General features: G+C 73.1%; 59 protein-coding genes and 1 riboswitch (1 of these 60 only partly in view). Of the genes, 27 read left to right on the forward strand and 32 right to left on the reverse strand.

Annotated features, from left to right (window positions below; genetic code table 11):
- Positions 1-440: 440 nt before the first annotated feature.
- The 3 genes from Mco01_RS21565 (at position 441) to Mco01_RS21575 (ending at position 4255) form a co-directional block, all read left to right on the forward strand.
- Positions 441-1427, forward strand: coding sequence for an NAD(P)/FAD-dependent oxidoreductase (locus Mco01_RS21565; protein ID WP_204058716.1), 987 nt, complete (start codon positions 441-443; stop codon positions 1425-1427).
- Positions 1428-1878: 451 nt separating this feature from the next.
- Positions 1879-2529, forward strand: a complete 651-nt coding sequence (locus Mco01_RS21570; RefSeq protein WP_372444898.1) for a lysophospholipid acyltransferase family protein — start codon at positions 1879-1881, stop codon at positions 2527-2529.
- Positions 2530-2644: 115 nt separating this feature from the next.
- The gene (locus Mco01_RS21575) at positions 2645-4255 is read left to right on the forward strand and encodes a penicillin-binding transpeptidase domain-containing protein (RefSeq protein ID WP_239103798.1); all 1611 of its coding nucleotides are present in this window, start codon (positions 2645-2647) and stop codon (positions 4253-4255) included.
- 70 nt (positions 4256-4325) lie between these two features.
- On the opposite strand, the gene Mco01_RS21580 is transcribed toward Mco01_RS21575, so the two are convergent.
- Complete coding sequence (locus Mco01_RS21580) at positions 4326-5219, reverse strand: NmrA/HSCARG family protein (RefSeq protein WP_204058718.1); 894 nt, start codon at positions 5217-5219, stop codon at positions 4326-4328.
- Between the two features lie 91 nt (positions 5220-5310).
- On the opposite strand from Mco01_RS21580, the gene Mco01_RS21585 reads away from it, so the two are divergent.
- On the forward strand, positions 5311-5889 hold the full coding sequence (locus Mco01_RS21585; protein WP_239103799.1) for a TetR/AcrR family transcriptional regulator: 579 nt from the start codon (positions 5311-5313) through the stop codon (positions 5887-5889).
- 4 nt (positions 5890-5893) lie between these two features.
- On the opposite strand, the gene Mco01_RS21590 is transcribed toward Mco01_RS21585, so the two are convergent.
- Positions 5894-6166 carry a DUF3040 domain-containing protein gene (locus tag Mco01_RS21590; RefSeq protein ID WP_036319478.1) on the reverse strand — a complete coding sequence of 91 codons (273 nt, stop codon included), beginning with the start codon at positions 6164-6166 and terminating at the stop codon, positions 5894-5896.
- Positions 6167-6299: 133 nt separating this feature from the next.
- Here Mco01_RS21590 and Mco01_RS21595 point away from each other — a divergent pair, with 133 nt between their 5' ends.
- From Mco01_RS21595 to Mco01_RS21615, 5 genes are all read left to right on the forward strand, one after another.
- Positions 6300-7475, forward strand: coding sequence for an Rv2578c family radical SAM protein (locus Mco01_RS21595; RefSeq protein WP_204058720.1), 1176 nt, complete (start codon positions 6300-6302; stop codon positions 7473-7475).
- Between the two features lie 69 nt (positions 7476-7544).
- Positions 7545-8207, forward strand: coding sequence for a class I SAM-dependent methyltransferase (locus Mco01_RS21600; protein WP_204058721.1), 663 nt, complete (start codon positions 7545-7547; stop codon positions 8205-8207).
- 121 nt (positions 8208-8328) lie between these two features.
- Positions 8329-9849 (forward strand): glycosyltransferase family 4 protein, encoded by a 1521-nt coding sequence (locus tag Mco01_RS21605; RefSeq protein ID WP_239103800.1) that lies wholly within the window; start codon positions 8329-8331, stop codon positions 9847-9849.
- Positions 9850-9927: 78 nt separating this feature from the next.
- Complete coding sequence (locus tag Mco01_RS21610) at positions 9928-10494, forward strand: cysteine hydrolase family protein (RefSeq protein WP_204058723.1); 567 nt, start codon at positions 9928-9930, stop codon at positions 10492-10494.
- Positions 10495-10752: 258 nt separating this feature from the next.
- Positions 10753-11223: an O-methyltransferase gene (locus tag Mco01_RS21615; protein ID WP_204058724.1), complete on the forward strand. Its 471-nt coding sequence runs from the start codon at positions 10753-10755 to the stop codon at positions 11221-11223.
- 149 nt (positions 11224-11372) lie between these two features.
- Here the strand turns inward: Mco01_RS21615 and Mco01_RS39835 are convergent, their stop codons facing one another.
- A complete protein-coding gene (locus tag Mco01_RS39835) occupies positions 11373-12485 on the reverse strand; it encodes a MerR family transcriptional regulator (protein ID WP_275410541.1) in 1113 nt (370 codons plus the stop codon).
- A gap of 45 nt (positions 12486-12530) precedes the next feature.
- Complete coding sequence (locus Mco01_RS21625) at positions 12531-13472, reverse strand: helix-turn-helix transcriptional regulator (protein WP_204058725.1); 942 nt, start codon at positions 13470-13472, stop codon at positions 12531-12533.
- A gap of 42 nt (positions 13473-13514) precedes the next feature.
- Here Mco01_RS21625 and Mco01_RS21630 point away from each other — a divergent pair, with 42 nt between their 5' ends.
- The 5 genes from Mco01_RS21630 to Mco01_RS21650 all read left to right on the forward strand — a co-directional run bounded on the left by Mco01_RS21630 (position 13515) and on the right by Mco01_RS21650 (position 17713).
- Complete coding sequence (locus Mco01_RS21630; protein WP_204058726.1) at positions 13515-14240, forward strand: alpha/beta hydrolase; 726 nt, start codon at positions 13515-13517, stop codon at positions 14238-14240.
- A 104-nt stretch (positions 14241-14344) separates the two neighbouring features.
- Complete coding sequence (locus tag Mco01_RS21635) at positions 14345-15232, forward strand: ABC transporter ATP-binding protein (RefSeq protein ID WP_239103801.1); 888 nt, start codon at positions 14345-14347, stop codon at positions 15230-15232.
- Positions 15232-15957 carry an ABC transporter permease gene (locus tag Mco01_RS21640; protein ID WP_204058727.1) on the forward strand — a complete coding sequence of 242 codons (726 nt, stop codon included), beginning with the start codon at positions 15232-15234 and terminating at the stop codon, positions 15955-15957. The genes Mco01_RS21635 and Mco01_RS21640 overlap by 1 nt, the downstream gene beginning before the upstream one ends.
- A gap of 23 nt (positions 15958-15980) precedes the next feature.
- Positions 15981-17111, forward strand: coding sequence for a sensor histidine kinase (locus Mco01_RS21645; protein WP_204058728.1), 1131 nt, complete (start codon positions 15981-15983; stop codon positions 17109-17111).
- Complete coding sequence (locus tag Mco01_RS21650) at positions 17108-17713, forward strand: response regulator transcription factor (RefSeq protein WP_204058729.1); 606 nt, start codon at positions 17108-17110, stop codon at positions 17711-17713. Before Mco01_RS21645 ends, Mco01_RS21650 begins: the two co-directional genes overlap by 4 nt.
- Positions 17714-17735: 22 nt before the next feature.
- Here the strand turns inward: Mco01_RS21650 and Mco01_RS21655 are convergent, their stop codons facing one another.
- On the reverse strand, positions 17736-18059 hold the full coding sequence (locus Mco01_RS21655) for an ArsR/SmtB family transcription factor (protein ID WP_204058730.1): 324 nt from the start codon (positions 18057-18059) through the stop codon (positions 17736-17738).
- A gap of 91 nt (positions 18060-18150) precedes the next feature.
- Between Mco01_RS21655 and Mco01_RS21660 the strand changes: the two genes are divergently transcribed.
- On the forward strand, positions 18151-19149 hold the full coding sequence (locus Mco01_RS21660) for a zinc-dependent alcohol dehydrogenase family protein (RefSeq protein WP_204058731.1): 999 nt from the start codon (positions 18151-18153) through the stop codon (positions 19147-19149).
- A gap of 12 nt (positions 19150-19161) precedes the next feature.
- On the opposite strand, the gene Mco01_RS21665 is transcribed toward Mco01_RS21660, so the two are convergent.
- Positions 19162-19605: a VOC family protein gene (locus tag Mco01_RS21665; protein ID WP_204058732.1), complete on the reverse strand. Its 444-nt coding sequence runs from the start codon at positions 19603-19605 to the stop codon at positions 19162-19164.
- Between the two features lie 21 nt (positions 19606-19626).
- On the opposite strand from Mco01_RS21665, the gene Mco01_RS21670 reads away from it, so the two are divergent.
- The gene (locus tag Mco01_RS21670; RefSeq protein WP_204058733.1) at positions 19627-20199 is read left to right on the forward strand and encodes a CGNR zinc finger domain-containing protein; all 573 of its coding nucleotides are present in this window, start codon (positions 19627-19629) and stop codon (positions 20197-20199) included.
- Positions 20200-20246: 47 nt separating this feature from the next.
- On the opposite strand, the gene Mco01_RS21675 is transcribed toward Mco01_RS21670, so the two are convergent.
- Positions 20247-20819: a helix-turn-helix domain-containing protein gene (locus Mco01_RS21675; RefSeq protein ID WP_204058734.1), complete on the reverse strand. Its 573-nt coding sequence runs from the start codon at positions 20817-20819 to the stop codon at positions 20247-20249.
- A gap of 54 nt (positions 20820-20873) precedes the next feature.
- Between Mco01_RS21675 and Mco01_RS21680 the strand changes: the two genes are divergently transcribed.
- Positions 20874-21596, forward strand: a complete 723-nt coding sequence (locus Mco01_RS21680; protein WP_204058735.1) for an AzlC family ABC transporter permease — start codon at positions 20874-20876, stop codon at positions 21594-21596.
- A complete protein-coding gene (locus Mco01_RS21685) occupies positions 21596-21904 on the forward strand; it encodes an AzlD domain-containing protein (protein WP_204058736.1) in 309 nt (102 codons plus the stop codon). The genes Mco01_RS21680 and Mco01_RS21685 overlap by 1 nt, the downstream gene beginning before the upstream one ends.
- Positions 21905-21918: 14 nt before the next feature.
- Here the strand turns inward: Mco01_RS21685 and Mco01_RS21690 are convergent, their stop codons facing one another.
- Positions 21919-22734, reverse strand: coding sequence for a GDSL-type esterase/lipase family protein (locus Mco01_RS21690; RefSeq protein WP_204058737.1), 816 nt, complete (start codon positions 22732-22734; stop codon positions 21919-21921).
- A 164-nt stretch (positions 22735-22898) separates the two neighbouring features.
- Here Mco01_RS21690 and Mco01_RS21695 point away from each other — a divergent pair, with 164 nt between their 5' ends.
- Positions 22899-24128: an isochorismate synthase gene (locus Mco01_RS21695; RefSeq protein ID WP_239103828.1), complete on the forward strand. Its 1230-nt coding sequence runs from the start codon at positions 22899-22901 to the stop codon at positions 24126-24128.
- 32 nt (positions 24129-24160) lie between these two features.
- On the opposite strand, the gene Mco01_RS21700 is transcribed toward Mco01_RS21695, so the two are convergent.
- The 11 genes from Mco01_RS21700 to Mco01_RS21750 form a co-directional block, all read right to left on the reverse strand.
- A complete protein-coding gene (locus Mco01_RS21700; protein WP_204058739.1) occupies positions 24161-25372 on the reverse strand; it encodes an alpha/beta hydrolase family protein in 1212 nt (403 codons plus the stop codon).
- 77 nt (positions 25373-25449) lie between these two features.
- Positions 25450-26883, reverse strand: coding sequence for a S41 family peptidase (locus Mco01_RS21705; RefSeq protein ID WP_204058740.1), 1434 nt, complete (start codon positions 26881-26883; stop codon positions 25450-25452).
- Positions 26880-27947, reverse strand: a complete 1068-nt coding sequence (locus Mco01_RS21710) for an ABC-2 membrane transporter-related protein (protein WP_204058741.1) — start codon at positions 27945-27947, stop codon at positions 26880-26882. Before Mco01_RS21710 ends, Mco01_RS21705 begins: the two co-directional genes overlap by 4 nt.
- Complete coding sequence (locus tag Mco01_RS21715; protein ID WP_204058742.1) at positions 27944-28825, reverse strand: ABC transporter ATP-binding protein; 882 nt, start codon at positions 28823-28825, stop codon at positions 27944-27946. Before Mco01_RS21715 ends, Mco01_RS21710 begins: the two co-directional genes overlap by 4 nt.
- 58 nt (positions 28826-28883) lie before the next feature.
- Entirely contained in the window at positions 28884-29276 is a 393-nt protein-coding gene (locus tag Mco01_RS21720) for a GntR family transcriptional regulator (protein WP_239103803.1), read from the reverse strand.
- A 169-nt stretch (positions 29277-29445) separates the two neighbouring features.
- Positions 29446-30066, reverse strand: coding sequence for an IMPACT family protein (locus tag Mco01_RS21725; protein ID WP_204058744.1), 621 nt, complete (start codon positions 30064-30066; stop codon positions 29446-29448).
- Positions 30067-30092: 26 nt separating this feature from the next.
- Entirely contained in the window at positions 30093-30578 is a 486-nt protein-coding gene (locus Mco01_RS21730) for a cupin domain-containing protein (RefSeq protein ID WP_204058745.1), read from the reverse strand.
- On the reverse strand, positions 30571-31107 hold the full coding sequence (locus Mco01_RS21735; protein WP_204058746.1) for a flavin reductase family protein: 537 nt from the start codon (positions 31105-31107) through the stop codon (positions 30571-30573). The genes Mco01_RS21730 and Mco01_RS21735 overlap by 8 nt, the downstream gene beginning before the upstream one ends.
- Positions 31108-31293: 186 nt before the next feature.
- Complete coding sequence (locus tag Mco01_RS21740; protein WP_204058747.1) at positions 31294-32085, reverse strand: ATP-binding cassette domain-containing protein; 792 nt, start codon at positions 32083-32085, stop codon at positions 31294-31296.
- The gene (locus Mco01_RS21745) at positions 32082-33116 is read right to left on the reverse strand and encodes an ABC transporter permease (RefSeq protein WP_204058748.1); all 1035 of its coding nucleotides are present in this window, start codon (positions 33114-33116) and stop codon (positions 32082-32084) included. Before Mco01_RS21745 ends, Mco01_RS21740 begins: the two co-directional genes overlap by 4 nt.
- Before the next feature lie 28 nt (positions 33117-33144).
- Entirely contained in the window at positions 33145-34116 is a 972-nt protein-coding gene (locus Mco01_RS21750) for a sugar ABC transporter substrate-binding protein (protein WP_204058749.1), read from the reverse strand.
- A 172-nt stretch (positions 34117-34288) separates the two neighbouring features.
- On the opposite strand from Mco01_RS21750, the gene Mco01_RS21755 reads away from it, so the two are divergent.
- Positions 34289-35026, forward strand: a complete 738-nt coding sequence (locus Mco01_RS21755; protein WP_204058750.1) for a GntR family transcriptional regulator — start codon at positions 34289-34291, stop codon at positions 35024-35026.
- Here Mco01_RS21755 and Mco01_RS21760 read toward each other — a convergent pair.
- Together Mco01_RS21760 and Mco01_RS21765 are read right to left on the reverse strand one after the other, a co-directional pair.
- Positions 35013-35657 carry a DedA family protein gene (locus Mco01_RS21760; protein ID WP_204058751.1) on the reverse strand — a complete coding sequence of 215 codons (645 nt, stop codon included), beginning with the start codon at positions 35655-35657 and terminating at the stop codon, positions 35013-35015. The two genes, Mco01_RS21755 and Mco01_RS21760, sit on opposite strands and share 14 nt — an antisense overlap.
- 138 nt (positions 35658-35795) lie before the next feature.
- Complete coding sequence (locus Mco01_RS21765; RefSeq protein WP_204058752.1) at positions 35796-36404, reverse strand: TetR/AcrR family transcriptional regulator; 609 nt, start codon at positions 36402-36404, stop codon at positions 35796-35798.
- A gap of 88 nt (positions 36405-36492) precedes the next feature.
- On the opposite strand from Mco01_RS21765, the gene Mco01_RS21770 reads away from it, so the two are divergent.
- Positions 36493-37689, forward strand: coding sequence for a cytochrome P450 (locus Mco01_RS21770; RefSeq protein ID WP_204058753.1), 1197 nt, complete (start codon positions 36493-36495; stop codon positions 37687-37689).
- A gap of 3 nt (positions 37690-37692) precedes the next feature.
- Here the strand turns inward: Mco01_RS21770 and menD are convergent, their stop codons facing one another.
- A complete protein-coding gene (menD, locus tag Mco01_RS21775; protein WP_204058754.1) occupies positions 37693-39342 on the reverse strand; it encodes a 2-succinyl-5-enolpyruvyl-6-hydroxy-3-cyclohexene-1-carboxylic-acid synthase in 1650 nt (549 codons plus the stop codon).
- Positions 39343-39451: 109 nt separating this feature from the next.
- A complete protein-coding gene (gene menB / locus Mco01_RS21780) occupies positions 39452-40282 on the reverse strand; it encodes a 1,4-dihydroxy-2-naphthoyl-CoA synthase (protein ID WP_036319676.1) in 831 nt (276 codons plus the stop codon).
- 69 nt (positions 40283-40351) lie between these two features.
- On the opposite strand from menB, the gene Mco01_RS21785 reads away from it, so the two are divergent.
- The 3 genes from Mco01_RS21785 to Mco01_RS21795 all read left to right on the forward strand — a co-directional run bounded on the left by Mco01_RS21785 (position 40352) and on the right by Mco01_RS21795 (position 43530).
- Positions 40352-41494 carry an AMP-binding protein gene (locus Mco01_RS21785; RefSeq protein ID WP_239103804.1) on the forward strand — a complete coding sequence of 381 codons (1143 nt, stop codon included), beginning with the start codon at positions 40352-40354 and terminating at the stop codon, positions 41492-41494.
- Between the two features lie 39 nt (positions 41495-41533).
- Positions 41534-41875, forward strand: coding sequence for a hypothetical protein (locus Mco01_RS21790; protein ID WP_204058755.1), 342 nt, complete (start codon positions 41534-41536; stop codon positions 41873-41875).
- Between the two features lie 224 nt (positions 41876-42099).
- Entirely contained in the window at positions 42100-43530 is a 1431-nt protein-coding gene (locus tag Mco01_RS21795; RefSeq protein WP_204058756.1) for an RNA polymerase sigma factor, read from the forward strand.
- An 82-nt stretch (positions 43531-43612) separates the two neighbouring features.
- Here Mco01_RS21795 and Mco01_RS21800 read toward each other — a convergent pair whose 3' ends face one another.
- Positions 43613-43987: a hypothetical protein gene (locus Mco01_RS21800; protein WP_239103805.1), complete on the reverse strand. Its 375-nt coding sequence runs from the start codon at positions 43985-43987 to the stop codon at positions 43613-43615.
- 145 nt (positions 43988-44132) lie between these two features.
- Here Mco01_RS21800 and Mco01_RS21805 point away from each other — a divergent pair, with 145 nt between their 5' ends.
- Together Mco01_RS21805 and Mco01_RS21810 are read left to right on the forward strand one after the other, a co-directional pair.
- A complete protein-coding gene (locus Mco01_RS21805; protein WP_204058873.1) occupies positions 44133-44705 on the forward strand; it encodes a TetR/AcrR family transcriptional regulator C-terminal domain-containing protein in 573 nt (190 codons plus the stop codon).
- Positions 44706-45167: 462 nt separating this feature from the next.
- Positions 45168-45368: a DUF5999 family protein gene (locus tag Mco01_RS21810; protein WP_036319691.1), complete on the forward strand. Its 201-nt coding sequence runs from the start codon at positions 45168-45170 to the stop codon at positions 45366-45368.
- Here Mco01_RS21810 and Mco01_RS21815 read toward each other — a convergent pair.
- Positions 45355-45951 (reverse strand): alpha/beta hydrolase family protein, encoded by a 597-nt coding sequence (locus tag Mco01_RS21815; RefSeq protein WP_204058758.1) that lies wholly within the window; start codon positions 45949-45951, stop codon positions 45355-45357. The genes Mco01_RS21810 and Mco01_RS21815 overlap by 14 nt on opposite strands.
- Before the next feature lie 93 nt (positions 45952-46044).
- On the opposite strand from Mco01_RS21815, the gene Mco01_RS21820 reads away from it, so the two are divergent.
- The gene (locus Mco01_RS21820) at positions 46045-46500 is read left to right on the forward strand and encodes a hypothetical protein (protein WP_239103806.1); all 456 of its coding nucleotides are present in this window, start codon (positions 46045-46047) and stop codon (positions 46498-46500) included.
- A gap of 55 nt (positions 46501-46555) precedes the next feature.
- On the opposite strand, the gene Mco01_RS21825 is transcribed toward Mco01_RS21820, so the two are convergent.
- The 7 genes from Mco01_RS21825 to Mco01_RS21855 all read right to left on the reverse strand — a co-directional run.
- The gene (locus Mco01_RS21825) at positions 46556-47083 is read right to left on the reverse strand and encodes a hypothetical protein (protein WP_204058759.1); all 528 of its coding nucleotides are present in this window, start codon (positions 47081-47083) and stop codon (positions 46556-46558) included.
- A gap of 186 nt (positions 47084-47269) precedes the next feature.
- Positions 47270-50095 (reverse strand): aminomethyl-transferring glycine dehydrogenase, encoded by a 2826-nt coding sequence (gene gcvP / locus Mco01_RS21830; protein WP_204058760.1) that lies wholly within the window; start codon positions 50093-50095, stop codon positions 47270-47272.
- A 186-nt stretch (positions 50096-50281) separates the two neighbouring features.
- Positions 50282-50372: riboswitch (glycine riboswitch) on the reverse strand.
- A gap of 83 nt (positions 50373-50455) precedes the next feature.
- On the reverse strand, positions 50456-51073 hold the full coding sequence (locus Mco01_RS21835; RefSeq protein WP_275410542.1) for a MerR family transcriptional regulator: 618 nt from the start codon (positions 51071-51073) through the stop codon (positions 50456-50458).
- Between the two features lie 155 nt (positions 51074-51228).
- A complete protein-coding gene (locus Mco01_RS21840; RefSeq protein WP_157099272.1) occupies positions 51229-51699 on the reverse strand; it encodes a bifunctional nuclease family protein in 471 nt (156 codons plus the stop codon).
- Positions 51700-51776: 77 nt separating this feature from the next.
- Complete coding sequence (gene ftsR, locus Mco01_RS21845) at positions 51777-52433, reverse strand: transcriptional regulator FtsR (RefSeq protein WP_036319703.1); 657 nt, start codon at positions 52431-52433, stop codon at positions 51777-51779.
- Between the two features lie 19 nt (positions 52434-52452).
- A complete protein-coding gene (locus Mco01_RS21850; RefSeq protein ID WP_036319705.1) occupies positions 52453-52956 on the reverse strand; it encodes an FHA domain-containing protein in 504 nt (167 codons plus the stop codon).
- A gap of 166 nt (positions 52957-53122) precedes the next feature.
- Positions 53123-54618, reverse strand: partial view of a mannose-1-phosphate guanyltransferase gene (locus tag Mco01_RS21855; protein ID WP_204058762.1) — the 3' portion only. It continues 1006 nt past the right edge of the window; the window shows 1496 of its 2502 coding nt (coding positions 1007-2502); the start codon falls outside the window, past its right edge; it ends in the stop codon at positions 53123-53125.

A 54618-nucleotide genomic window follows, 5' to 3' on the forward strand; every position in this document is an offset into this window, starting at 1 on the left:
GGATGCGAGAGAAGGAGACGCGATAGGGACCGGCGGGTACGGCGGAGGCGTTGCGCGAGGCTGCCAACAGATGTCCTTCCGAGGGCTCACGGACTGACTACACGCACGCTGGACGACATCACAGCCGATTGAGAGGAGCGGGACGCCGAGGCACACGTGGAAGGGCAGCATAAACCAAAACGCAGACGAGTTCCACTGATATCTCTATCGTCAACCTCAATCCCGTAAGCAGGATCGCATGCCCTCACGGAAACCGTCAAGTCACACGCGACAGTCCCTTCCTGACGACCCGTCGGCTTCGCCAGGGCCGGCGTTTCCCGCCTCCCCGCCCGGGGGGCCGCGTCTCCCCGGACGCTGGTTTGCCGTTCCGGCAACGACCTTTGTCAACGTCGCCGCGCCCCGAGCATCATCTCCGGCGTGAAGGCGAACGGAGGCATCCCATGACCGTGCGGAACACGCAGCAGTACGACGTGGTGGTCGTCGGCGGCGGCCCGGCCGGGCTGAGCGGCGCGCTGACCCTGGCCCGGGCCCGGAGGTCGGTGCTCGTGATCGACGCGGGACGGCCGCGCAACGCCCCCGCGGCCCAGGTGCACACCTACCTCGGGCGCGAGGGGACGCCGCCCCTCGACCTGCTCGCCGCGGGCCGCTCGGAGGTGGCCGCGTACGGCGGCCGGGTCGCCGAGGGCGAGGTGGTGACGGCCGGCCGTGACGCCGACGGCTTTCTGCTGGGGCTGGGCGACGGCTCCGCCGTCCGGGCCCGCCGGCTGCTCGTGGCCACCGGCCTGACCGACGAGCTTCCGGACGTGCCCGGCCTGGCGGGGCGCTGGGGCCGGGAGGTGCTGCACTGCCCGTACTGCCACGGCTGGGAGGTCCGCGACCTGCCGATCGGCGTGCTGGGAGCCGGCCCCTGGGCCGTGCACCAGGCCCTGCTGTGGCGGCAGTGGAGTGCGGACCTGACGCTCTTCCTGCACACCGCGCCCGCACTCGACGACGACCAGGCCGAACGGCTGGCCGCCCGCGGCGTCACGGTGGTGGAGGGCCGGGTGGCGGGCCTGGAGGTGACCGACGACCGGCTCACCGGCGTACGGCTCGCGGACGGCCGCACGGTCCCCCGCCGCGCCCTCGCGGTCACCTCCCGTCTGACCGCCCGTGCCGGAATCCTCGAGACGCTCGGCCTGAAGCCGGTCGAGCACGAGATGGCCGGTCACGTCATCGGCACCCACATCGCCGCCGGCCCGGCGGGCGCGACCGACATCCCCGGCGTGTGGGTGGCGGGCAACGTCACCGGCCTCCTCGACCAGGTCGTGGCCGCCGCGGCCGCCGGGGTGCGCGCCGGCGCCGCCGTCAACGCGGACCTGATCGAGGAGGAGACCGCGCAGGCGGTCGCCGCCCACCGGGCCCGGGCCGCGGACGCCACCACCATCTGAGACCGGACGCCCCTGCCCGGGGACGGCAGTCCGAACCCGGCTGCCCATTCGCCCTCCCCTTGCCCGAAGAATGGGTAGAAATCGGACAGCCATGAGGGCCATTGGATCGAAACGGCTCAGGCGTCGGCTAGAGTCGTACGTGGTCGATGTGGTTTGTGTCCCCCGGGCCGCAATTACCGCCTTCACGGAATACCGTTCGGCTGGAGCCGTGTTGTGCATCTCGCCGAGGAGGCGACCGCCACATCGGCCTTTATCGTGGGCGCCCCGCGAGACCACCTGGTCTCGCGGGGCGCTTCGCGTTCCGCCCCTGACGTGCCCCGCACCACCCGCGCCGCGGTACGTCACTTGGCGTAGCCGTACAGAAAAACGGGGGCCGAGTTGCACGGGGCGCACACTCTGCGTGGGGGCGGGGCGTCCTAGGGTGTCCCCATCGCCCTGTGGAGGAGAGCCCGTGCTTTATCGCGCCGCGAAGATCATCAGCGTCCCCCTCATGCACGCGGTCTGGCGGCCGAGGGTCGAGGGCCGCGAGAACGTCCCGGCGCGGGGACCGGCCATCCTGGCCTCCAACCACCTGTCCGTACTCGACTCGTTCTTCCTGCCCGCGCTGCTGCCGCGCACGGTGCGGTTCGTGGCCAAGAACGAGTACTTCACCGGCAACCGGCTGACGGCCATGTGGATGCGGTCCACCGGGACCGTCGCCATCGACCGGCAGAACGTGACGGCCGCCCAGGCCATGCTCGACGCGGCGGTGGGCGTGCTCAGGGCGGGTGAGCTGTTCGGCATCTACCCGGAGGGCACCCGCTCCCCCGACGGCCGGCTGTATCGCGGCAAGATCGGCGTGGCGTGGCTGGCGCTGACGACGGGGGCGCCGGTCGTCCCGGTGGCCATGCTCGGCACCGAGAAGGTGCTGCCGCCCGGCACGTCGGTCCCGCGGATCCACCGGATCGGCGTGCGGATCGGGGAGCCGATCACGTTCACCGGCGACGCCGGGAACGCGCGCGACCGCCGGCGGGTCACCGACGAGGTGATGGAGGCCATCGCCAAGCTGTCCGGCCAGGAGTACGTGCCGAGGTACGCCACCAGCGTCAAGTCCGAGGCCTGACCCCGCGAGCCCGTCGTCCACAGGCGCTCGCCGGGCGCGTGTGGGAGGCGGCCCGGCCGCGCTAGGCTCGGGACGACTCGGACACAGGGGGTGGCAGGTGCCGCGGGGACGCACTGTGGCGATCGCATCCGCCGTCGCGGTTCTGGTGGCGGCCGGCGCGGCCGGCGGGGCCTACTACGTGCTGCACACGCGGGGCACGCCGGCCGAGACCGCGCAGCGCTTCACCGCCGCGTGGACGCGCGGCGACCTGGCGGCGATGAAGGCGCAGCTCGCCTCCCCCGCCTCCGGCTTCGACGCGGCGTACGCCGAGCTGACGAAGAACCTCGGCGCGACCGGGGTGGCGGTGAGCGGCCTCCAGGTGAGCGCCCCGGCGAACGACAGGGCCACGGCCGGGTTCACGGTCACCGCCGCGCTCAAGAACGTCGGCGACTGGACCTACCAGGGCCGCCTGAACCTGGTGGTCAAGGACCACTACTGGAAGGTCGACTGGTCGCCCGCCGCGGTGCACCCCGCCCTCGACGGCACCGGCCACCTCGCCCTCAAGACGACGTGGCCCCAGCGGGCCGTCATCACCGACGCGAACGGCGACCGCATCGACGGGACCGACGTCGGCGGCTCGGTCCAGCAGCTGGTCGGCTACCTGGACAAGGCGACCCCCAAGGACGTCAAGAAGCTGGGCGCGGCCTACCGCCTGAAGGATCCCGTGGGCCGCGGCGGCCTGCAGGAGACGTTCCAGAAGCAGCTCGCCGGCACCCCCACCACCGAGATCCAGCTGGTGGGGGGCCAGGCCAAGACCCTCCACACCATCGAGGGCAAGCCGGGCGAGGACCTCAAGACCACCCTCGACCTGCGGGTTCAGACAGCCGCTGCCGACTCCGTGCGCGACCTCGACAAGCCCGCCTCGCTCGTCGCGATCCGGCCCTCCTCGGGGGAGATCCTCGCCGTCGTCAACAACAAGGGCGGCTTCAACCGCGCCCTCGACGGCCGCTACCCGCCGGGCTCGACGTTCAAGACGGTCACCGCGGCGGGGCTCCTGGCCGCGGGGCTCACGCCGTCCTCCGACGTGTCCTGCCCGAAGCAGGTCAAGGTGGGCGGACTCGACATCCGCAACTCCGACCACGAGGCGTTCGGCTCGCTGTCGTTCCTCGACTCCTATGCCCACTCGTGCAACACGACGTTCGCGCCGCTCGCCGCCGAGAAGCTGAACGCGCAGAAGCTGTACGACATGGCGACCGACCTCGGGTTCAACCGGCCGCTGAACATCGGGGTCCCGGCCACCAGCGGGAGCATGCCGAAGGCGACCAGCGTCGCCGAGCTGGCGGCCGAGTCGTTCGGGCAGGCCCGGATCCTCGCGACGCCGCTGGTGATGGCGACGGTGGCCGCCGCGGTCGCCGACGGCAGCTGGCGGCCGCCCACGCTCGTGCCGTCCCTCAAGCAGAAGGCGTCGCCACAGCAGCTGCCCGACGGGGTGGCCGACCAGCTCCGGTCGATGATGCGCGCCGTCGTCACCAAGGGCACGGCCCACGCCGCCGGGCTCCCGTCGGGCACCGCCGGGAAGACGGGGACGGCGGAGTTCGGGGTGGGCGACAAGCTCGACACCCACGCGTGGTTCATCGGCTTCCGCGGCGACCTGGCCTTCGCCGTCATCGTGGAGGCCGGCGGCATGGGCGGCGAGGTGGCCGCGCCGGTCGCGGCCCACTTCCTCAAGTCGCTCCCCCAGCAGTGACATCCCGTGCACCCGATGAGCCGGGCGGGTACTCCGTTCGCGGCGGGGAGGCGCCGCCCAGGGGCCGGGGTCAGGCCGGACGGTCGGCGAGCAGGGCCCGGAAACGGGCCGCGCCCTCCCGTTCCAGCCAGGTCCCGAACGTCATCAGGCCGGGGTGGAGCGCCCGCAGGGCCGGGATGTCGGCCCGCCAGCCGCCGAACGACTCGACCCGTTCGAGATCGTCGGTGTTCACGCCCAACTGGGCGAGCGTCTCCTTCGGGACGGGGTCGGTCTCCAGTGGGCGGCCGACGGCGCGGGCGATCGCGTCGACCAGCTCGGCCCGGGTGAGCTCGTCCCCGGCGAGCTCGAACGCCTGCCCGGCGTAGCGGTCCGGATCGGCGAAGGCGAGCCCCGCGAACGCCCCGATGTCGGCGACGGCGATCAGCTGCACCCGCGCGCTCGGCGGGATGATCCTGATCAGCGCCTTCTCCGCGAACACCCCGAACTCCCGGGACGCGTGGTTCTCCATGAACATCACCGGCCGCAGCACGGTGGCGGGCAGCGCCAGCCCCCGGATGTGCCGTTCGATCTCCCATTTGGTCTCCCAGTGGCTGACCCCGGTGTCGCGGTCGGCCCCGCCGACGGACGTGTACACGACGTGCCCGGCACCGGCGGCGTGCGCGGCGTCGGCCACGTTCACCCCCATCCGCACCTCCTCCTCCAGGAAGTGCGGGGCCTGCCGCGACGGCTGAACGCTGAAGACGCCGTACGCGCCCGCCATCGCGGCGTCGAGCGAGGCGCGGTCGAGCATGTCCCCGGCGACGGGCTCCGCGCCGGCCTCGGCCAGCGCCTGGGCCGCGGGCGCGGAGGGGTCGCGGACCAGGGCCCGCACCCGCCATCCGTCGGCCAGGAGCCGTCGCGCCGCGGCGCCGCCCTGGTTGCCCGTCGCGCCCGTCACGAGGATGGTCCGCTCTGATCTCGGCATGCCGTTCTCCCATCGGATAGCGTGGTTCCGGAGCGATGCTCCGATACTAGGCGGAGCACTGCTCCGATTGTCAAGACGGCGGGAGGGCCGAGTGAGCGAGGCGATGCGCGCGGACGCGCGGCGCAACTACGACATGCTGCTGGGAGTCGCGCGGCAGGCGTTCGCCGAGCAGGGCACCGACGCCTCGCTCCGCGACGTGGCCCGCCGCGCGGGGGTGGGCATCGGCACCCTCTACCGCCACTTCCCCACGCGGGAGGCGCTGCTCGAAGCCCTCCTCCGCAGCGGCTTCGACGGGCTGCGCGCGAAGGCCGACGACCTGCTGGAGGCGCCGTCACCCAAGGACGCCCTGGCGGAGTGGCTCCTGGCGTTCGCCCTGGGCTCGGGCACCTACCGGGGGCTGCCGGAGTCGGTCATGGCCGCACTCGCCGACGACACCTCGCGGCTGCACTCGTCCTGCGAGGCCATGCGGAACGCCGGCGGCCGGCTGCTGACCCGGGCGCAGGAGACCGGCGCCGTACGGGCCGACCTCACGACCGGGGAGATGCTCTCGCTCGCCGCCGGCGCCTCCTGGGCGGCCGGGCAGTCCCGGGCGAGCACCGAGGACCGGGAGGCGTTCGTGGCCCGCCTCCTGGAGGTCACGATGGAGGGTCTGGCGCCCTCCGGGGGGTGAGCGGCTACATCGGGAAGGCCGCGGCGTCGTGCCGCAGGGCCATGACCAGGAGGGTGGCGATCAGCGTCGCGATCAGCAGCCAGCTCACCGCGATGATCACGGTGGACCTTCGCGGCCAGCGTTGCCCGCCCCGGTCGGCCGCCCGGCGCCGCCCGCGCCTCCCGCGCTCGACACGCTGGTTGAACGACTGAAGGCGGGCGGCGAGCCTCGGGTCCTCATCACTGAGGTGGCGCTCGATCATCGCCAGCATCCGCTCTTCGTCCTGCGACCAGGCCATTGCGCAACTCCACAGAACGCAAGGTGTGTGCGGACGTTCTGCCCAACGATGAAGATCGTTAGCCGTTTCGAGGGCCGCGATTTGCGATCGTTTCACGTTGCGATCACGCTCGAATGTTTGTTCTAATGGCCGCATGCGCTGGGACAACCTGCGCCTCGCGGGGGACGGTACGGGCGACCAGGCCCTGCCGCTGTTCGCGCGCGGCGCGATCACGAGGACGTTCGACACCCCGGAGTTCCGGGGGATCACGTTCTACGAGATCCACGCGCGTTCGATCATCAACCGGGTCCCGGGCGCCAGCCGGGTGCCGTTCGAGTGGACGATCAACCCCTACCGGGGGTGCAGCCACGCCTGCGTGTACTGCTTCGCCCGCAAGACCCACGAGTACCTCGACCTCGACGCGGGCCGCGACTTCGATTCCAAGATCGTGGTGAAGGTCAACGCGCCCGACCTCGTCCGCCGCGAGCTCGCCGCGCCCAAGTGGACGGGCGCACCGATCGCCATGGGCACCAACGTCGACTGCTACCAGCGGGCCGAGGGGCGTTACCGGCTGATGCCGGGCATCATCGCCGCGCTGCGCGACGCGGCCAACCCGTTCTCGATCCTGACCAAGGGCTCGCTCATCCTGCGCGACCTCGACCTGCTCGTGGAGGCGTCCCAGGTCACCGAGGTCAGCACGGCCGTCTCGGCCGGCTTCCTCGACGACGACGCCTGGCGGGCGGTCGAGCCGGGCACGCCAAACCCGCGCAAGCGGCTGGAGGTCTGCGCGACGCTCAACGAGCACGGCGTCCGGTGCGGCGTGCTGATGGCCCCGATCCTGCCCTACCTGACCGACTCGCCCGCCCTGCTGTCCGCGACGGTACGCCGGATCGCCGAGGCGGGGGCCGTCCACGTCACGCCCATCGTGCTGCACCTGCGCCCGGGGGCCCGGGAGTGGTTCATGGCCTGGCTGTCCCGCGAGCATCCGCGGCTCGTCCCCCGCTACCTGGAGCTGTACGGCAGGGGCGCCTACGCCCCCAAGGCGTACCAGGAGCGGATCGGTCGCCAGGTCGCGGAGCTCGCCCGGCAGCACGGGGTGGGCCGGGCCACTCCTCGGGAGGCCCGCCGGATCCGCCCCCCGGACACGCCGCAACACCCATCCGAGCAGTGGCCCCAGCCCGCGTCCGAGCCCGTATCGGCGCGGGGGCCGGAGCGAGCGCAGGAACGGGCGTCCGAGCACACGCCCGATCAGAGGTACGCCCACCGGTCCGGCCGCCCGGCCGCCGAGACGCGCCGCCCTCCCGCCCCGGAACAGCTCACGCTTCTGTGAGCCCGGGAAAACGCCAGGGGCCGGGGGATGCCGGGAGCGAGAGCATCGGGCCGGATACGATCGCGCGGCGTGGAAGAGTTCGTCCGCGCCCATACGAGGCTCGCCCCGGCGCCGTACGTGCCGGAGATCCGCCTCCACCTGGCCGTCCCGTCCAGCGGTTCGTCCCCCGGTGCCGGGCCCGGGCACGCCGGTCCGGACGACGAGCTGTACGAGATCTGGGAGCGGACCGGGAGTCTGCCCTTCTGGGCCTACGCGTGGGCCGGCGGGCAGGCGCTCGCGCGGCACGTGCTCGACCATCCCGAGACGGTGCGCGGCCGGACCGTCCTCGACCTCGCCACCGGCTCCGGGCTGGTGGCGATCGCGGCGGCCGTGGCAGGGGCGGCCGAGGTGGTCGCCAACGACGTGGACCCGCACGCGCTGGCCGCCGCCGCACTGAACGCCGAGGCCAACGGCGTGCGGGTCCGGCCGGTCGCGGGCGACGTCCTCGACGGGAGGCCCGAGGAGGACGTGGTGCTGGCCGGCGACGTCTACTACGAGAGGGCGCTCGCCGAGCGGGTGACGCCGTACCTGGCCAGGGCCCGGGGGACGGTCCTGGTGGGGGTTCCCGACCGCGCCTGCACCTACCTCCCGGCCGGTCTCTTCACCGAGATCGCCGTGCACGCCGTCCCCGCCGCGCTGGAGGACACCCCCACCAAGCGCACCTCTATATACCGATTTATCGGCTCATTGTGAGCTAGATCACATCAACAACTGGCCCCGTCGGCACGTCGCAGGGAAGGGGGATCGACATCGACGCGAACGGGGCATGACATTGTCGTTACTACGGCGTACCGCGGCACGCACACTCCTTCGGGTGCTGGAGGCACGCGACCGCCGGCGGGCGGGGACCGCGCCGCCGCCGGACGACCACGAGGTGCGCATCCTGCTCCTGCACGCCAACGGGATGGGCGGCACCATCAGGACCGTCTTCAACCTGGCCGGGTACCTCGCGCGTACGCACGACGTGGAGATCGTGAGCGTCGTCCGGGAGCGCGAGGAGCCGTTCTTCCCGGTGCCGCCGGGCGTGCGGATCCGGTACCTGGACGACCGCCTCCCCCGGCGCAGGGGCCTGCTGTCGCGTTTCCCGAGCCTGCTCGTGCCGAAGGACGAGGCGGCCTTCCACTGGTTCACCCTCCGGACCGACCTCAAGCTGGTGCGCTACATCCGCTCGCGCCGCGGCGGCGTGCTCATCGGCACCCGTCCGGGCCTGAACCTCGTCGCCGCCCGGTTCGCGCCTCCCGAGGTCGTCACGGTCGCGCAGGAGCACGGCAACCTGGCCGGGCACCAGCCGGGGGTGCGCGGCCAGATCATGCGCCGGTACGGCCGGCTGGACGCCCACGTCACGCTGACGGAGACCGACCTGCGGGCCTACGAGCGGGCCTACGGGAAGGCGGGCAGGGGCACGCCGCGGGTGCTCGCCCGGATCCCGAACGCCGTGACCCGGCTCGACGGCGGCGTCTCCCCGCTGACGGCCACGACCGCGGTGACGGTGGGCCGGCTGACCCACGTCAAGGGCTACGACCTGCTGATCCGCGCCTGGGCGCACGTGGCCGAGCGGCATCCGGACTGGACCCTGCGCATCTACGGCGGCGGGCCGCGCCGGGAGAAGCTGCAGGCGTCCATCGACAAGCGGGGGCTCACGGACACGGTCGTGCTGGAAGGTCCGGCGGACGACGTCGGCGGGGCGCTGGCGGCGGCCTCGATGTTCGTACTCAGCTCCCGGCGCGAGGGGATGCCCATGGTCGTCCTGGAGGCGATGAGCAAGGGCCTGCCGGTGGTCAGCTACGACTGCCCGACCGGGCCGTCCGAACTGATCACCCACGGTCTCGACGGGCTCCTCGTGAAGCCGGAGAAGATCCATGCCCTGGCCGACGCGATCTGCTCGGTTATCGAGGACGAGGACCTGCGGCGCAAGCTCGGCCGGCGCGCCCAGGAGACGGCGGCCGCCTACGACATCGAGGTCATCGGTGCCCGCTGGGAGGCGCTCCTCGACCGCCTGGTGCGCGCCCGCCTCGACGGCGGCGCCGTACCCCCGCCGGACGAGTCCGACGGAGCCGCGGACGAAGCCGCAGACAGGGCGGCGAACGGAGCGGCGGACGCCGAGCGGCAGGTGACGGATGTGACGCCGGACACGAGCGGGGCCGACGGCAGCGGCGGCACGGCCTCGGCGCTCCCCGGCCCGAGCGCGGCCACCGGGGACACCGCCACCGACACCACCGCGGACACCACCGCGGACACTGCCAGGGCCGACACCGCGACACGCGGGGGCGATGCCGGCGGCGGCCCTCGGGCGCGTGCGGTCACCGTTCCCTTCGGAGGCCTGGCCCGGAGGTGAGTCCGTGCGGAGGGCCTGTTTTTGTCGGTGGCCCGCCCTAGTGTTGAGGCGGTTGAGGTCCTCGACGAGGAGGTTTCCATGACGACCCTGCCCGATCGGCCGAACACGGCGTTGCTCGTCATCGACGTCCAGAACGGGGTCGTGAACGGCTCGCACAACCGCGACAGTGTCATCGCGAACATCGACACGCTGATCGCCAAGGCGCGCGCCGAGGACGTCCCCGTGATCTGGGTGCAGCACTCCGACGACAATCTGAAGCGGGGCAGCGAGAGCTGGGCGTACGTGCCGGAGCTCGTCCGCCGCGATTCCGAGCCTCTCGTGCACAAGAACTACGGCGACTCCTTCGAGGACACCGAGCTGGAGGTGCTGCTCGCCGACCGTGCGGTGGGCCGGCTCGTCGTCACCGGCGCCCAGACCGACGAGTGCATCCGCGCGACCCTTCATGGGGGGTTCGTCCGGGGGTACGACGTGACGCTGGTCGGCGACGCGCACACGACCGAGGACCTCAGCCCGTACGGCGCGCCCACTCCCGACAAGGTGATCGCGCACACCAACCTCTACTGGCAGTACCACCGGGCACCCGGCCGCCGCGCCGGCACCGTGAGCACGGACCAGGTGAGCTTCACCACGGACGACGCCGGCTGAGCCGTCGCGGGCCGCAGGCACGTCCCGCGGGCTTCGCGGGCCGGAGGCGCGGTCCCGGGGACTGTCCCGTTGATCCAGCAGGCCCAGTGGTTCTAACCTGGGGCGATGTCGGTTGGCGGTACGGCGGCATATGCCGATCTCGCGGGGTTACCTCCAGTGGTCAGGCGTGCGGTCCAGGCAGCCCGGCAGGCGGGCTTTGCCCTTTCCTGCAGGCCTGAGCAGGGGCGACTGCTGTACGCGCTGGCGGCCGGAGCCGAAATGATCGGGGAGACCGGCACCGGGTGCGGGGTCGGCCTGGCGTGGCTCGCCGCAGGCGCCCGGCCCGGGGCTCGGCTGGTCAGCGTCGAACAGGACGCACATCGGGCGTCCCTGGCCGCCCAGGTCTTCCTCGATCATCCGCAGGTCTCGGTGATCTGCGGCGACTGGCAGGAGATCTACCCACACGGGCCGTACGACCTGCTCGTGCTCGACGGTGGCGGCCAGGGCAAGAGCGGTGAGCAGCCGGCGGATCCGCACCGGCTGCTCAGATCGGGAGGCATGCTGGTCATCGACGACCTGACCCCGGCCCGGCACTGGCCGCCGCGGTTCGACGGCGCCGTCGACCAGGCGCGGATGCACTGGCTCGACCACCCCGGGCTGGATGCGGCCGAACTTCGGCTCGCCCCGGATCTGGCCGCGCTCGTGGCCACCCGCCGTTTCGGCGAGACGTCCGGCACAGCGGATCACTGAACCGGATCGCCCGGCCAGACCCTGATCGAGGCGACCGCGACCGCGCCGCAGCTCCCGTCCGCGCTGCCGGTGCGGTGGGCCGCCGCCGCCGAGGATCCCCGGGACCCTCGAAGATCCCCGGGAACCGCCGAGGACCCAGGCGGCGTTCCCTACGAGAGCGGCCGGACCTGCACAGCACGGATGAACCAGTCGAACGCGGGCGCCAGGCTCTGCGGGGGCCGCCAGCCGTTGACCACCGCGAGCAGCCGTAGGTACAGCTCCCGACGGGGATCGTTCACGGTCTGCGCCCAGGTGAGCAGGTCGCGGCGGAGATCCGGGTCGTCGGGGCGGTCCAGGGCGCGCGCGTACGAGGCGGTCACGGCCGCCACGACCGGTGCGGCCTCGGGCGACTCCGGGTCGACTCCCGCCGCGAGAGCAGGCTCGACGAGGTCGCGCACCGTCGCCGCTGCGTCCCGTCGCGGAACCCCACCCCCGCCGCGCCCGTCCCCGGTGTGCCCCTTCGCCCCCCGCCCGGCTCCGGCGTCTCCGCCTCCGGGCCGCCCGTGCACGGGACGGCCGCCCACAGCGCGCCCGTCCGCCGCACATCCGCCGAGGGCGTCTTCGCCACCGGGCTGTGCGCCGATGGGGCGGCGGCCTTCGGGGTGTCCGATCGCGGCGCGCTCGGCGGCGTGGTGCTCGGCGAGGCGGCGCATCACGGCGCGGAACTCCACATCGCGGGTGAGCTCGGCCAGTCGCACCCACGCCTCGACCTGCTCGGCCGCGGGGTGGTCGGGCAGCTCGGGCGTCATCGAGCGCCGCGCGCCCAGGAACCCGTGGTCGGTGTCCAGCTCGCCGAAGGCGGCGTCCAGGAAGTCCCCGACCAGACGCAGCCGTTCGTCCGCGGAGAGCGTGGCAAGGTCGCGCATGAGATCCATCTCCTCAGGTGTGGACCCGTGCCTGGCCACCGCCAGCAGGACCGCGCGCCGCAGGAGCAGCGTCCGGATCTGCACCGCCAGCGCCTCGGCGTGCGACGCCGCGACCTCGGTCAGGGTCGCCTCCCGGTCCACGACCCGGCGGATCGTGGCGAGGTCCAATCCGAGGTCGCGCAGCGTGCGCACGAGGTCGAGGCGGGCGGCGGCGTCGATGTCGTAGAGGCGGTGGCCGGCCGGGCTGCGGACGGTCGGCGGCACGATCCCCGTGTCCGCGTAGAACCTGATGGCCTTGACCGACAGACCGGTCCGCCTGGCCAGGTCCCCGATCGAGTAGAGCGTGTCGCCGTCCATGCGGGCCACTCTCGCGCCTCCCCCTACTGGAGGCGCAAGCCGGGGTCAGGCCTCACCGAGGAGCCGCCGGGCGAGCGCCCGGACCTCGCCGCGCAACTCGTCGGGCCGTACGATCGTGAACGGCCAGCCGAGGCCGGCCAGCATGCGGGCCATGCCGTCGAGCCGTTCGGCGCGGGCGACCACCCGCACCGCCCCGTCGGTCCCGCTCAGCGTGGCGACCGACGGCGGGATGCGCCGGCGCGCCTCGGCCAGCGTGGTCTCCAGCACCACCTCGACCTCGTACCGGTACGGCACGCCGGCCAGGGACTCCAGGACATGTCCCACCGGGTCGAACCCGTCCGGCTCCGGGAACTCCTCGCCCGTCGGCACGGCGTCCGACACCCGGTCGACCCGGAACGTGCGCACCTCGCCGCTGCGGTGGTCGTGCCCCGTCAGGTACCAGCGGCCCGAGTGGAAGACCAGGCCGTACGGGTCGACCGGCCGCTCGCTGTCCTCTCCCCGGAACGACCGGTACGCCAGGCGCACCCGCACCCGGCGGCGGGCGGCGTCGGCCAGCGTGAGCAGCGTGCCGGCGGTCGCCGGGGCCGGCGCGGCCGCCCGCGCGGTGAGCGCGACCGTCTCCTCGACCGCGCGCACCCGTTCCCCCAGTGGCGCGGGCAGCACCCGCTGGATCTTCGCGAGCGCGCTCTCCGTGGCCGCCTCCCCCACCGACATGCCCGTACGGCGGCCCGCCAGCAGGCCGAGGACCACGGCCGTCGCCTCGTCGTCGGTCAGCATGAGCGGCGGCAGCCGGTACCCCGGCATCAGGCGGTACCCGCCGTACCGTCCCCGCTCGGCCTCCACCGGCACACCGAGGTCCGTCAGGCGCACGGCGTAGCGCCGGACGGTCCGCTCGTCCACCTCGAGCCGGGCGGCGAGCTCGGGCCCTGTCAGCCCCGGCCGGGCCTGGAGCAGCTCCAGGAACGCGAGGACTCGATTCGTCGACATATCAGGACCGATTCTGCCCGGATTCGGTTCTACGGTCGATCCATGACGACATACGTACTGGTCCCCGGATTCTGGCTCGGCGCGTGGGCGTGGAGAGGCGTGACGGAGCGCCTGCGCGCCGGCGGGCACGAGGTCCACCCGCTGACGCTCACCGGCCTGGCCGACCGCGCCCATCTGCTGTCCTCCGGCCTCACCGTCGACACCCACATCGCGGACATCACCGGCCTGCTGGCGTACGAGGATCTGCGCGACGTCGTGCTCGTGGGGCACAGCGGCGCGGCGGCCGCCGTCACCGGCGCCGCCGACCGGGCGGCCGGTCGCGTCGCCCGCGTCGTGTACGTCGACAGCGGCCCGGTGCCCGACGGCATGGCCCAGGCCGACCTGTCCGGCCGCGAGCGCATCGAGAAGCACGCGGTCGACGGCCTCGGCTATCCCTTCCCCACCTGGGACGAACTGGAGGAGTCGGGCGCGAGCCTCGCCGGCCTCGGGGAGGCCGACCGCGCGCTGATGGCGAAGCGGGCCACCGACCAGCCGCTCGGCCCGATCACCACGCCGCTGAGGCTGTCCGGAGCCGTCGAGACGCTGCCGAAGACGCTGGTCAGCTGCTCGTACCCGCTCGACCAGGTCAGGGCGCTCATCGCGCAGGGCCACCCGTTCTTCGCGGCCCTCGGCGGCCCGGAGTGGGACCTGCGGGAGCTGCCGACCGGCCACTGGCCGATGCTCTCTCGCTCCGCGGATTTGGGGGCTTTGCTCTCCATGATCGTCTGACGACCGAGCGCCTTTACGATGTAGATCACGTGGGACATTTGTCCCGGCGGACCACGGATCGATCGATCTACTGGCCCGGCCCGCGTCTTCCTAGCGTTGGGCCCGTGGATGACATCGCCGTGTCACTGGAATCGGTGACCAAGACCTTCGGCCCCGTGCGGGCCGTCGACGACCTCACGCTCGCCATCCCCCGCGGGCAGACGGTCGCCCTGCTCGGCCCCAACGGGGCCGGCAAGTCGACCACCATCGGCGTCCTGCTCGGGCTCGTCCCGCCGGACTCGGGCCGCGTGTCCCTGTTCGGCGCCGGCCCCGAGCAGGCCGTACGCCGCGGCAGGGTCGGCGCCATGCCCCAGGAGGGCGGGCTCATCCCCCGCGTCACCGTGCGGGAGCTGGTCTCGTTCGTAGCCGGGACCTACGCCGCGCCGCCGCCCGTCGACCAGACACTGGAGCTGGCCCGGATCTCCGATCTGGCCGGCCGGCGGGTCGACAAGCTGTCCGGCGGCCAGGGCCAGCGCGTGCGCTTCGCGATGGCCCTGGCCGGCGGCCCCGACCTCGTCGTCCTCGACGAGCCGACGGCCGCCCTCGACGTCGAGGCCAGGCGTGAGTTCTGGCAGAGCATGCGCGGGCTGGCGAGCCGGGGGACGACCATCCTGTTCTCCACCCACTACCTGGAGGAGGCCGACGAGCAGGCCGACCGCGTCGTGGTCGTCGACCGCGGCAGGGTCGTGGCCGACGGCAGCAGCGCCGAGATCAAGCGGGTCGTCGCCCTGACGACCGTCAGCGTCACCGCCCAGGGCGAGGTCCAGTGGCTCGCCACGCTGCCCGGCGTCCGCCACCTGGAGGTCACGGGCGACCGCGTCCACCTGCGCAGCGGCGACCCGGACGCCACCGTCATGGCCCTCGCCGAGGCGGGAGCCGTACGGGACCTGGAAGTGACCCCGGCTGACCTGGAGGACGCCTTCATGGCGCTGACGAGCAAGGAGACCGTGTGATGCTGGGCTACATCCGGCTGGAGCTGATCCGGACCATGCGCGACGGCGGCTACATCGTCTTCGGCGTCGCCACGCCGGTGGTCATGTACCTCGTCTTCACCAACCTCGGGCTCGCCGGCGGCGACAAGCACCACGCCGCGATCTTCGTGATGGTGAGCATGGCCGCGTACGGCGCGCTGGGCTGCGCGTTCAACAACGGCAGCGGCATAGCCGAGGACCGGGAGGCGGGCTGGCTGCGCCAGCTGCGCCTGACCCCGCTCACCTCCCTCCAGGTGGTCGCCGGCAAGGTCGTTACCGGCGTCGTCGGCGTCGTGCCGAGCATCGTGGCCGTCCTGCTCACCGGGGCGCTGGTCAACCACGTCACGCTGAGCGCCGGGCAGTGGCTGTCGATGGTCTGCCTGCTGTGGGCGGGCACCGTGCCCTTCTCGCTGCTCGGGCTGGGGAACGGCTACCGCCTCACCGGCCAGACGGCCGGGATGGCCAACATCGCGACGATGCTCACCCTGGCCATCGTCGGCGGCCTGTGGGTGCCGGTGGACGGCTTCCCCACCTGGCTGCGGCGCATCGCAGAGTGGACCCCCTCCAACAGCTACGCCTCGCTGTCCTGGCACGTCGCCTTCGGCCAGACGCCGGCGGTCCGCGAGGTCGCCGTCCTCGCCGGTTGGCTGGCCGTCTTCGGCGCCTACGCCCTGTACGGCTACCGCCGCGCCGGCCGCACGGCCTGACGGCTGTGCAATCATCGAGCGCGATGAGCACGGATCGGCAGCACTGGCTCAACCCGCTCCACGAAGGAGAGCGCGGGCCCGACGCCAAGGGCATGTACATGTGGGTCACCCTCGCCGGCGGCGCAGTGTGGGACGTGTGGCAGGGCCGGTCCCACCCGCTGTGGGTGGCCTGGCCCGCCGTGATCGCCTCCGCGACGCTCTACCTCGTGGTGATCCACCAGGCGTTCGCGAACCGGCGGCGGGCCGAGCGGCTGTTCCTCCCCGCGCTGGCCGTCGTCTGCCTGTCGGGGGCCGCCGCCTTCGGGGACAACTGGGTCTACCTGCTGCCGTTGCTGTCCATCGCGATCGGCACCACCGTACGGCACCGGGGGTTCCCGGCCTTCGCCCTCGGCGTCTGCGTGGCGGCGGCCCTCATCGTCACCGCGCGCGGCGGCGGGATCGGCGACGCGCTGCTCCTGTGCTGGGGGATCTTCACGGCCGGGATCATCCCGGCGATCATCATCCGGCTGTGGGAGGCCATCCGGGAGCTCCAGCGCACCCGCGAGGAGCTCGCCCGGGCGGCCGTGACCGAGGAGCGGCTGCGGTTCTCCCGCGACCTGCACGACCTGCTCGGCCACACACTGTCGGTCATGGTCGTGAAGGCGGAGGTGGTCCGCAGGCTCGCCGCCGCGGACCCGGAGACGGCCGCGCAACAGGCCGCGGACATCGAGGAGATCGGCCGCCAAGCCCTCACGGAGGTCCGCACCGCCGTCACCGGCTACCGGGGCCGCGGCCTGGCCGCCGAGCTGGAGACGGCCCGCACGGTGCTCGGCGACGCGGGGCTGCGGGCCGTCATCCGCGCCCCCGTCGTACGGCTCGCGCCGGAGACCGACGCCCTGCTCGGCTGGGCCGTGCGGGAGGGCGTGACGAACGTGATCCGGCACAGCGGGGCCGGGTCGTGCGAGATCGACCTGCGGGACGGCGACGGGCTGGTGCTGGAGATCCGCGACGACGGCGGCCCGCCCGTCCCGTCCCGGAGCGGCCGGGGCAACGGGCTGACCGGGCTGCGCGAACGGGTGGCGGCCGTCGGCGGCTCGATGGAGGCGGGCCCGCTCCCCCGGCGGGGCTTCCTGCTCCGGGTGGCCGTGCCGGACGACGCGGAGGGGCGGGCGTGATCCGGGTGCTCCTGGCGGAGGACCAGGGCATGATGCGCGGCGCCCTCGCCCTGCTGCTGGGCCTGGAGGACGACATCGAGGTCGTCGCCCAGGTCGCCTCCGGCGACGAGATCGTGCCGGCCGCGCTCGACGCCCGGCCCGACGTCGCGCTGCTCGACATCGAGATGCCCGGCCGCAACGGGCTCGACGCCGCGGCGGAGTTGCGCCGGCGGGTGCCGTCGTGCCGGGTGCTGATCCTCACCACGTTCGGCAGGCCCGGCTACCTGCGCCGGGCGATGGAGGCGGGGGCCGACGGCTTCCTGGTGAAGGACGGGCCGGTCGAGGAGCTGGCCGGCGCGATCCGCCGGGTCCTGCGGGACGAGCGGGTCATCGACCCCGCCCTCGCCGCGGCCGCGCTCGGCACCGGGCCGAGCCCGCTCACCGACCGGGAGCGCGACGTGCTCGCCGCCGCCGCGGACGGCTCGACGATCGCCGACATCGCGGCCCGCCTCCACCTGTCGGAGAGCACGGTGCGCAACTACCTGTCGTCGTCCATCGGCAAGACCGGCACGCGCAACCGCATCGAGGCGGCCCGCCTGGCCCGCCACAACGGCTGGCTCTGAGCCCGGAACGGAAATCGGTTCGTCAGCCGCCACGTCGAGCCGCGCGCCGCGCGGTGAGGGCGTCGAGCAGGCCGGGGAACGTCTCGTCCATCTCGGCCCGGCGCAGGGCGTTCATCCGCGAGGTCCCGACGTAGTACTGCCGGATGAGGCCCGCCTCGCGCAGCACGGTGAAGTGGTGGGTGGCGGTGGACTTGCTCACCGGGATGTCGAAGCCGCCGCAGGCGATGTCCGCGCCGGCGGCGTCGAGCTGCGCCACGATGCTGCGGCGGACCGGGTCGACGAGGGCCTCCAGCACCGTCTGCAGGTCGAACTGCGACACGTCGGGGTGTGTCGGCGTGCGTGCCATGCCCCAATGGTACGACGCTCATCGAAGTTTGACAGCGATCGAACTTCTGCGCCACTGTTGGTCCCGTTCCCATCGAGCGGAGGGCGGCGGCATGGCGAGGACGGTGCGGTTCCACGAGATCGGCGGCCCCGAGGTGCTGCGCCTGGACGACCTGGACCCCGGCGAGCCGGGACCGGGCGAGGCGCGGATCCGGGTGGACGCGATCGGGGTCAACAGGGCGGAGGCGCTGTTCCGGAGCGACCGGTACATCGAGCCGGTCAAGCGGCTGCCGGCGCGGCTCGGGACCGAGGCCGCCGGCGTGGTCGAGGCGGTCGGCTCGGGCGTGACCGGGGTGCGGGAGGGACAGGCGGTCAGCGTCGTACCGGCCTTCTCGCAGAACGAGTACGGCGTGTACGCGGAGCGGGCGATCGTGCCGGCGGCGGCCCTCCTGCCCCGCCCCGAAGGCGTGGACGCCGTGTCCGGCGCGGCCGTGTGGATGCCCTACCTGACCGCGTACGGCGCGATGGTCGAGGTCGGCGGGGTGCGGGCGGGCGACACCGTGGTCCTGAACGCCGCGTCGAGCAGCGTCGGCCTCGCCGCGATCCACACCGCCGTCCGCGCGGGAGCCACGCCCGTCGCCGTCACCCGGACCCGCGCCAAGAGCGCGCGGCTGCTGGAGGAGGGCGCGGCCGAGGTGATCGTCTCGGACGAGGAGGACGTGGCGGAGCGAGTGCTGGCGCTGACCGGCGGACGGGGCGCCGAGCAGGTCCTCGACGCCGTCGCCGGGCCCGGCGTGACGGAGTTGGGCCGGGCCGTCGCCCCCGGCGGGACGCTCGTCCTGTGGGGGGCGCAGAGCGGGCAGCCCACGCCGTACCCGGGGTTCGACCTGGGCATGCCCGCCCTGAACATCAGGACCTACACGGTGCTGGAGATCACCCGGGACCGGGAACGCCTGCGCCGGGCCGCGGCGTTCGTCTCCTCGGGGCTGCGGACCGGGGCCTTCCGCCCGGTGGTGGACCGCCTGTTCCCGCTGCAGGAGATCGTCGAGGCGCACCGGCACCTGGAGTCGAACACCCAGGTCGGCAAGATCGTGGTCACCGTGGCCCGCTGAGGCGCGGCCGGCCTACTGGACGTCGAACTCGTTGCCCTCCGGGTCGGCCATCGTCACGTGGTGGTCGCCCGGCTCCTCGACGGTCCACAGCACGGTGGCGCCGAGCCCCTTGAGCCGGTCCACCTCGGCGTCCCGGCGCTCGGGGCCGACGTGCAGGTCGACGTGCAGCCGGTTCTTGACGGTCTTGGGCTCGGGGACGCCCTGGAAGAGAATCCGCCGTCCGAGTCCGACGCCGCTGACGGGGTCGGCGGGGTCGTCCGGGTGCCGGACGGCCTGGAGGGTCCGGAACGCCGTCCGGTCGGGGGTGAGCGCGCTGCCGTCGATCGCTCCCTGGTCGAGGAGGCGCCTGATGAGCGCGCTGTTGTCCTCCACCACGTAGCCCAGCGCCTCGGCCCAGAAGGCTGCCTGGCGGTGGGGGTCGGCGGCGTCCATGACGAGCTTCCATGCGATGGTCATGTAACTACTTATACTAGTTACATGCCTGTGACGCTACGCGGTTCTGACGGCGTCTCCTACCGTTTCGACCCGGGGGCCCTCTGCCTGGAGTTCGTGACCACGGGGGGATCCGTGGTGTACCCGCGCTACGAGTTGCTCCATGAGCCGGCCGACCTCAGCCGGTGGACGGCGGAGTCCCGGCTGGGCCTGGACCGGGTCGAGACGACCCCCGAGCAGCTCGGCAGGGCCAAGGCCCTGCGCGCGGCCCTGTGGAGGATGGCCGCCGACAGGGCGAACGGCCGCGCGACGGCGCCCGCCGACGTCGCGGCGGTCAACGAGGCGGCGCGGCTGCCGCCGCCCGTGCCGGAGATGGACGAGGACGGCCGGACGGCGCGGCTCGCCCCGGCGACCGGCGACCAGGTCGTCTCGGCCATCGCCCGCGACGCGATCGACCTGTTCACCGGCCCGTACGCCGACCGGATGCGCGAGTGCGCGGGGTACGGCTGCCACCTGCTCTTCGTGGACACCTCGCGCCCGGGGAGGCGCCGGTGGTGCTCGATGGAGCGGTGCGGCAACCGCGACAAGGTCCGCCGCCATCGTGCCCAGTCCCGCTGACCACCACACCCCCACCTCAAGCGGTGCCGCCGCAGCGCGCCGGGCGCTCAGACGTGCTCCATGACGACGACGGCGGCGGTGCCGGCGGCGAGGGCCTGGAAGACGTGCGGCCCGTCGCCCGGGTAGACCACGTAGTCGCCCGGCCCGAGCTCGACCGGCTCCCCCGCCGGCCCGGCCAGGGCCCGCCCGGCGCCGAGCACGACGTGCTCGACGGTGCCCGGCATGTGCGGCTCGGAGACCCGGGGTTCGCCCGGCTCCGCCTCGATCCGGTAGATGTCCCTGCGGGCCGACGGCGGGCAGGAGGCCAGCAGCGTGGCCGCGTAGTCGGAGCGCTCGGAATACGTCGCCGGGCCCTCCCCCGCCCGGATCACCCGCACACTGGGGCGCGGCGGGTCGACGAGCCGGCTGAACGGCACGCCGAGCGCGACCCCCAGCGCCCACAGCGTCTCCACGCTCGGGTTGCCGGAGCCCGACTCCAGCTGCGACAGCGTGGACTTGGCGATGCCCGCCCGCCTGGCCAGCTCTGTCAGGGACATGCCCGCGCGCTCCCGCTCTCGCCGGAGAGACGCGGCGATGACCCCGATCAAGCCCGGACTGCCGCTCTGCACGGTTCGCTCCACACTGTCATTCGTTCGGTTTGACGAACACCGTCATCGATGTTCACTATAAGGGACATGCGTTCGTTCTGGCGAACCCTCGGTCCCGGCACGCTGCGCGACATCGCCCTGGTCTGCGCAGCGGACGCCATCGTCGGCGCCTCGTTCGGCGCGATCGCGGTCTCGGGCGGCCTCGACCCCTGGGTGCCGGTCGCCATGTCCCTGCTGGTCTTCGCGGGCGGCGCGCAGTTCGCCGCCGTCGGCGTCGTGCTCGCCGGGGGCGGCCCCGCGGCGGCCGTCGCCGCCGGCCTCGTGCTGAACGCCCGTCTCCTGCCGTTCGGCTTCGCCGTCGCCGACGCCCTGGGGAGCCGGTGGTGGACCCGGCTGCCGGGTGCTCACCTGATCATGGACGAGGCCGTCGCCTTCGCGATGCGCCACGACGACCCGCGGCGGCGCAGGGACGTGTTCTGGACCTGCGGCCTCGCGCTGTTCGCCTGCTGGAACGCGGGCGTCGCCGCCGGGGTGGCGGCCGGGCGGGCGATCGGCGACACCGGCGCGCTCGGCCTCGACGCGGCCTTCCCCACCGTGCTGCTGGCGCTGGTGCTGCCCTCGCTGGCCTCCCCCGGCGTCCGCCGCGCCGCCCTGACCGGCGCGGGCGTCGCCGTGGCGGCCACGCCGTTCCTCCCGGCGGGGCTGCCCGTGCTGCTCGCGCCGGCCGGGCTGCTGGCCGCCGCGCGGCGGCGCCGGCGCACGATGCCGGGAGACGCGACGCCGGGAGACGCGACGCCGGAGGAGACGTGATGCCGCCCCTCGCCGTCGTCCTGCTCGCGGCCGGGACCTACGCGTTCCGGCTGGCCGGGCCGCTGCTCGGGGACCGGCTCCGTCTGCCCGATCCGCTGCGGCGCCTGCTGTCCGACGCCGCGGCCGTGCTGCTCGTGGCCCTGGTGGCCGTGGCCGCGCTCACCGACGGGCACGGCTTCGCCGGGTGGGCCCGGCCGGCCGGCGTGCTGGTCGGCGGGGCGCTCGCCCTGCGGCGGGCGCCGTTCCCCCTGGTGGTCGTCGCGGCCGCGGCCACCACCGCTGTGCTCCGCCTGATCGGGCTGCCCTGACGCGGTCCGGGGGCTCAGGGCTCGACGGCGGCGTAGAAGCCCGCGTCGAACGTGACCTTGGCCAGGGCCCGCTGCCCGTCGGCGTTCGGGTGGAAGTAGTCCCACGGGCTGAGCAGCTTCAGCGTGAAGGGGTAGCCGAAGACCGCTCCCCCGTCGTACCTGCAGGTGGGACCGTACGCGGCGCAGGCCTGCCTGAGCTCGTCGTTGTAGGCCATCACCCGCTCGCGCACCGCGTCGCGCCGGGCCACGTCCTTCTTGGCCGTGGAGGTGGGGCCCGCCAGCATCGACTGGCAGATGCGGCCGACCGCCCAGAACGCGCGGGCCCAGGCGTTGTCCTTGCCCACCCGCCACAGCCGCTTCAGGTCGGGGATGCTGGCGACGAAGACCTGGGCCCCTGAGGGCTTGAGGACGTTCAGGGCCTCGTCGATCCGGCGGCGGTAGACGGACACGGGGGTCATGTCCCTCTCGGAGCCCATGCAGGCGTCCTGCGCGCCGATCAGGATCGTCACGTACTGCGCCCCGCTCCGGACGGCCTGCCGCGCCTGGCCCGCCAGGTCGGCGCTGGTGGAGCCGGGAACGGCGAAGTTCAGGTTGTGGCCCTTGATCGCCGGGGCGAGGGACAGCAGCCGGAGGTAGTGGCTGTTCACCGAGGGATGGTCCCCGGCCGACCACGAGCGCGAGGTGCACGCGACGTACCAGCCGCAGGCGTTGAAGCCCGCGCTGATCGAGTCGCCGAGCGCGGCCATGACGGCGGGCGTCGTACGGGCGTGGGCAGTGCCGGGCGCGAGCAGGACCCCCGCGACCAGGACTGGCGTGATCTTCTTGATCATGGACACCTCCGGGAGATCAAAGGTAGAGATCACGTGGAGGTGTGCTCTATCGCCCACAGGGAAGGTGGACCTTCCATGACCAAGTTCCTATCGCCGCTTGACACCGGGACTTCCGGCCTCCGAGGGGGGCTGCGGTCGAACACGTTCAGATCGTGCGTAGAGTGATTCGGGTGAGTGTCGCCCTAATCCGCCCCCTCGCGGTACGCACGGTCGCGGTGAGCGACCCCCACGATCTCCTCGCGCGCCTGCCCGACGCCGCCCCCTACGCCTGGGTCCGGCATGGCGAGGGCCTGGTGGGCTGGGGGGAGGCGGCCCGCGCCGTCGTGCCGCCCGGTCCTGGCCGCTTCGAGTGGGCCCGCGGCTGGCTGTCCTCCCTGTTCGAGGGCGCGCACATCGACGACGAGGTCGGGATGCCGGGCTCCGGGCCGGTCGCGCTCGGCTCGTTCACCTTCGACGCGGACACGCCCGGCTCGACCCTGGTCGTCCCCCGGGTGGTGCTCGCCCGCCGCGGAGGCCGGGCCTGGCTCACCACCGTCGGCGACGACCGGCTCACGCTGGCGACCCCGCCCGTGCCCCCCGGCCGCATCCGGTACGGCGACGGCTCCTTAACGGCCCCCGAGTGGGAGCACCGGGTCGCCCGCGCGGTCCGGCGGATCCGGGACGGCGCGCTGGACAAGGTCGTGCTGGCCCGGGACCTGACCGCGGTCGCCGACCGCCACATCGACCCCCGCGTTCTGCTCGCCCGCCTGGCCGACCGCTACCCGGAGTGCTACACCTTCTCGGTCGGCGGCCTCGTCGGCGCCACCCCCGAACTGCTGGTCCGGCACACCGGCCAGTCGATCGAGTCGCTGGTCCTCGCCGGCACGGCGGCGCGCGGCGCGGACGCCTCCGAGGACGCCGCCCGCGGGATGGCCCTGTTCGCCTCCGAGAAGGACCGCCACGAGCACGCCTGCGCCGTCGCCTCCGTCCGGGAGGCCCTCACGCCCCTGTGCGCCGACCTCGACGTGCCCGACCATCCCGAGCTGCTCGTGCTGCCCAACGTGCAGCACCTCGCCAGCCGCGTGACCGGCCGCCTGTCGGACGGGGCGTCCGTGCTCGACGTGGTCGCCGCCATGCACCCCACGGCCGCCGTCGGCGGCACGCCCACCGGCACGGCCCTGGCCGTCATCCGCGAGCTGGAGGGCATGGACCGGGGCGGCTACGCCGGCCCCGTCGGCTGGATCGACGCCCGCGGCGACGGCGAGTGGGGCATCGCGCTGCGCTGCGCGTACGTGTCCGGCGACCGGGCCCGGCTGTTCGCGGGCTGCGGCATCATGGCCGAGTCCGACCCGGCGGCGGAGCTCGCCGAGGCGCAGGCCAAGCTCCGCGCCATGCAGTACGCCCTGGAGGGCTGACCTCCGGCGGCCGCGCGCCTCCCCAGCTCCGGCTACCCACAGGTCCTCCTGTCAGGAGCGCAGAGCTCGACCTCCGGGTAGCGCGGCGAGCGCCGGTCCAGGATGGTTTGCGGCTCGTGACGCAGGTGAAGGTCGAGGAAGGCCCGGACGTACACGCGGGTGATCTCGAGTGACCGGGACGCGGACAGGCCGCCCGGGAGGGCGATGCCCAGAGGACCCGCGAGGAGCGGCACATCGGTGAAGGACTGATGGTCCGCGCCGGGCAGCGCGATCCAGCGCTTCCATCCGGTCAGGAGTCTCCAGTCACGGTCCCACGAGTTGTCGCGACCTCCGGGCACGTGGCCCGCCGAGCCCATGAACAGGAACGGCCGTGACAGCTCCTTCGGGATACGGGCGTACGTCGTGCCGTCCATGTCGATCCCGGCGCGCACCCGGTGGTCCTTCAGCATGGCCGCGACGGCGGCGGCCCCACCGATGGAATGCCCGACCATCGCGATCTCGGACGGGTCGATCAGGGAGGAACCCTCCCACTTCGCGTCCGGTCCGGTCAGCCGGTCGAGCACGAAGGAGACGTCGGCCGCCCGGACTCCGGCCACTTTCGCCCCGAAGCCGGGGTCGGAGTCGGAGTCGCACGCGACGCACTCGGCGATCCGCCCATCGGGGAAGGTTGTCGCGTAGTTCTCATACGTGTGGTCGACGCCGGCCACCACATACCCCCGGCTGGCCAGTTCCTCAGCAAGGGCGGTCAGAGTGCTCCGGGGCATGGTGAACCCGGGAGAGAGCACCACCAGGGGCAGAGCCCTCTTGCGCCCCGCCGGTCTCGCGTCGCTGAAGGCGTTGGTGCGCGTCCTGCTCAGCATGTCGTACGGCACACCGGTCACCCTCTTGCCCTTCAGGGTGAGCTCCGACTCCTTCGCGGTCATGTAGGGCGCCCGCCGCCCTTCACGCGCCCGGGCCGGGTACCACAGGGTGACCATGAGCTCCCGGGCCTTCAATTCGGGCACCCACGGATCGGAACGGGAGGTGTCCGTCAGATGCAGGGCTGTGGTGCCGACCGGATGCGGCCCGGTGGGTGCGGGCAGGATCGGGGTGCCCGTGGGCGCGGCCGACGGACTGGTGGACGCGGCGGCCTCCGACCTGGGAGGGGTGGGCGCGTAGCAGGCGGCCGCAGCCAGGACGGCCAGCCCGGCGGCGGCCGCCAGGCAGGCACGCCGGATCGGCTTCGGTTCGATGGCATGACTCATGGAGGTGTCCGCCCTTCCGGCTGGGACGACCTGATGTCAGGGGGTGTGGTCCACGTGGCGGCCTCCGCCACGGTTCGTCACGGGTGCAGCAGGGTCAGCGCCAGGGCCAGAGCGGGGTCGCGCCCGGCGGCGGCGTCCCCGGGGGTCGGGGGCACGTAGTGGTCGGGCGCCACGCCGATGCGGTCGACGACCTCCCGATCGGGGGCCAGGTGGTGCTTGGACGGAAGCCCCAGGACGGTGTTGTTGCCGAGAAGGTACATCTGCGCCGGGCCAGACACCGCACCGGCGGTCCGCGTCCCGACCAGCCGGCCGAGATGGAGGTCCTTGACGGCGGAGCTGAAGTGCTCGCAGGCCGACGCACAGCCGCGACCGGTGAGCACCATCAGCGGCAGGCCGAGCAGCGGGACCGTGTCGTCGGTCCGCAGGGTCTCACAGGCGCCGTCCGCGGCGCACAGGTACGCGGTGACCTTGCCGTGGGCGAATCCGCCCAGCAGGCGGTCGGCCTCATCGGGACTGCCGCCGCCGTTGTCCCGCAGATCCAGCACGAGGCCGGTGAGGGTCCGGCCGGTGCCCAGCCTGGAGATGGCCGTGAAGACCCTGTCCGCGGCGTCGGGCGCGAACCCGTCCAGCCGTACGTAGGCGATGCCGTCCCGCAGCAACCTGGACGACACGGGTTGCGTCACGGCCGGATCGGGCTGGTAGAGGCCGGGCTTCAGGGTCACGGTCCAGCGGCGGCCAGTGCCCTGCCGCAGCAGGCGGAGCGTGACCGGACCGTCCTGCGGATACCGCGGGTAGAGCGCGGTGACCGCGGCCGGGGTGACGAGTCCGTCGACGAAGGGCGCCGATCCGTTGACCGATTCGATGACGTCGCCGGGACGCAGGCCGGCGCCCTTCGCCGGCCCGCCCAGGACGGCGGTGACGAACAGCGGGGGCAGGGCGCTCCCGGGACTGCCGGCCACCTGCGGGCCCACGCTGGCCTTGAGACCCAGGTCGTACCGGTCGTCGTCGTAGGAGTCGGGAGGCCGCTGGACGCCGTGCGTCCAGCGGACGTGGTCGTCGCCCAGACCGGCCACGATGGCCTGCAGGGTGGCGGCGGCCAGCCTCTCCCGGAGGCCGGCGTCGTCGGGCAGCTGGTCGGTGGTGCGCCGGTAGGCCGCCTCGAACGCGGCCCAATCGGCCTTCCGGTCACCGGTCAGCGCCGGTGCGGTGGCCTCGGGCAGGTCGCGCCCGTTGCGGTTGAGCTCCTGCGTGAAGGCGGCGAATGCCCCGGTCAGCAGCGAGCGGGTGTCCAGCGTGGCCCCGCTGTAGTAGTAGGCGAGGATGCAGTTGTAGGCCTGCTCGACGACGTCGATCGTTGTGGGCGTCTCCGGCGCGGGGTTGCCCTGGGGCTGCGCGCATACGGCCTTCCCGGCGTCGGCCGCCGTGCTGGGCTGGGTGCGCGGCGGCGTGCTCCCCGTACAGGCCGCCGCCAGGAAGAGGAGGAGCCCGGCCGTCATGGTCCTGACGGTCATGACACGCGCCTGCGGATCCACCAGAAGCAGAACGCCGTGAGGCCGGCGATGAGGAGGGCGTAAAGCCCGGCCTCGATCCACTGGAAGGGCCAGAAACGGTCGAAGGGCTGGTAGGTGGCCTGTTGCCGGTAACCCAGCCGGTTGATCTCGGCCAGGCACCCGGCATAGTGATCCCCTGCCTGTGCCGTCTCCGGTCGCTGCTCCGGCGGTGCGCAGGGTCCGGAGGACGTGGACACGGCGATGGCGCCAGGGCCGCTGTCGTCGAGCGTGCGCCCGGAGCGGTCGACGAGGTGGCTGGACAGGACCCAGGCGCCCGTGTGGCCGGGTATCGCCGACTCCAGGGTCAGTGCCAGGGATCCGCCGTCGCGCGGCATGTGGATCCCGTCCACGTTCGCAGGGCTGAGTTCGAAGGCCGAGCTGACCGGGGGGAGCAGGTGGGGCCGGACCACCAGCGGCATGGCGAGCTGCACCGCCGCGAAGACGGCCAGGGCGACGGCCATGGCGGGCAGGGTCCGGCGGACGAGCATCCCCACGGTCACACCGAGGACGAAGGCGAAAGCCGCGTACGCCATGGGGACGATGCCGCGCGCGCCGAACACCAGGGGATCCATCAGCGTGAAGCCTGGGGCGGCGGACTTGTCCAGGGGCTCGGCCCACCAGGTCACCGCGGCGCTGCACAGCCCGGCGGCGGTCATGGAGGCCAGGCCGGTGAACGCGAGTTTGACGGCCAGCCAGCGAGTGCGGGTGATGCTCTGGTTCCACACCAGCAGGTGCGTGCCGGCCTCCAGCTCACGGGCGATCAGCGGCGCTCCCCAGAAGAGCCCGATCAGGGCGGGCAGGACCAGCACGACGACGGTGACCGCCAGGAAAGGAATCTGCTTGTCGTCGAAGAACCGGTCGAAGAAGCGCGCGCAGTCGCCGCCCCGGGTGCAGGCGGTGATTCCGGAGGAGTAGTCGGAGGCCAGGGTCGGGCCGGTCAGGGCAAGGACGGCGGCGAGCGCGACGAGCGCGACGGCCGTCGTCACGGCGCCGCCGCGCAGCTGGCGCCAGGTCAGCCAGATCATTGCTGCACCTCCAAGAGCGGCCGGGCGGCGGCGGGCTTTTCCATGTAGGCCAGGACGAGGTCTTCCAGACTGAGCCCGCTGACCGTCCAGGCGGGGTCGTGGATCGGAGCCTCGGTGCGTACGACGAAGGTGCTCTGCCGGTCGGTGTGGCGCGCGGAGACGACGTGCTGGTCGGCGGGCAGGCGGCCGGGATCGCGGCGCGGGCCGGTGAGCCGGTGATGGGTGGCCAGCAGGTTCTCGATCTGCCCGGCGACCCGGACACGCGAGTCGACGAGCACGATGAGGTAGTCACACGTCCGTTCCAGGTCGGCCACCAGGTGGGAGGAGAGCACCACGCTGAGCTCGTGCTCGGCGACCGCCTCCATCAGGCCCTGGAGGAACTCGCGGCGGGCGAGCGGGTCGAGCGAGGCGACCGGCTCGTCCAGGATCAGGAGCTCGGGTCGCTTGGCGAGGCCCAGGGTGAGGGCGAGCTGGGCCCGCTGACCGCCCGACAGGTTCCCCGCCCGGTGCGACAGATCGAGCCCAAGCTGTCCGATCCGGTTCCGTGCCAGCGCCGCGTCCCATCCGCGGTTGAGCCGGGCTCCCAGCCGCAGATGGTCGGCGACGCTCAGCCCGGCGTAGACAGGGGTGTCCTGGGCGACGAAACCGACCTTTGCCAGCTGCGCCGGGCCGCCCGCCGGGCCGCCGAGCACGGCGACGCTGCCCGACGTCGGCGCCAGCTGGCCGCCGGCGAGCTTCAGCAGTGTGGTCTTGCCGGCCCCGTTGGGGCCCACCAGCCCGACGACGTGCCCGGCCGGGATGTCGATGGTGCAGTCGCGCAGCGCCCATCGCCTGCCGTACCTCTTGCCCAGCCCCCGGGCCTGCAGGACGGCGGTCACGAGGCGTCCTCCGGAGCCCTCACGACCAGGGTGCTGGCGATGCCCTCGCTTCGCTCGGTCACGCTATGTCCTCCTCTGAGGCGGTCCGAAAGGTTGTCGTGAACAGGGCCTCGATGCTCTCGTCGTCGAGACCGGCCTGACGGGCCCGGGCCAGCCAGCGCTGCAGCTCTCGGCGTAACGGGGCGTGCGCGGCCAGCGACGCGTCGGTCAGGGTCCTGGTCACGAACGTCCCGACCCCCGGCCTGGCGGCCGCCAGGCCCTCGTGCTCGAGTTCCCGATAGGCCTTGAGGACCGTGTTGGGGTTGATCGCCAGCCGCGCGACCACGTCCTTGACGGTCGGAAGCTGGTCGCCTTCACGCAGCAGCCCCAGCCGCAGCGCGTGGCGTACCTGGTGGACCAACTGCAGGTACGGCGAGACACCGGACCGGCCGTCCAGATGGAACTCGATCACCCAGCCCTCCATTTATCTAGACTCCTAGTACTTTAGGAGTGTAGTTGTTAAGCCGTCGTAAGGATCGCGGCCGTCCTGAAGCGGGGCATACACGGCCGGAAGCGAGATGAGCGCGTCTCCCGAAGACGCGAAGGCAGCGGCCGGTCCGGCGACCGCCTGCGGCTCGCCGCTATCGGGGCAGGTAGACGAGCTCGCCGAAGCCCGCGGCGGCGCGGCCGGCCGTGGCGGTGGCGAGCCAGCGCTCGAACTCCGGCACGCCGTCCTCCGCCACCGCGACCTCGAACGTGACGCGCGCGCCGTAGTCCACTCCCCGCAGCGCGTACGGCGAGGCCCGCAGGTCGTTCTCCAGCCGCCCGGCGTGCCCGTGGTCGATCGACACGGCGACGAGCGTGGCGGGGACCATCTCCACCACCTCGGCCCGGTCGAGCGCCTCGCCCACGGCGCCGCCGTACGCGCGGGCCAGGCCGCCGGCGCCGAGCAGCACGCCCCCGAAGTAGCGGGTCACGACGGCCACGACGTCGGCGAAGCCGCGCCGGGTGAGCATCTCCAGCATCGGGGTGCCCGCCGTGCCGCCGGGCTCGCCGTCGTCGTCGGCCCGCCGCTGCCCGGTCCCGAGGACGTACGCCGTGCAGTTGTGAGTGGCGTCGGCGTGCAGCCGCCTGCGGGCGGCGACGAACTCCCGCACGGCCTCCTCGCTCGGCGCGGGCGCGAGCGCGCAGAGGAACCGCGACCGGCGGACCTCGGTCTCGTGCTCGATGACGTTCCTGATCGTGCGGTACGGCGCGGCCACCCGGTCAGCGTACCGACCGGGCGCCTTTACGAAGTAAGGTCATCGGTGCGGCCGAGGCCGACCGGCCCTTCCCAGGTCAGCGAGGGCAGGTTGACCACGATGGCCTCCTGCGTGCTGCGCGCGATGACGACGACCGCCTCCGCCTCCGGGTCGGGATTCTCCTCGCGGTGCGGGACGAACGGCGGGACGTAGACGTAGTCCCCCGGCCGGGTGTCGATCCGCACCTCCCGGGGCCGGTCCCCCTCGACGTCGAGGAAGACGAACGACGGCGTGCCGCTCACCACGTAGATCGCCGTCTCGCAGGCCCCGTGGTGGTGGTCGGCCGAGATCGTCCCGGGCGCGACGTGGGTCTGGCCCATCCACAGGCCCACCGAGCCGACGGTGGCGCCGCTGATGGCCGCCCTGCGGACCATGCCGCCCGTCTGGGCCGTCTCCGCGGTCAGGCCGCCCGGCCCGACGTGGTGCAGCCGCCGGTGGAACGGGTCGTCGGGCGGCGTTGCGCCGTCAGCCATCGGCACCTCCGGTGAGGTCTCGGGGATCCAGGCCCGAGAGGATGCGGTACGTCCCGTCGTGGTAGACCAGCGGGTCGAGCGCCGGGTCCGCCCGGCCGTCCGTGACCAGGCCGAGGACGAGCCGGTGGTCGCCGGCGATGAACCGCTCGCGGGTCCGGCAGCGCAGCCAGGCGGCGGCGCCGTGGAGGAGCGGCTCCCCGCCGGGCAGGCGGCTCCAGCGGGTGCGCGGCCCGAAACGGTCGGCCCCGCGGCGGGCGAACAGCGCCGCCAGGTCGTGCTGCCCGGCCGCGAGGATGTGCACCACGAAGGCGTCGCCGTCGCGGATGGCCGGCCAGCACGACGACGACGTCCCGATGCCGAACGCCAGCATGGGAGGCTCCCGGGACACCGACGTGACCGAGGTGGCGGTGAACCCCACCGGCCCGTGCTCCGACATCGTCGTCACGACGGCGACCCCGGCCGCGTGCCGGCGGAAGGCGGACAGGAAGGCGTCCCGTGGCGACCCGTCCTCGATCGCGTCCGCGCTCATGCGCCCCCCGCCGCGGGTACGGCGGCCGGCTTCATGTGGAGAGCCGGGGGCGGGCTGAGCGGGTGTGGCGGGGCGGGGGCGTCTGGGGGCGCCGTCATGAACCGAACCTCCCTCAATCGTGGGGCGCCTTCAAGTGTCGTCGGCCCTTCCGATGTGCCGTCACCCGGGGTCCCCTCCCCCGCTCCTTCACGAGGGCGTGTCGGTGCGGCGCAGCTCGTGGGCCAGCTCGTCGAGCTCGGCTCCCCCGGCCATCAGCGAGGTCAGCTCGTCCCTGCCGATGTCGGCCTTGCCGTATTCCCCCAGGCCGGCTCCCCGGTTGAGGAGCAGGAACCGGTCCCCCACCGGGTAGGCGTGGTGGGGGTTGTGCGTGATGAACACCACGCCGAGGCCCCGGTCGCGGGCCTGGGCGATGTACCGCAGCACGACCCCGGCCTGCTTCACCCCCAGTGCGGAGGTCGGCTCGTCGAGGATGAGCACGCGGGCGCCGAAGTGGACGGCCCGCGCGATGGCGACCGACTGCCGCTCGCCGCCGGACAGCGTGCCGACCGGCTGGTCCACGTCCCGGATGTCGATGCCCATGCGGCGCAGCTCCTCGCGGGCGACCCGCTTTGCCGTGGCCACGTCGAAGCCGCCGAGCGCACGGGACGGGCCGCGGGCCGGAGGCTCGGAGCCGAGGAAGAAGTTCCGCCAGACCGACATCAGCGGGATCATCGCGAGGTCCTGGTAGACCGTGGCGATGCCCCGGTCGAGCGCCTCCCTCGGACTGCCGAACCGGACCGGCTCGCCGTCCACCAGGTACGTCCCGGAGTCGGGGGCGTGGACGCCGGAGAGGATCTTGATGAGGGTGGACTTGCCCGCGCCGTTGTCGCCGAGCACGCAGGTCACCCCGCCCCGCTCGACGGTCATCGACACCCCGCGCAACGCCACGACGCTGCCGAAGGTCTTGCCCACGTCGCGGGTCTCCAGGAGCGGGGTCACCGCCTCACCTCCTCCGCGTAGCGGCGGACCAGCCGGTTGGCGAGGGTCGCCAGCAGGAGCATCGCGCCGAGGAAGAACTTGAACCAGTCGGCGTCCCAGCCGGCGAACACGATGCCCTTGTCCGCCATGCCGAAGATGACCGCGCCGATCGCCGCCCCCACCGGCGAGCCGTACCCGCCGGTGAGCAGGCAGCCGCCGATGACGGCCGCGATGATGAAGATGAACTCCTGACCGATGCCCGCGTTGGCCTGCACGGACGTGAAGCGCAGCGCGAGGATCGAGCCGACCAGCCACGCCGCGCCCGCCGTCGTCATGAACAGGGCGATCTTCACACGGGCCGCGGGCACGCCGACCGCGCGAGCGGCCTGCTCGTTGCCGCCGACGGCGAACACCCAGTTGCCGGCCCGGGTCCGGGTGAGGACCCAGGTGGCCAGGGCCGTCACGGCCACCCACCACAGGATCGCCACCCGGAAGCCGGTGCCGCCCAGCGTGACCGACCCGGCGAGCACCGCCCGGGCGCCGTCGTACCCGGCGGCGTGGCGCAGGCCGCTCACCTGGACGGTCCCGGTCAGCGCCTTGGTCACCCCGAGGTTGAGTCCCTGGAGCATCAGGAACGTCCCGAGCGTGACGATGAAGCTCGGCAGCTTCGTCCGGACGACCAGCAGGCCGTTGACGAACCCGACGAGCAGGGCGACCGCCAGCCCGGCCAGCATGGCCGCCCACACGTTCCACCCGGCCCTGGTGGCGAGGGTGACCAGCACCAGCCCGCAGGTGCCGGTCAGCACCCCCGCCGACAGGTCGAACTCGCCGCCGATCATGAGCAGGGCGATCGCCACGGCCATCACGCCGAGCGTGGAGGCCGGGTCGAGCCAGTTGGCCACGCCGTCGACCGACCGGAAGACGGCCGACTGCCCGGAGAAGAACGCGAAGACCACGATCGCTCCGACCACCGAGCCGAGTTCCGGCCGGATCAGGAGGCGGCGCAGGCGGCCCGGGTCCGCGACGCGCTCGTCCCCGGTGACGGCCGTCATCGCCGCTCCTCCCGCCCGGCGGCGCCGCTCACCGGGTGCCGCCGCTCGCGAGCCGGGCGACCTGGGCCGCGTTGTCCTTGGTCACGAAGCCCGGCCCGGTGTTGATCGGGAGTCCGCCGCCGACCGTGTTGAGGTTCTTCTTGTACAGGTACAGGAACGTGATCGGCAGCCATCCCTGCAGGTACTGCTGCTGGTCGACGGCGAAGAGGATCTCGCCGTCCTCGATCGCGGTGACGACGTCGCCGGACAGGTCGAAGGTCGCCAGCTTGGCCTGCGACCCGCCGTCCTTGATGGCGTCCCTGGCCGCGATCGCCACGGCGGGGTTGAGCGTCAGCACGCCGTTGACCGAGGTGTCGCTCTGCAGCTTCGCCTTGATCTTGGACGTGGCGTCCGCCAGGTCGTTGACGTCGACCTGCAGCCGCTCGACGGTGCCGCCGAGCGTGGCCGTAGCGCCGTTGCACCGCTGGTCGAGGCCCACGTTCCCGGCCTCGTGGATCACGCACAGCAGCTTGGTGACCCCGGCCTCCTTGAGCTTCTCGCCCGCCCCCCGGCCGGCCACGTCCTCCGACTGGCCGACGTGGGTGATCGCGCCGAACTCCTTCGACCGGTCGCCGCCCGAGTTGATGGTGATCACCGGGATCTTGGCGGCCACGGCCTTCCCGATGGACTCCTTGAGGGCGTCCGGGTTGGCCATCGAGACCACCAGGCCGTCCACCTTCTCGCTCACCGCCTGGTCGATGAGCTGCGACTGCTTCGCCGGGTCGCCGTCACCCTGGTAGGTGACCGTGACCCCGTACTGCTTTCCCGCGGCCTCGGCGCCGTTCTTCACCACGTCCCAGAAGGCGTCCCCGGCCCCCCCGTGCGTGATGACGGCGAACTTCGCGGCGGGCGCCGCGGCGGCCTGCTGCGACGGCGCGTCCTGCGACGCCCCGCCGGCACTCGAACATCCACCCAGGGCGGTCAGCAGGACGGCGGCGATCGCCATGGTCGTCCGCTTCATCGCTTCCTCCTCACGTCGGCTCGTGCCCCCCGTGAGATCACCGGTGCTTGTTTCTAACCCCGCCGGACACCCCTGTCAATGATTTGTCCTGACAATAGGACTTTCTGTCCTGCCGACGTTTGTCCGGACATCAGGACGGTGGATAGGATCAGGGCCCCCGGAGGAGGAGAACATGAGCGAGCTGGAGATCGACCTCGACCGGTCCAGCCCGGTCCCCCTCTACTTCCAGGTGGCCGAGCAGATCTCGGAGGCCATCAGGCGAGGCGACCTCTCCCCCGGCGCCCGCCTCGACAACGAGATCCTGCTGGCCGACCGGCTCGGCCTGTCCCGCCCCACGGTGCGGCAGGCCATCCAGTACCTCGTCGACAAGGGCCTGCTGGTGCGCAAGCGCGGCGTCGGCACCCAGGTCGTCCACGGCCAGGTGAAGCGCTCCGTCGAGCTGACCAGCCTGTACGACGACCTGCGGCGGGCCGGCCAGCAGCCCGAGACGCGGGTGCTGTCACTGGAGACCGTCCCGGTGGGCGAGGAGATGGGCGCCGTCCTCGGCCTGCCACCCGACGCGCAGGTCCTGCGGGTCGAGCGGCTGCGCTACGCCTCCGGGGAGCCGCTCGCGCTGCTGCACAACTGGCTGCCGCCCGGCCCCGCCGCCCTGTCGGCGCCCGCGCTCGAGGAACGCGGACTGTACGAGCTGCTCCGGGCCGCCGGGGTGCGGATGCGGGTGGCCAACCAGCGGATCGGCGCGCGGGCCGCCACGCCCGCCGAGGCCCGCCTGCTCGGCGAGCGCCGCGGGGCGCCGCTGCTCACCATGGTCCGGACGACCTACGACGACCAGGGACGGGCCGTGGAGCACGGCTCACACGTCTACCGGGCCTCGCACTACTCCCTGGAGGTCACGCTCATCGAGCGCTGACCGGCTCCGCCGTCTCGGGCTCCTCCTCCGCGACGGCCTTGGTGGCCTTCCGCTTGAGCCACAGCGTGCTCGCGAGGCCGAACGCGATCGCCACGGCGAGGCCCGCCCACGAGAAGTTCTTCAGCCACCGGTCGGCCACCACGCCCAGGTAGTACACGCCCGCCGTGGTGCCGCCCGCCCACAGGGCGCCCCCGAGGACGTTGGCCACGAGGAACCGCCAGTACGGCATGTGCAGGGCGCCGGCGAGCGGCCCGGCGAGGATGCGCAGCAGCGCGACGAACCGGCCGAAGAACACGGCCCACATGCCCCACCGCGTGAACATCTGCTCCGCCTTGGCGATGTGCGCCGGGCCGAAGTGCTTGGGGAACCGCCGCCCGAGCCGGTCGAACAACGCCCGGCCCCCCTTGCGCCCGATGGCGTACCCGATGGAGTCGCCCACGATCGCGCCCGAACTCGCGCAGATCCCGACGAGGACCGGGCTGACGACGCCCTTCGCCGACAGGAGCGCGGCGCTCACCAGGACGATCTCGCCGGGCAGCGGGATGCCCAGGCTCTCCAGGCCGACGACGGCGCCCACGAGCACGTAGACCCAGACGGCGGGGATGGTCTGCAGCCACTCGTCGACGTGCATCTCACTCCTCGAGGCGGGGGAACACAGCCCATTGTGCCGTCGGTGGAGGCGTGCGCCATCCCTCTGGAGGACCAGAGCGCGTCCGCCCCCGGGACGACCCCCGCCCGTGCGGCTCCCCTTCCGCGACGATCGCCGGGGTCAGCGGCGCCCGCCCACAGCCGTCTCGATCACGTGGTTGACCACCTGGCGGATGCGGGCCGCGGCCGTCTCGGGGTCGGGACTCCCGGCGTCGAGCCAGGCGATGACGGCCTCGACCGTCACCACGGGGAGCAGCCGCGACGCCCACTCCAGCCAGGCAGGATCGGGGATGCGCGAGACCAGGTGGCTCCGGCTGACCTCCCGCGACTCCTCGGTGAGCGCGTCGATCACCCCACGGAACTCGGGCTCCCCCGCCGCGTGGCGGAACAGCAGCCGGAACGCGTCCGGGTCGGCGGCCGCGGCGCGCACGAGCGCCGGGATCGTCTCCCCGCCGAAACCGCCGGCGCCGACCGACTCCTCCAGCCGCGCGAAGCCCCGGTCGAGCACCGCCCGGTACAGGTCGGCCTTGGAGTCGAAGTGCCGGTAGAGGATCACCCGGGTGACCCCCGCCTCGGAGGCGACGTCGTCCAGGCCGGTCGCCGTGAAGCCCGCGCGGGCGAACGCGCGGGTCGCCGCGTCGAGGATCTGCTCGCGCCGGTCGGCGCGGCGCAGCCGCCGAACCGGCGCCTCCCGCTCCTCGCCCTCGCCGTCCCGCTCGCCTGCCGGCATCCTCGCCCTCCCTTGTGTACGCGGGAGTATACAAGTAGCCTTTGTTTACTCTCAGATATACACATTGGCGTATACGAAGGAGCCATCGATGGCCGACCTCCCCCTGCTGCCGTTCGAGCAGCCGCACCCGCTCCGCCCGGCCCCGGCGATGGCCGATCTCCAGGCGACCGGCTGCCCCGTCCACCGTGTGCGGACGCGGTCCGGACACGAGGCCTGGCTGGTGACGGGGTACGAGGAGGTGCGGAGCCTGCTGGCCGACGACCGGCTGGGCCGCTCGCACCCCGACCCGGCGAACGCCGCGAGAACCGGCGACTCCGCGCTGTTCGGCGGCCCGCAGGGCGACTTCGCCACCGAGCGCGAGGACCACCGCCGCATGCGCGCCCTGCTCCAGCCGCACTTCTCCCCCGGGCGCATGCGCGTCCTGCGCGACCGGGTCGAGACGCTGACGGCCGGGCTGCTCGACGACCTCGCCGAGCGCGAGCCTCCGGCCGACCTGACCGAGGCGCTGGCGCTGCCGCTGCCGATCCTGGTCATCTGCGAGCTGCTCGGCGTGCCGTACGAGGACCGGGACCGGTTCCGCGCCTGGACCCTCGCCGCCGCCGACGTGCGCGACCGGGCCCGCTCCGAGCAGGGGCTGGGCGAGCTGTTCGCCTACGGGCGGCGACTCGTGCGGCGCAGGCGCGACGAGCCGGGCGACGACGTGATCTCCCGGTTGTGCGCGGCCGAGGGCCTCGGGGACGACGAGATCGCGATGCTCTCGATGGCGCTGCTGTTCGCCGGGCACGAGACCACGGTGGTCCGGATCGGGATGGGCGCGCTGCTGCTGCTCACCACGCCGGGCCAGTGGCGGGCCCTGCTCGACCGCCCCGGGCTCGTCCCGGCCGCCGTGGAGGAGGTGCTGCGGGCCCCGCAGCGCAGCGGCGGCGGCGCCGGCATCCCCCGCTACGCGCGGGAGGACCTGGAGGTCGCCGGGCTGCCGGTCGCCGCCGGGGAGATGGTCCTCCTCGACACGACGGCCGCCGACCACGACCCCGCCGTCTTCCCCGACCCCGATCGCTTCGACGTGCTCCGCTACTCCGGCGACCGGACGGCGCAGCACCTCGCGTTCGGGCACGGGCCGCGTTACTGCATCGGGGCGCCGCTCGCCCGGATCGAGCTCACGGCCGTGTTCTCGCAGCTCGTGCCGCGGTTCCCGGACATGCGGCTCGCGGTGCCGGCCGAGGAGCTCCAGGTCAGGCGCGACGCGCTGACCGGCGGCCTGGTCGAGCTGCCCGTGACCTGGTGAGGGCTACGGCCGCATGGCGTCGCGCACGGCGTCGCGCATCGCCGCGTGCACGGCGGCGTTGGCCTCCCGGTCGGTGCGGGCCTCCACCAGGCGCACCCCGTCACCCTTGAGCGCCCGCGACAGCTCCTCAGCCTCGGTGACCAGCGTGTACGGCAGGCCGCTCGCGGCCGCCAGGTACGCGAAGTCGACCCCGTGGGGCGTCCCGAAGACCCGCTCGAAGGGTGCCTCGAGCGCGGCCTGCGGCAGCAGCGAGAAGATCCCTCCCCCGTCGTTGTTGACCACGACCAGGCACAGGTCGGGACGGGGCTCGCGGGGGCCGAGGATCAGGCCGTTCTGGTCGTGCAGCAAAGTCAGGTCGCCGATCAGGGCGTACGCCGGGCCGTTGTGGGCGAGTGCCGCGCCCATGGCGCTGGAGACGAGCCCGTCGATCCCCGAGGCGCCCCGGTTGGCCATCAGCCGCAGCCCGCGCCGGGGCCGCATGGCCTGGTCGAGGTCCCGGATAGGCATCGACGACCCGCAGAACAGCAGCGACCCGTTGGGCAGCAGCTCGGCGAGGTCCCTGGCCAGCCGGGGCTCGCTCAGCCCGTGGGAGTCGAGCACCTGGTCGAGCGCCTCCCTGGCGGCGTGGTCCGCCTGCCGCCAGGAGCTTAGCCAGGCGTCGTCGCCGGAGGCGATCGGGATCTCGACGGCCTGCGCGACCTGCGTGGCCGACCGGGTCGGGTCGGGCCAGCGGGTGAGGTCGGGGGCGACCACGATGTGCTCCTGGGCCCGCCGCAGCCACGACAGCAGCGGCCGCGACAGCCCCGGCCTGCCGAGGGTGACCACGACGTCCGGCCGGTGGGCCTCGGCGAACTCCGGGTCCCCCAGCAGGAAGTGATAGGTCGAGATCGCGTGGTCGCCGTACCGGCCGCCGCCGGTCGGCTCCGACAGCACGGGCCAGCCGGCCATGCCGGCGGCCGCGACGTACCGGCGCACGTTGGCCGCGCCGTCCCCCACGACGAGCACGCCGCGCCGCGTGGGCGGGATGTGCAGGGCGGAGGCGGGCGGCGCGACCCTGGCCCGGATCCACGCCCCGCTCGCGTCGCCCTCCAGCGACTCGGACCACGTCGCGTCGCCGTCGGGCACCAGCGGCTCGCGGAAGGCCACGTTCAGGTGGACGGGCCCGGGGTCGGCGGGGCCGGTCGCCCGCTGATGGGCCCGGCAGACCAGCGACCGCCAGTAGGCCACCTGGCCGGGCCGGTCCTCCGGCACGCCGATCTCGGCGAACCAGCGCACGGCCGAGCCGTACAGCTTGACCTGGTCGATCGTCTGGTTCGCCCCGGTGCCGCGCAGCTCCGGCGGCCGGTCGGCGGTGAGCACGAGCAGCGGCACGCCGGCCTCGGACGCCTCGACGACCGCCGGGTGGAAGTTCGCGGCGGCCGTGCCGGAGGTGCACACGACCGCGACCGGGCGCTCGGAGCGCTTGGCCAGCCCGAGCGCGAGGAACGACGCGGACCGCTCGTCGATGCGGACGTGCAGCCGAAGGCGCGACTCGGCGTGCGCGGCGAGCGCCAGCGGCGCCGACCGGGAGCCGGGGGCGAGCACGAGGTCGGTCACCCCGCACCGGACGAGTTCGTCGACGAGAACGGTGGCGAGCGCGGTCGCCGGGTTCACGGACGGTCTCCCGCGGCGGGACGCCCCGCCGCGCGCGGGTCGCAGACCGCCGTCGCCGAGACGCGGCGGGACGGGCGGGCCGCCGTCATGGGCATCCTCATCGGGCCCGCTACGGCCGGCGCGGGAACTTCGCGAAGTCGGGCGCGCGCTTCTCCTTGAACGCGTCGCGGCCCTCCTGGGCCTCCTCGCTCATGTAGTACAGGAGCGTGGCGTCGCCGGCGAACTGCTGCATGCCGGCCGCGCCGTCGGTGACCGCGTTGAGCGCGCCCTTCAGCATGCGCAGGGCGAGGGGAGACTTCTCCAGCAGCTCGCGGGCCCACTGGACCGTCTCCTCCTCCAGCCGCTCCAGCGGCACCACCGCGTTGACCAGGCCCCACTGCAGGGCGGTCTGGGCGTCGTACTGGCGGCACAGGTACCAGATCTCGCGGGCGCGCTTGAGCCCGACCGTCTCGGCCAGCAGCCAGGAGCCGTACCCGCCGTCGAACGAGCCGACCTTGGGGCCGGTCTGGCCGAACCGGGCGTTGTCGGCGGCGATCGTGAGGTCGCAGCAGACGTGCAGGACGTGGCCGCCGCCGATGGCGTACCCGGCCACCATGGCGATCACCGGCTTCGGGCAGCGGCGGATCTGCACCTGGAGGTCGAGCACGTTGAGCCGGCCGATGCCGTGGGTCTTGTCGTCCACGTAGCCGTCGTCGCCGCGGATCTTCTGGTCGCCGCCCGAGCAGAACGCCCGGTCGCCGGCGCCGGTGAAGATGATCACACCGACCTCGGTGTCCTCCTGGGCCACGTTGAACGCGTCCCGGAGCTCGAACAGCGTCGTGGGGCGGAACGCGTTGTGCCGCTCGGGCCGGTTGATGGTGATCTTCGCCATGCCCTCCGCGGTCTCGTAGATGATGTCCTCGTAGTCCCCCGACCGCTTCCAGTCGACGCCGCTCGCCACACTCGCTCCTCAGTCGTCACCTGCCGGGCGCTCACCGGTGGTGCCCGCGCCCGGACTAACCTTACGACCGTGCTCACCCGTCCCGGACACCGCCCGGTGCACGCCCTCGTGCTGCCGCCGGGCCCCGCGCTCTTCGAGGCCGTGCGGTCCGCGCTGGCCGGAGACGGGCCGTGCGTGCTGCCGCTGTCGCCCGATCTGCCCCCTCCCGCGCTCGACGCCGCCCTCGACGCGCTGCGCCCGACCCACGTCGTCACCCCCGATGGGGTACGGCCCCGTCCCGGGGGCCGGCCCGGCGACGCCGCTGTGATCATCGCCACATCGGGCTCCACCGGCGTCCCCAAGGGCGTCGAGCTGACGGCCGAGGCGCTCACCGCGTCCGCCCGGGCCTCCCTCGACCGGATCGGCGCCCGCCCGCGTGAGCGGTGGCTGTGCTGCCTGCCCCCCTCGCACATCTCCGGCATGCAGGTGCTCGTGCGCTCACTGCTCGGCGGGACCGAGCCGATCGTCCAGCCGCGGTTCTCCCCCGCAGACGTCGCGGCCAGCGGCGCCGACCACGTCTCGCTGGTGCCCACCCAGCTGCGGCGCATGCTCGACGCGGGGGCCGACGTCTCCGCCTTCCGCACGATCCTGCTCGGCGGCGCCGCCGCTCCCCCCGGCCTGCTCGCCGAGGCCCGGGCCGCAGGCGCCCGCATCGTCACGACGTACGGCATGAGCGAGACCTGCGGCGGATGCGTGTACGACGGCGTGCCCCTTGACAATGTAGATCTCAAAATCGGCGACGACGGGCGGATCCGGATCTGGGGGCCCGTGCTGTTCTCGGGATACCGGCTGCGCGACGACCGGCCGTTCGAGGGCGGCTGGTTCGTCACGTCCGACCTGGGCGTGATCGAGAACGGGCGGCTGACCGTGCTCGGCCGCGCCGACGACGTCATCAACACGGGCGGCGAGAAGGTCGTGGCGGGAGCGGTGGCCGAGGTGCTCGCCGGGCACCCCGGCGTCCGGGACGTCGTCGTGGTCGGCCGTCCCGATCCCGAGTGGGGGGAGGTCGTCGTCGCGGTCGTCGCCGGCGACGTCACGCTCGACGGGCTCCGATCCTGGGCGAAGGAGCGTCTGCCCGCCCACGCGGCGCCACGCGTGGTGGAGTTGGTGTCCCAGATTCCCCTGCTGCCCAACGGGAAACCGGATATCGTCGCCCTGAGGAACCGGAAATGACCTTCGTGCGTCTATAAGAGCAGGGAAGGGGGGCGTCGCATGAGGCCGAACCGCAGGATGCTGATCTCCGCCGGAGTCGTCGGCGCGGTCCTGATCGGAGGGATTTCGGTCACGGCCACCGCCTTCGCCGGCCGTCTTGAGCAGGCGCCGGGCGCGGGCTCCGACCCCGCGGGCGCGGGACGGGTCGCCCCGGCGACCCCCGGGCCGGTCGACGTCACCGGCCGGGTCACGCCGCCCCCCGACAACCCGGACGTCGTCTCCTCGGAGCTGACCGGCGACCCGGGAGACGTCGCCGACTACTGGACCGACGAGCGCCTCGAGGACGCCCAGCCCATGCCGATGCCGCAGGTCAGCATCAGCATCATCACCCCCGGCGACTGATCAGGCCGTCCCGCGTCCTCCCCTGCCTCTCCTCGGGCCGCGCCGCACGTCCGTGCCCGCCGCGCCGCCGTTCCCCCGGGCCGATCCGGCCCCGGCGGACGCCGCAGGGAACAAACTGGGCGCGTCGGCGTTATTGATACTGGTGCGCAGAGCCGGAGCACGACCGCCGCGCCCCACCGAAACCATCCGTACATGACGAACTCCGTCAAGGAGGAGGTGTCCTCATGCCCCGGACCGCCGTGGCGACCTCGCCCGGGCGCGAGGTGACCCCGACGACTCTCGACCAGCTCCTGGAGCGAGGGCGTGCGCAGGGTCACCTTTCCCTGGCGGAGCTGCGCGAGGCCTTCGCCGAGGCCGGCGTCAGCCCCGTCGAGGGCCGCTCGATCCTGCGCGAGCTCACCGAGGCGGGCGTGAACCTGGCCGCCGAGAACGAGCCGCACGCCGCCGGCACGGCGGCGGGCAGGGCACAGGTTCGGACCCCGGCCAGGAAGACCCGCAGGACCGCCACGGCCACGGCGGGCACGCAGGCCCCCGAGGACGCCGAGACCCCCGCGGCCGCGGGAGCGGCCGACAGCACCAGGAGAACCACCACGAAGACCACCAGAAGGTCCAGGGCGGCCGCCACGGCCCCCGCCGAGCCGCAGCACGAGGACGACATGGCCGCCGAGGCGGCCGAGGCCGTCGAGGCCGAGGTGGAGGAGAGCGAGACGCTCGACCTGGACGACAACTCCTCGGTCATGGGCGACTCCGTCCACACCTACCTCAAGTCGATCGGCCGCCGCACGCTGCTCACCGCCGCGCAGGAGGTCGAGCTGGCCAAGCGCATCGAGGCCGGCCTGTACGCCGAGTACAAGCTGGAGACGGCCCTGGAGAGCGGCGAGAGGCTCGCCCCCGGCGTCCGCGACGACCTGGAGTGGGTCATCGAGGACGGCAAGCGCGCCAAGGACCACATGCTGGAGGCCAACCTCCGCCTCGTGGTGTCGGTGGCGAAGAAGTACACCGACCGCGGCATGGCCCTGCTCGACGTCGTGCAGGAGGGCAACCTCGGCCTGATCCGCGCCGTCGAGAAGTTCGACTACACCAAGGGCTACAAGTTCTCGACGTACGCGATGTGGTGGATCCGGCAGGCCATCCAGCGCGGCTTCGCCGACTCGGCCCGCACGATCCGGCTGCCCGTCCACGTGCTGGAGATGCTGTCGAAGCTGTCGCGCGTCGAGCGCGACATGCACCAGCGCCTCGGCCGCGAGCCCACGCCGGAGGAGCTGGCGGTGGAGCTCGACAAGACGCCCGACCAGATCGAGGAGCTGCTCCGCACGAGCCGCCAGCCGATCAGCCTCGACTCGACGATCGGCGAGGACGGGGAGACCCGGATCGGCGACCTGATCGAGGACGTCGACTCGCCGGAGGCGTCGGAGGTGGTCGACCGCCAGCTGCTCGCCGAGCAGCTCAAGGGCGTGCTGGGCAACCTCTCGCCGCGCGAGGCGAAGATCATGAGCCTGCGGTTCGGCCTGGCCGACGGCAAGCCGCACACGCTCGACGAGATCGGCAAGCACCTGGGCCTCACCCGGGAGCGGATCCGCCAGCTCGAGAAGGAGTCGCTGTCGAAGCTGCGCCACCCGAGCAACACGCGCCCGCTCCTCGACTGGGCGAGCTGACCCCGCCGTTGTGAACGGCCCGCGCCGGATGGCGCGGGCCGTTTCCGTTCTCGGGCGAGGCCGGTCCTCCGCGGTCCTGCGGCTAGCGGATGACCGCGGCGGCGCGGGGCACGCGCGGGATCTGCAACCGGTGGGCCTCCCGCATCGTGCGCAGGCGGTTCACCTCTGCGGTCCACAGCGCGCCGTCGGGCGTCGCCCGGCCCTTGCGCCGCGCGATGCGGTCGTCGTAGGCCTTCACGCCGAACGTCGCCCGCTGGGCGGCCTCAGCGCTGCGCAGCGCGTCGGTCAGCGCCCGGTCGAGGTCGAGCGCGACCTCCCGCAGCTCCTCCACGGGGGCCCCGGACGCCTGAACGGCGCGGTAGCGGCGCTCGGCCTCGCGAAGCCGCTCCAGCTTGTCGCCGAAGCCCTTGGCGATCTCCTGGTCGGAGTGGTAGCGGACCTCAGCCTCCCGGCTCACCCGCGGACGGAAAAACGCCATCGTCAGCCCTTCCAACTTTCACAACGCGTCGCTGGCGGTAGCGTACGCGCTGCCCGCGCCCCCTCGCACATCAGGGGTGCGGCGCCCTTTACGTAGTAAGGTCAGATGTGGCAGCATGATCGCCATGCCTGCCAAGCGACCACCAGTCCCGCTGTCGAGGGAACGCATCATCGACGCCGCCCTGCACATCGCCGACGGGCAGGGCCTGCGCCGGCTGACCATGCGACGGCTCGGGGACGCGCTCCAGGTCGAGGCGATGGCCATCTACCACCACCTGCCCCGCGGCAAGGAGGCGCTGATGGACGCCCTCGCCGAGCACGTCACCACCGTCGCCGTCGACCCGTCGGGGGCCGCCACCTGGCAGGACCGAGCCCGGGCGTGGGCCCGCGCGAGCCGCGCCGCGCTGCTGGAGCACCCCGGGGTGCTGTCGCTGGCGCTGACCAAGCCGCCGAAGGGCTCGGCCCTGATCGCCATCGGGGAGCAGATCGAGCAGCTCAGGGAGGCGGGGCTCGACGGCGACGCGGCCGCCGCGGTGCGCGCGCTGCGCGCGTACGTGTTCGGCAGCGTGGCGGTCGAGGTGCAGCAGTCCGGATGGGCCGACCCCGACGCCGCCGTGCGGGACGCGCGCACGGCCGAGGGAGAGCGCGAGTTCGAGGAGGGCCTCGACGCCCTGCTCGCCGGCCTCGCCCGCGTCTGAAGCCCCGCCTGAACCCCCGCCTGAACCCCCGCCTGAACCCCCGCCCGACGCCCGCAGACGCCGCCCTGCCCCACCCATCGCCCCGGCCGCCTGGACGCGACGGCGTGGCGTGCTGACCCGGAGCTCTTCCGACTGGTAATTCCTCAGTTACCAGACGGACGGCGTGTCGAGGTTGGACCGTTATCATCCATGGGGCACTCTTGTGTACTAGGTCACATCAGTGTGCACGCACCCCGCGCGGGTCGCGGCCGGGCCCCCTACCCCGACCGGCGGAACCGCCCGAACGGGCTATGTCACGCCGATGGGACCGACCCGCAAACTGGAGGTGTCCAGTGTGCTGTACGTCATATACGTCGACCCCACCAGGCTCGACCCTCACCATCGGGGGACACGTCGGTGACGGAGGCCATTGGCCCACCCGAACCGACCACGAGCATACGAGAAAGACACGGAGCCCCGGCGATGTGCCCTCATGAACCGGCCTGTCCCAACGCGGACGCGAAGGACCGAGAAGCCGCCCGCACGATAGCCTCGCACCCGGAGCAGGGCTGGAGCCTGCTCTGCAACGGCGTCGTGCTGTTCGAGGACACCGGCGAACTGCTGCCCGACGGCGGCGTCATCGCGCCCCACCGCCCCACCGACATGGCCATCAGCGCGGCCTAGGCTCCAGCAGCCACCGCGCCACCTCCTCGCCCACCCGGGCGGGGTCCTTCCGCAGCTCGTGTCCCTCCCCAGGGAGGACCACGAGACGCGCGGCGTCCTTCTCGTCCGGGATCCCGAAGGGGTCCCGCTCGCCGCTGACCGCAAGCACCGGAACGCCCGCCCGCCGCAGCTCGTCCGCCCGCGACCGCTCCGGCCTGCCGGGCGGGTGCAGCGGGAAGGCGAGCGCCACCACCGCCTCCGCTCCGGTCTCCGGGGCCGTCCGGCAGGCCACCCGGGCGCCGTTGCTGCGGCCGCCCTGGACCAGCGGCACCCCCGGACAACGCTCCCGCAGCGCCGCCACGAGCGCGATCCACGCCTCGTCCTGCTTGGCCGCCGAGCCCGGCGCCCGGGCCCCGCGCATCCGGAACGGCTGCAGGACCCGCGCCACCGCGACCCCGATCCCCAGGACCGCCTCCCGTACGGCCAGCAGGTCGGGGGCGTCCACGCCGCCGCTCGACCCGTGGGTCAGGACCAGCAGCAGCCGCGGGTCGCGGACCTCGTCCACCTCGGCGGACGCCGGTCCGTGCGGTGTCGGGATCTCCATGGCGGCGACGCTACCGCCTACGACCTGGGCACGACGCGCCGACCCTCCCCGCGGAGGATGCCGGCGACCGCCGGTCAGGTGGACAATGGCACGATGCCGGACACAGCACCGCAGCCTCCCTACGGCGGGTACCCCGCGCCGCCGCCGTACGCCACCGTGCCGGGCCCCATCGCGTCCCCCGGCGCTCTCGGGCCGCAGCCCCCGCGCACGTCGCCCTCCACCAGGGAGGACCTGCGCGCCGTCATCGCCGCCCGCCGCGACCTCGGGCCCGACTACGAGGACGCGCTGGTCGACTCGTTCCTCGACAAGCTCGACGTGGAGATCGCCGCCCGGGTGCGGGGCGAGGTGGCGGCCCACCTCCAGCAGCAGGGGCCCCGGCCTCCGCGCAAGGACGCGGCCGTGGCGGTCGCCCTCGGCTCGCTCGGCATCGGCGTCCCGCTCACGGCGATCGCCGCGGGCACCGCTCACGGCGCCGGCATGCTGCTCGCCTGGTGCGGGATCGTCGGCGTCAACCTCGCCTACGCCCTGAGCCGCCGCAACTCCCGCTGACCCGCCCGGACGGCCGGTCCCCGCTCCGCCTCACCCGCGGCAGCGCGGGCCGGTCTCAGGCGTCGGTGCCCTCCATCACCGGGCGGACGTCACGGCCCAGACGCAGCCGCACCTGCTCGGCCAGGATCCGGTCGGGGTGGTCGAGGCCGTACCGCCAGACCGTCTCGGCGTCGTCGTCCCGGCCGCGCAGCGGAAGCGTCCGCGCGAGCAGTTCGATCGCGAGCGCGCCGGTCTCGGCGTCTCCCTCCTCCCACCGGCCCTCCTCGACGGCCCCGGCGAACTCGGCGCAGGCCATCTCCAGGTGGGCGATCCCGAGCAGCACCCGCAGCCGCGCCGCGTCGGCCACGGCCTCCACGGACAGCGCCTCCAGCAGCACGTCGGCCGCCTGACCGGGCTCCCCGTCGTCGAGCAGCCGGGCGGCAATCCGCTCCGCGACGACCGACAGCCCGGCCCCCGCCTCGGCCCGGTCGGGCCCCTCCTCCTCCGCGATCTCGGCGAACGCCGCCGCCGCGGCGTCGAGGTCACCGGTCTCGGCGAGCCGGCGTGCGTGGTCGAGCCGCCGCCCGGGGTCGATGGCCGTCATGGAATGGGCCTCGCAGGGATCAGATGTGGCAGAAGACGATCACCATGATCCTAACGACACCGGCTCCCCCGCGGGGGCAGACATGCGCAAGCCGTACGGGCCACTGGCGCGGGGGTCAGAACCGGCCGACGGGCGGACACGGTGAGGCGCCGCGCCCACGGGGGACGCGGCGCCTCACCGGTCTCGTCAGTCCTCGTACGCCTCGAGGGGCGGGCAGGAGCAGACGAGGTTGCGGTCGCCGTAGGCCTGGTCGATCCGGCGGACCGGCGACCAGTACTTGTTCTCCCGCAGGGCGGGAACCGGGTAGGCGGCCTCCGCCCGCGAGTAGGGGTGGCCCCACTCGCCGGCCAGCAGCGCCTCGGCCGTGTGCGGGGCGTTGCGCAGCGGGTTGTCCTGCCGGTCGTACTCCCCCGACGCCACGGCGGCGATCTCCCGCCGGATGGCGATCATCGCGTCCGCGAAGCGGTCGAGTTCGGCCAGGTCCTCGCTCTCGGTCGGCTCGATCATCAGGGTGCCGGCGACCGGGAACGACATGGTCGGCGCGTGGAAGCCGTAGTCGATCAGGCGCTTGGCCACGTCGTCCACGGTGACGCCGGTCTCCTTGGTGATCTGCCGGAGGTCGACGATGCACTCGTGGGCCACCAGCCCGTCGCGGCCGGTGTACAGCACGGGGTAGTGCGGGGCGAGCCGCCGGGCCAGGTAGTTGGCCGACAGGATCGCCTGCTCGGTGGCCTGGCGCAGGCCGTCGCCGCCCATCATCCTGATGTACGCCCAGGAGATCGGCAGGATGCCCGCCGAGCCGTACGGCGCGGCCGACACGTGCGCCGGAAGGTGCTCGGCGAGGTGGGCCTTCACCGCGACCGGGCCGACGCCGGGGCCGCCGCCGCCGTGCGGGATGCAGAACGTCTTGTGCAGGTTGAGGTGGGAGACGTCGGCGCCGAACTCCCCGAGCCTGGCCAGCCCGACGAGGGCGTTGAGGTTGGCGCCGTCGACGTACACCTGGCCGCCGGCCTCGTGGACCATCCGGCAGATCTCGACGATCGTCTCCTCGTACACGCCGTGGGTCGAGGGGTAGGTCACCATGATCGCGGCCAGCGCGTCCCGGTGCTTGCCGATCTTCGCGGCGAGGTCGCCGAGGTCGACGTTGCCGTTCTCGTCGCAGGCCACCACGACCACGCGCATGCCGGCCATGACCGCGCTCGCGGCGTTCGTGCCGTGGGCGGACGACGGGATGAGGCAGACGTCCCGGCCGGTCTCCCCGCGGCCGCGGTGGTAGCCCCGGATGGCCAGCAGCCCGGCGAACTCGCCCTGGGAGCCGGCGTTCGGCTGGATCGAGACCCGGTCGTAGCCGGTCACCTCGGCCAGCCAGCCCTCCAGGCCCTCGATCAGCTCGACGTACCCCCGGGCCTGGTCGATCGGCGCGAACGGGTGCAGCCCGGCGAACTCGGGCCAGGTGATCGGCTCCATCTCGGTCGTGGCGTTGAGCTTCATCGTGCAGGAGCCCAGCGGGATCATCGACCGGTCGAGCGCGATGTCCTTGTCCTGCAGACGCCGCAGGTAGCGCAGCATGGCCGTCTCGGACCGGTACGAGTGGAACACCGGGTGGGTCATGTACCCCGAGGTGCGCAGCAGGTCGGCCGGCAGCGCGTCGCCGGCGGACCGGTCGAGGTCCTCCACGACGGGCTCGGCGACGCCGAAGGCCCGCCAGACGGCCCTCAGGTGCTCGACGGCGGTCTTCTCGTCGCAGGCGATCCCGACGTGGTCGGCGTCGGCGAGCCGGAGGTTCACGCCCTCCGCCTCTGCGGCCGCGACGACCTCGGCGGCCCGGCCCGGCACCCGGGCGAGCACGGTGTCGAAGAACTCCTCGTGGACGACCTCGACGCCGCCCTCGCGCAGGCCGGCGGCGAGCACGGCCGCGTGGCGGTGCGCCCGCTGCGCGATCCGCCGCAGCCCGTCCGGGCCGTGGTAGACGGCGTACATCGAGGCGATCACGGCCAGCAGGACCTGGGCCGTGCAGATGTTGCTGGTGGCCTTCTCGCGGCGGATGTGCTGCTCGCGCGTCTGCAGCGCGAGCCGGTAGGCGGCCTGCCCGTCGGCGTCGACCGAGACCCCCACCAGCCGGCCCGGCATCTGCCGCTGCAGCCCCTCCCGTACGGACATGTACGCGGCGTGGGGGCCGCCGAACCCGAGCGGGACGCCGAAGCGCTGGGTGGAGCCGACCGCGATGTCGGCGCCGAGCTCGCCGGGCGCGGCCAGCAGGGTCAGCGCGAGCAGGTCGGCGGCGGCGACGACGAGCGCGCCGGCGGCGTGGGCCCGCTCGGCCAGGTCGCGGAAGCCGGCCACCCGGCCGCTCGCGCCCGGGTACTGCACGAGGACGCCGAAGCACTCGGGCAGGTCGCCCGACAGGTCGGACTCGACGAGCGTGATCCCGAGAGGCTCGGCGCGGGTGGCCAGGACGGCCTTGGTCTGCGGCAGCGCGTCGGCGTCGACCACGAACACCGAGGACGCCGCCTTCCCCGCCCGGCGGGCCAGCGTCATCGCCTCGGCGGCCGCGGTCGCCTCGTCCAGCAGGGACGCGCCTGCCACGTCGAGGCCGGTGAGGTCGGCGACCACCGTCTGGAAGTTCAGCAGGGCCTCCAGCCGGCCCTGGGAGATCTCCGGCTGGTAGGGGGTGTACGCGGTGTACCAGCCCGGGTTCTCCAGCACGTTGCGGAGGATCACGCCGGGGGTGATCGTGTCGTGGTACCCGAGCCCGATCATCGTGGTGAGGACGCGGTTCCTCCCGGCCAGGGCGCGCAGCTCGGCGAGGGCCTCGGCCTCGCTCGCGGCGTCCGGCAGGCCGAGGGCGCCGGGCGTGCGGATCGCCTCGGGGACGGCCACGGCGAGCAGGTCGTTCACCGACTCGTACCCGACGACCTCCAGCATCCGGGCGCGTTCGTCGTCGGACGGCCCGATGTGCCGGGTCGAGAAGGGCGGAGCGGACAGGTCGCTGAGCGTGGACCGGTCGGTCATGACAGGGGCCTCCTGGACGGGATCGAGACCTGCGCGACCGCCCCGCGCCCCGGTGATCGGGCCGTGGCCGGTCGTCGTGCGGTCTCCCCCTCTGTCATCGGACCTGAGAGCTTCACCGGGCCCGCCGGGCCCGGCTTTCCCCTTCGGTGGGGCCCACCTGGCTGGTGGCCCGCTTTTCAGAGTCGCCTCGTCCGTGCGGTACGGATGCCTGAGAGATTCCGGGGAGGTTTGCTCCTTCGGCGCCCCTGGTCAGAGGGGACTCTCCCGCACGAGGTCGTCGGCCCTGTCCACTGTACCCGGTGGGGCGGATCCCACTCGACTCGCCATGTGCTCTCTCGGCGGCGCCCCTGCCGGGGCGGGTCAGCCCGTCCTGCGGGCCTTCCTGCGGCGGGCGAGCTCGTCGGAGGGATGGTCCCCCTCCGCATCGGAGGGGGCGGCGGCACGCTCGCCCGGAAGCTCCGCAAGCGAGCCCTCCACCTCGCGCCAGACCCGGCCGAGAGCGATCCCGAACACGCCCTGGCCGCCCTGCAGCAGGTCGATCACCTCGTCGGCGGAGGTGCACTCGTAGACGCTCACGCCGTCGCTCATCAGCGTGATCTGGGCCAGGTCGTTGACGCCCCGGTCGCGCAGGTGCCGGACGGCGGTGCGGATCTGCTGGAGGGACACGCCCGTGTCGAGGAGGCGCTTGACGACCTTGAGGACGAGGATGTCGCGGAAGCTGTACAGGCGCTGCGACCCCGAGCCCTGCGCGGCTCTTATCGTCGGCAGGACCAGCTCCGTCCGCGCCCAGTAGTCGAGTTGCCGGTAGGTGATCCCCGCAGCCGCGCACGCGGTGGGCCCGCGGTATCCGATGTCCTCGGGCAGCGCCGCCGGCCGCTCGTCGAACAGCAGACCCTGTTCGCCGGCGCGCTCCCGCGCCGACTGCCGGACCGGGTCGTGCTGGCCCGCCGACTTACCCTCGCCGCTGCTGACCGCCACTGCGGACCTCCGGCTTTCTCTCATCCCACGGTCTGATCTGGGGGTTCGTGAATTACAACCGTGGTTTCCCTTGCACCGTAGGACCGGGGCCATCGTCAGTCAACGACCCCGTCCGGCGCGTCGTGAAGCGTAATCACCCGAATTGGCCCGGCACGTCAGCCCGCCCGGCCGAAGTCTTCCGGTGTGATTTTGTCCAAGAACTCGCGGAACTTTTCCACTTCGTCCTCTTGATCGTCGGGCATGCTGACGCCCGCCTCCTGGACCACGTCCTCACTGGCGTAGATCGTCGCGCCGGTCCGCAGGGCGAGCGCGATCGAGTCCGACGGCCGGGCGCTCACCTCCACCCCGTTGGAGAACACCAGATCGGCGAAGAAGATCCCGTCACGCAGGGCGACGATGTTGACGGTGCGCAACCGCACCCCCAGGGCCTCCAGCACGTCACGGAACAAGTCGTGGGTCAACGGCCGTGGCGGCGGCTCCTCCGCCTGCGCCAGCGCGATAGCGGTCGCCTCGGTCATGCCGATCCAGATCGGCAGGTACCGATCACCGCTCGTCTCCTTCAGGAGAACGATGGGCTGGTTGGTGGGCATCTCAACGCGAACCCCCACGACCTCCATCTGCAACACGGGCGGCTCCGTCTCAAAGCGTCGCGGCATATCACCAGGCATTCAACGTAACACCCACCAGGGAGCGGCCGCGCCGGTCACCGCCCCAGAATGCCGCGAACACTCCCACGGAGTAACGCGTTGTGCAATTCCTGGAGATGTCCGGAGATCTCCCGGGCGGTCTCGTCCGCCTGCCCGATCGCTCCGGGCGCGCGGCGGCGCATGATCGGGGCCACCGCCTGCTCCACCAGAGCCGCCTCGCGCTCCACGGCGGCCTTGAGGGCGCGCAGGTGACGCGCCTGGACGCCGAAGCGCGCGAGCGCCCCCACGCTGCGGGCCGCCTCCAGCGCCTCCGCGTCGTAGCGGCGGGCGACCGGGGCGACCAGGCCGAAGCTCTCCATCTCGGCCAGGGTCTCCTCGTCGATGCCCGCGGCCTCGATCAGCTCCTCGCGGCTGAGCCGTACGGGCGGGGCCTCGCCGGTCACTTCCCGTGGCCGCGCGGCCTGGCCGTCCAGGTGATCCTTGATCACCCGGAGCGGCAGGTAGTGGTCGCGCTGCGCCGTCAGGATGTAGCGCAGGCGCTCGACGTCGGTGTGGGTGAACTTGCGGTACCCCGAGGGGCTCCGCTGGGGCTCGATGAGCCCCTCACCCTCCAGAAAACGGATCTTGGAGACAGTGATGTCCGGGAACTCGCCCTGCAGCAGGGCGAGCACCTCCCCGATGCTCATGAACGCCCGTACGGCCTGCGCGCTCATGACTCTCCCTCCTCACCGATCACAGCCCTCCAGGACCGCGCGTGAGGAACACCAGCCGGAACTTCCCGATCTGCACCTCGTCGCCGCCCACAAGAGGAGACTCCTCAATGCGCTCACGGTTGACATAGGTCCCGTTCAGGCTGCCGACGTCGCGGACCGTGAACTGTCCGCCGCGCCGGTAGAACTCCACGTGCCGCCTGGACACCGTCACATCGTCCAGGAAGATGTCGCTCTCCGGGTGGCGACCCGCCGTAGTGAGATCGCTGTCGAGCAGAAACCTGCTCCCCGCGTTGGGGCCGCGCATGACGACCAGGAGCGCCGTCCCCGGCGGCAGCTGGTCGACCGCCGCGCGGTCGGGAAGCAGCGTCTGGCCCGTCTCCGCCTCCAGCGCCTCGAGCGAGATCGTCGAGGTGGTGTCGGCTGCGACGGGCGCCGGAGCGCTCAGCGGCGAACCGCATCGTGAACAGAAACGGGCATCCTCGGGGTTGGCATGACCGCACTGCGTGCAGTAGACGCTGGGCATCGAACGGCTCGGCCTCTCTCACGACTTGCTCAGACTGCGAATGCCGCAACTTACGCTGATCAGGGACAAAGGTCAAGAAGCGTCGCTGGGCAGGGACTGACCAACGCTACAGCCCCCGGCCGTTCAAGGTCCATCCCGCCACACAGCTCACGACTCTCGCCCGGCGTCACTGGCCGGCGGCCTGTTCGACGACGTGGGCCCAGTGCTCGATGAGGGTCTGGGCGGTGTCCATGTCGTGGCCCTCCGCCCATAGATGGGTGACGGCCTCGGCCGGGTCGGGGAGCACCAGGGCCCAGCTTCCGTCGTCCTCGACGACGCGGACGCCGTCGGTGGTGTCGAGCCGGTGGCCCTCGGCGGCCTCGACGACCGAGCGCATGACGGCCCCCTTGTGCGCCCAGGGCGTGGGAACGGTCCTTTTGAGCAGCCGGGCCTCGGGGATGCGGGCGTCGATCTGGCTGAGGGACAGCCGGGTGCGGGCGACGAGGCCGAGCAGGCGGAGGAACACGGCCAGGCCGTCCACGGTGGGGGCGAACTCGGGGACGATGAAGCCGCCGCGGCCGTCGCCGGCGAAGATCATGTCGGGGTGGCGGGCGGCGCTGGTGAGGGCGTCGAGGCTGGTGGCCGTCCAGTCGACCTGGACGCCGTGGAAGCGGCAGACCATCTCGGCGACCCGAGTGGTGGTGACGGGCAGCGCGACCCGGCCGCCGCGGCGCTCGGCCGCCACCAGGTCGAGGACGACGAGCAGCGCCCGCTCCTCGCTGATGAGCTGGCCCATCTCGTCCACCAGGGAGACCCGCTCCCCCACCGGGTCGAACCGCACGCCGAAGGCGGCGCGGGAGGAGGCGACGAGCTCGGCCAGCCGCTGCAGGTCGCGGCGGCGCTCGGCGAGCGTCTCGGTGGGGGAGGCGTCGTCGAGCCGGTTGTTCACGGTGAGGACGTCGACCCCCACCCGGCCGAGGAGGCTCGGCAGCACGAGCGAGGACGTGCCGCCGGCGCAGTCGACGACGACCTTCATCTCGGCGTCCTTGACGCCGGTCATGTCGACGCAGCCGAGCAGCTCGCGGACGTAGGTGTCGACGGCGCGGGCGGGGAAGGTCAGCTCGGCGATCTCGCCGGGGAAGGCGCGGCGGTACTCCTGGCGCGAGAAGACGCGCTCCAGCTTGCGCTGGGCCACCTGGGAGAGATCACCCCCGGTCTCGTCCATGAACACGATGTCGACGCTCTGAGGGTCGCCGGCGGTGGTCCGGACGGCGATGCCCCCCTTGACGTTCTCCCTGGAGGTGTTGAAGCGGGCGACGGGCAGGGCGGCGGCCTCCAGGTCGACGACGTTGATCGCACTGGAGTTGAGCGCGCTGATGACGGCCCGCTTGAGCGCGCGGGCCGCCCGCGAGGCGTCACGGGAGGTGACCACGGTGTCGCCCTTGCGCAGGGTCGTGGCGTACGCGCTGGCCAGCCGTACGCACAGCTCGGGGGTGATCTCCACGTTGACCAGCCCGGAGACGCCGCGCTGGCCGAACAGGCTGCGCTGGCCGCGGGATTCCCAGATGACGCTGGTGTTGACGACCGTGCCGGCCTCGATCGTCTTGAACGGATAGATCTTGACACCAGACGAGACGTACGCCTCGGCCTCGATGACGCACTCGTCGCCGACGACCGCGTTCT

It is taken from the genome of Microbispora corallina, from assembly GCF_016863035.1.
Classification (GTDB): Bacteria; Actinomycetota; Actinomycetes; order Streptosporangiales; family Streptosporangiaceae; genus Microbispora; species Microbispora corallina.

What these genes read in the sequence shown, in the direction of transcription:
- Mco01_RS21625 (WP_204058725.1), bottom strand. Translation starts at nt 13,472, where the DNA reads ATGTCGACGAATCGAGTCCTCGCGTTCCTGGAGCTGCTCCAGGCCCGG.
- Mco01_RS21795 (WP_204058756.1), top strand. Translation starts at nt 42,100, where the DNA reads ATGCCCCGGACCGCCGTGGCGACCTCGCCCGGGCGCGAGGTGACCCCG.
- Mco01_RS21685 (WP_204058736.1), top strand. Translation starts at nt 21,596, where the DNA reads ATGCCGCCCCTCGCCGTCGTCCTGCTCGCGGCCGGGACCTACGCGTTC.
- Mco01_RS21680 (WP_204058735.1), top strand. Translation starts at nt 20,874, where the DNA reads ATGCGTTCGTTCTGGCGAACCCTCGGTCCCGGCACGCTGCGCGACATC.
- Mco01_RS21700 (WP_204058739.1), bottom strand. Translation starts at nt 25,372, where the DNA reads ATGAGTCATGCCATCGAACCGAAGCCGATCCGGCGTGCCTGCCTGGCG.
- Mco01_RS21730 (WP_204058745.1), bottom strand. Translation starts at nt 30,578, where the DNA reads ATGGCTGACGGCGCAACGCCGCCCGACGACCCGTTCCACCGGCGGCTG.
- Mco01_RS21670 (WP_204058733.1), top strand. Translation starts at nt 19,627, where the DNA reads ATGCCTGTGACGCTACGCGGTTCTGACGGCGTCTCCTACCGTTTCGAC.
- Mco01_RS21580 (WP_204058718.1), bottom strand. Translation starts at nt 5,219, where the DNA reads ATGCCGAGATCAGAGCGGACCATCCTCGTGACGGGCGCGACGGGCAAC.
- Mco01_RS21690 (WP_204058737.1), bottom strand. Translation starts at nt 22,734, where the DNA reads ATGATCAAGAAGATCACGCCAGTCCTGGTCGCGGGGGTCCTGCTCGCG.
- Mco01_RS21770 (WP_204058753.1), top strand. Translation starts at nt 36,493, where the DNA reads ATGGCCGACCTCCCCCTGCTGCCGTTCGAGCAGCCGCACCCGCTCCGC.
- gcvP (WP_204058760.1), bottom strand. Translation starts at nt 50,095, where the DNA reads ATGACCGACCGGTCCACGCTCAGCGACCTGTCCGCTCCGCCCTTCTCG.
- Mco01_RS21760 (WP_204058751.1), bottom strand. Translation starts at nt 35,657, where the DNA reads ATGCACGTCGACGAGTGGCTGCAGACCATCCCCGCCGTCTGGGTCTAC.
- Mco01_RS21615 (WP_204058724.1), top strand. Translation starts at nt 10,753, where the DNA reads ATGATCGGGGAGACCGGCACCGGGTGCGGGGTCGGCCTGGCGTGGCTC.
- Mco01_RS21660 (WP_204058731.1), top strand. Translation starts at nt 18,151, where the DNA reads ATGGCGAGGACGGTGCGGTTCCACGAGATCGGCGGCCCCGAGGTGCTG.
- Mco01_RS21745 (WP_204058748.1), bottom strand. Translation starts at nt 33,116, where the DNA reads ATGACGGCCGTCACCGGGGACGAGCGCGTCGCGGACCCGGGCCGCCTG.
- Mco01_RS21595 (WP_204058720.1), top strand. Translation starts at nt 6,300, where the DNA reads ATGCGCTGGGACAACCTGCGCCTCGCGGGGGACGGTACGGGCGACCAG.
- Mco01_RS21850 (WP_036319705.1), bottom strand. Translation starts at nt 52,956, where the DNA reads ATGCCCAGCGTCTACTGCACGCAGTGCGGTCATGCCAACCCCGAGGAT.
- Mco01_RS21735 (WP_204058746.1), bottom strand. Translation starts at nt 31,107, where the DNA reads ATGAGCGCGGACGCGATCGAGGACGGGTCGCCACGGGACGCCTTCCTG.
- Mco01_RS21655 (WP_204058730.1), bottom strand. Translation starts at nt 18,059, where the DNA reads ATGGCACGCACGCCGACACACCCCGACGTGTCGCAGTTCGACCTGCAG.
- Mco01_RS21710 (WP_204058741.1), bottom strand. Translation starts at nt 27,947, where the DNA reads ATGATCTGGCTGACCTGGCGCCAGCTGCGCGGCGGCGCCGTGACGACG.
- Mco01_RS21750 (WP_204058749.1), bottom strand. Translation starts at nt 34,116, where the DNA reads ATGAAGCGGACGACCATGGCGATCGCCGCCGTCCTGCTGACCGCCCTG.
- Mco01_RS21765 (WP_204058752.1), bottom strand. Translation starts at nt 36,404, where the DNA reads ATGCCGGCAGGCGAGCGGGACGGCGAGGGCGAGGAGCGGGAGGCGCCG.
- Mco01_RS21630 (WP_204058726.1), top strand. Translation starts at nt 13,515, where the DNA reads ATGACGACATACGTACTGGTCCCCGGATTCTGGCTCGGCGCGTGGGCG.
- Mco01_RS21610 (WP_204058723.1), top strand. Translation starts at nt 9,928, where the DNA reads ATGACGACCCTGCCCGATCGGCCGAACACGGCGTTGCTCGTCATCGAC.
- ftsR (WP_036319703.1), bottom strand. Translation starts at nt 52,433, where the DNA reads ATGAGCGCGCAGGCCGTACGGGCGTTCATGAGCATCGGGGAGGTGCTC.
- Mco01_RS21810 (WP_036319691.1), top strand. Translation starts at nt 45,168, where the DNA reads ATGTGCCCTCATGAACCGGCCTGTCCCAACGCGGACGCGAAGGACCGA.
- Mco01_RS21705 (WP_204058740.1), bottom strand. Translation starts at nt 26,883, where the DNA reads ATGACCGTCAGGACCATGACGGCCGGGCTCCTCCTCTTCCTGGCGGCG.
- Mco01_RS21640 (WP_204058727.1), top strand. Translation starts at nt 15,232, where the DNA reads ATGCTGGGCTACATCCGGCTGGAGCTGATCCGGACCATGCGCGACGGC.
- Mco01_RS21645 (WP_204058728.1), top strand. Translation starts at nt 15,981, where the DNA reads ATGAGCACGGATCGGCAGCACTGGCTCAACCCGCTCCACGAAGGAGAG.
- Mco01_RS21805 (WP_204058873.1), top strand. Translation starts at nt 44,133, where the DNA reads ATGCCTGCCAAGCGACCACCAGTCCCGCTGTCGAGGGAACGCATCATC.
- Mco01_RS21590 (WP_036319478.1), bottom strand. Translation starts at nt 6,166, where the DNA reads ATGGCCTGGTCGCAGGACGAAGAGCGGATGCTGGCGATGATCGAGCGC.
- Mco01_RS21665 (WP_204058732.1), bottom strand. Translation starts at nt 19,605, where the DNA reads ATGACCATCGCATGGAAGCTCGTCATGGACGCCGCCGACCCCCACCGC.
- Mco01_RS21755 (WP_204058750.1), top strand. Translation starts at nt 34,289, where the DNA reads ATGAGCGAGCTGGAGATCGACCTCGACCGGTCCAGCCCGGTCCCCCTC.
- Mco01_RS21565 (WP_204058716.1), top strand. Translation starts at nt 441, where the DNA reads ATGACCGTGCGGAACACGCAGCAGTACGACGTGGTGGTCGTCGGCGGC.
- Mco01_RS21820 (WP_239103806.1), top strand. Translation starts at nt 46,045, where the DNA reads ATGCCGGACACAGCACCGCAGCCTCCCTACGGCGGGTACCCCGCGCCG.
- Mco01_RS21825 (WP_204058759.1), bottom strand. Translation starts at nt 47,083, where the DNA reads ATGACGGCCATCGACCCCGGGCGGCGGCTCGACCACGCACGCCGGCTC.
- Mco01_RS21815 (WP_204058758.1), bottom strand. Translation starts at nt 45,951, where the DNA reads ATGGAGATCCCGACACCGCACGGACCGGCGTCCGCCGAGGTGGACGAG.
- Mco01_RS21790 (WP_204058755.1), top strand. Translation starts at nt 41,534, where the DNA reads ATGAGGCCGAACCGCAGGATGCTGATCTCCGCCGGAGTCGTCGGCGCG.
- Mco01_RS39835 (WP_275410541.1), bottom strand. Translation starts at nt 12,485, where the DNA reads ATGGACGGCGACACGCTCTACTCGATCGGGGACCTGGCCAGGCGGACC.